A 49,122-nucleotide genomic window follows, 5' to 3' on the forward strand; every position below is an offset into this window, starting at 1 on the left:
TCACGTTCGACGGGCTGCGTGGCGAGGCAGGCTATGCCGCAGACGCGCCGTTGCGCAACGCCGGCATCACCGATCCGGTCGAAAGGCAGAAGCTGATCATCGACGCCGGCCCGCAAGCCGTCGACTGCAGCGCGCGGCGCAAGGCGAGCTTCGGGAGAGACACCAACCCGGCCTATGCCGTCACCTTCCCGCCGACGGGGATGGCGCCGAACGACATCGACACGCTGGGCGACATTATGACCGACGATGACGGGCGGCTGCTCGTGCTCGGCGGGCACGGCAACAGCGGCTCGTTCCTCTCAGGTTTCGGCCATCCGCGCATCGAGACCTACGCCAACAGCGACGGCTGGTTCGATGACATCTCGGACGGGCCGGTGATGGCGCGGCTGGTGATGATGGAGGAGCGCGTCCAGAAGCTGCGCTACATCGATGTCGAATACCCCGCCTGGGTGCTGGTCGGCTATCCCCGCTACGCGCCGGAAGTCCTCGACATGATCACGCTGGAAGACGTGGTCGAAGACATGTCGATCCGCGAATTCGCCTATCGCACCGACATGTATGGCACGGCAGGAACATTCAACGCGCCGCAGAAGATCGACCCGACCGATACGGCGGCCCTGCTGCACTGGAAGGCCGGACCGGTGGAGTGGAACCCGGCCTATCGGCCGTGGTTCTGGCGCGATATCTGGCCGATCATTTTCCGTGCCGACGAATTCTCCTATTTCGCCAACATCCTCCAGCAATCGAACTTTCCGCACAACCAGTCGAGCCGGGGCACGTTCGATCCCTATCGCCTGTGCATCCCGCCGCGGATCGCGCCCCGTGCGCTGGCGCAAAAGGAAGGCCGCGCGAAGGACGATCATGTCGGCGGGGGGCTGCTCGAGGCAGCGGTGGAACCGAGCCTGATGCTGCTCGATGCAACGCAGGCGCCGGGCGCGGCTGACGATGCCGTGGTTGGCGATGCCGCCGCCACGCTCAAGGCGGCAGCGGCGGCTTTCACCGCTGCGGTCTGCCCGCCTGGCGACGGCGAGGCGCCGCGCAGCTATGCCGCGCGCTGGCAAAAGCTGTTCGCCGACAATGACACGGCGGCCGAGCCCGCCTATGCCGAGGCGCGCAGCGCTTTCGACGCGGTGGTCGCGAGCGTGATCGAGCGCATCGCCGCGGCCGCCGCGCCACCGCGCAAGCGGATGCTGACGCTTGCCCGGTCCTCGTCGCGGCAGGAGCCGGGTGAACCGGATCGCACCGCCGATCCGGACGAGCCGATTGAAGCTGCGTTGCGCCGGCTGGCGTTCGAATATCGCTCCGGCCAGTTGCTTGACCGTGCGCTCACCGCGGCCGCGAAGGACGCAACGACCGATCCCGGCCGTACCGCGCGGCAGTATCTGTTCGATCTGCTGCGCAAGCCGGGCGAGGAGAACCTGTTCCGGCTCGATGCCAATCCGGCGACCCGAACCTATCACCTGCCGCTGATGCCGTTGCTTGCGGGCGACAATCCGATCACCAACAAGACGGTGAGCAAGTTCCTTCGGCTGACCGACACGCAACTGTTCCTGCTGCGGCAATGGGCGGCGGGCATCTTCATTGACGAGGTGGATGCAGGCTTCGCCCCAGCGATCGATCCGTGGCAGCCCTATAAGGACTGGAACGTGCCGGGCGGACGCGGTCTCGATCAGGGTGTGCTGTCGAACGGGCTCGGCGGCGCCTTCTGCCCGGGCGGTGAAGTGACGTGGATCATCCGCAACCCGGCGATCTGGCGCGAGCCCTATCGGATCAAGGCCGACCCGGAATGGTACGGCTTTGCGCTGACCGCGGCGCAGGAGAACGCCAATCGATGGGGAGCGGGCGTCAGCGAGGAAGGCTATATCGCCTATGCCTCCGACCCGCTGTCGCAAGGCAGCGACCTCAATGTCGGATTGCAGCCCGGCGACCTGACCAAGCTCAGCGGGCTGCCATGGCAGGCCGATTTCAATGAATGCTCCACCCAGACGATCGACGTCACCTACGAAGAATGGAACGTCCTTTATCCCGACAGTGTCGGCAACACGCTGATGGAGCGCGAGCGGCGCGTGTGGGAGACCTTGTGGTGGCCGGCGCATCGGCCGATGCAGGCCTACTATCCCGTCGGCACGGACTTCCAGTTCCGCAACTGGGCGCGCGGCATTCCGCAGACGCTTGCCGGCGACCTCAAGATGGTGACCGAATGGTCGAAGCTCGGCTTCATCGTCCGTAATCCGGCAGGCGGGCTCGATCAGCCCTCGCCCGGGGTCAAGTACATCTGCGTCGAAGATTCGGGAGAATGAGCGTGACCAATCCGTTTGTCGGCAACTGGACCTATCGCAGCTTCAACAACGACCCTGACCTCGGCAAGGCGGCCAACGACCTCTTGTTCGGCAAAGGCACGCTGGCCATTGCGGAGCAGTCCGAGACCGAGCTTTCGGGAACGATCGGCGGGCGGGGATGGTCGCTCGATCTGCGCGGCAGCTTCGGCTACGGCTCGCCGATGCAGGTCCGCTTCCAGGGCAAGGGCGTGGTCGGCGGCGAGCCGTGGATCATCTACGACTATATCGGCTGGCTAGTACCCGTTTGTCCTGATAGCACCGACCCGCTGGAAGTACCCGCGATCGTCGGCTCTGTGGTGCGCACCATCCCACATTCGGGTGACGGCGGCAGCACCAATCCGGCAGGGGTGATGGCGTCCTTCTATGCCGTCCGAGCAGGCTGATTTCGTCGTCATTGGCGGCGGCCCGGCGGGTGCCGCGGCAGCGCTGATGTTACGCCACCACGCTCCGGGACGGCGCGTGGTGTTGTTCGAGGCGGGGCGGCACGATCGGCCGAAACCGGGCGAGATGTTGGCGGCGGTGGCGCAGGGGCTGCTGCGCCAGCTCGGCGTCTGGACACCGTTCGTTGCCGCGGCTTTCGTGGACAACCGGGCAGTCGTTTCGGCCTGGGCTGGCGAGGCGTTCGACGAGCGGCACAGCATATTCTCCGCCCAGGGCGGGGGCTGGCAACTGGACCGGGCACGGTTCGATCAGCTCTTGATACAGGCTGCAGCGGCAGCAGGCGCGCAGGTGCGGCTTGGCAGCGAGGTGCGTTCGGCGGTGCGTGAAGGCCAGGGCTGGCGGCTCAACCTGGCCGATGGGGATATCGTCGCCAGCGCCGTGATCTGGGCGACCGGCCGGAGCTGGAGGCTGGCCCGATCCTTCGGCGCGAAACTCCGGGCGCACGGTCACCTCGCGGCGTATACCCGCTTCTTCGACCGCGCGCCGGGCAATTGTCGAGTGGTCATCGAGGCGCGCCCCGAGGGCTGGTGGTACAGCGCCGACTTGCCTGACAGACGCCGGGTGGTGGCGTGCCTGACCGATCCTGACCTCGGCAGCGAACTGCGGGACCCGAAATCCTGGTACCGCGCACTGGCGGCAACACAGCTAATCGCACCGCTCCTGCCTCCTGGCGCGCGTGAAACTGCAACGCTGGTGAAATCGGCGGGAACGGCCACAGTCGATCCAGCCGCGGGTGAGCGCTGGGTGGCAGCGGGCGATAGCCTGTTCGCCGCCGATCCGCTCTCGTCGCGCGGGATCGTGCATGCGCTGCGCTCAGGTATCCTCGCCGCCTATGCGGCCTCGGACATGGTCGACGGACGTGACGAACTCGCGCGCACGCGCTACGCGATGATCGCCTCGCAGGGCTTTGCCGACTACGCCTCCGCGCTCGCTAATCACTATGCCGCCGCCGCACGGTGGGACACAGCTTTCTGGCAGCGGCGTCGGCATCAACCCGAAGAGCGCGCGGCGTATCAAGAGCGCGGCGCATGAATTCACCACGCCCGTCGAAGGCCCTGGCTTTCTTGGGTACACGACGGGCATAATGGAAATGCTCGCCGCGCAATCAGGCCTCGGTCACTGCGCTGTCCTTTGCAACAGCCACGCTCTGCCCTCATGAGCGCGCTTTTCAATGTACGTCATAACCGCCCAGGTCGACACGATCACCGGTGGTGCCGGTAACGACCAGTCGCCGCAAACCGCTACATCAACATGGACGACCTGCGCGAGCACAAGAAGCTCGCTCTACGCAAGCCGCATGACCAGCACTATGGCCGCCCCCTTTTGCAGAACTTGACGCACACAACCTCTGATTTCTCCCAAAAGGAATCCCCAAACCTTAAATCGTCACTACGCCCTAAAATTCCGACGAGACAAAACTGTCGGTTATCGGACAAATCTTCCTTGACCGAACGCTCCGACTAGATCCGATCATGTGCACTTTGCACCAAGCTGACTCCGACCTCGAAAAACACCAGCAAAAATAGGCATGTATCGATTCGCCGGATCCACCAGTTGAGATCGGCGGCTACGTCCTCATGGCACGCCAGTTGCAGGTCATCTCACGCAAGCCCTTGGGAAGGTTTGCGATCAACCAAAGGAGATTGACCTATGTCGTACGAACAAAAATCAGGATATCTGCATCAACCAGACGTCCTAGTGAGTTTGGCTGCGCAGCTTCGTGCCGAGGCTTCGCGAGCCGAGGCTCGGGCGCTGCGGTTGAGAGACGGGCTTGAAGTACCCACCTGTGCTCCCGGCTGCTGGAACGCTCTGTCTACCTGCATTCAGGTCCAGCCTCTTTAAGCGGTGCAACTGGCCGGCGTTGTTGTCGGCCAGCTACCTTTCTTGCTTGCCTACAAGCGCAGCTGTGCTCCGAAATCCGAGTGACCAGGGATCATATCGAATTGCTACCCCAGCTCAAAAAAGCGGTACGACTTAAGCCAATGCATGGCTATGCCTTGGTTCATGCTCGCCATCCATCACAGATTCGTATGGTCGATCCCTCTCACGCGTTCTTTCTGTCGCTGTGCGACAGAACACTCCTCACCTCCGAAATCGCCTATATCTATGGGCAGACATTTGGGCTTACGGATGTTGAAGCAAAGTCACAAGTAGATCAGCTGCTTAGGCTTTATCGGCAGTTTCTCACGTTCGAGGCTAAACCAAATCCAACCGAGCGATTTAGTCCGCAGAAATTCCTCTACCCGGCCGATACACCCGCCATAGAACGCGCCACCTTTGGAAAGTGGCCCGTTCCTGCGGGAATCAGTTTCACTCTCACTTTCAACTGCAATTTCAGCTGTTCGTATTGCTACCAGGATCGCCACCAGAGGAGCGACAGACGCTGGAACCTGAACAAGTGCCTTGAACTGCTGGGCGAGGCGGCGGATTGGGGAGTCGTATTTGTCGGCTTAACAGGTGGTGAGCCAACGCTTTTCGACGGCTGGCTTCAGGTAGTGGAGCGCACCCTCACGCTGGGTATGATTCCGGCCATGACCAGCAACGGCACGGTGATAGGGACTTGTCCGGACATTGCCCTTCGGTTAGCAGCTGCGGGCATGGAAGAGATGACGATCAGCCTCGACGTGCCTTCACCCCAGTTACACGACCAAGTTACGCGGTCACGCGGGCACTTCCCAAAGGTGATCGACGCGATCCGGTTTTTGCGGGCGGCGGGGATTCGGGTGGTGGTCAAGAGTGTGCTGACACCGACGACCCAACACGCAGTGGAAGAGACTATAGATCTGCTAGTGGATTTGGGTGTCGCGGAAGTCGGCATCTCCTACATGGAGAGTGGAGCCATTAAGTCCCCTGCCAATCGCGCTCGCAAGATCTCCTCCAAGGAACTGGCCCGCGTAAGAAATCGGATTGAGCGAAAGCGAGAGCAGTATGCACAAATCTGTGCTGTGCATTCGCCAAAGGATTCCATCGGAAAGTGGAACGACAGCGAGTGGTATCCCTGCGGCGGCATCAATATGGGGATGTCAATATTTCCGAGCGGTGACGTCGCAGTTTGTGACAAGATGCATGGGGTGAGGGCCTTTACCTACGGCAACGTGTTCAGCGCGGGACTCAAAGCAATCTGGGACAGTGAAGCGTTTGCTGTCCTTCGTGCGCGCACCGCGAACCCGAAGGTCGTTGATCCGGACTGCGCCCGCTGCAGCAAGTTGCACCTCTGTCGGACATCCTGCTTTGTTGATTCATTCAACGTCACGGGAAGCTACTTCTGCAAGGCCCCGTCTTGCGGTGGTCCCTTCTTCAACTAGCTAGTTTTCGTCCACAAACGCTTCTTTTTGCGAGCATTTGCAATGGTTTGTTGGCCGTTGGTGTGCGTTGAGCGGTATGGACAGGATCGAGGGCTGGCGATCGAGCAGAAAGGCGTTGTGGGCGGGCGTTGGTGCGCGGATATGAAATCGAACGCATTTCGATCTTTAATGTAGTTGGTTATGCCTGCGTGACTTGACGCCGGATAGACTCCGGGCGTGCCCATGCCAGCATGCGGTTGAGAACGATGTGCGACGCGGCAATCAACATGAGAGCGCAGCGTCAATCAGGGGGTCTTCCGCATATTTGGTGCAGGTGCCGGGATTCACGGGCGGTGCGAATGAGTCCATAGAGTCGGAATCGCAGTCGTCGCCGGTGATTCGCCCGTGCTCCATGCCTTCCGCTCGCTGGTCTCGCCCGAGCTTTCGATTGTCCAAATTCTCCCAGAGGCCGACAAGGTGGTGCTTGTGGCCCGGCCGAAGGCGACAGAATCGTGCTGTCCCTCCTGCGGCTGCCGAACCGGCCGCGTCCACAGCCACTACATGCGCCGGGTGGCTGATCTGCCGTGGCAGGGACGGGTTGTCGAAATCCGGCTTCACGCCAGGCGGTTCCGTTGCGCCGATCCGCAATGCCGTCAGCGGATCTTTACGGAACGATTGCCGGAAACGGTGCAGCCAAGAGCGAGACGCACCGCCCGCCTCGGCGAGAGCCATCTGGCGATCGGCTTCGCGGTCGGCGGCGAATCCGGCTCCCGCCTGTCGCGCAAACTCGCCATGCCGGTAAGCGGCGACACGCTGTTGCGGAGTAAGCGATGCGCCAAGGCACCTTGCAAGAGGCCGATGAACATGGAGTTTTCGAGCCATGACATTGGAACATGCAAGGGGCGATATGGTCGCCGAGTTAAGCGGCGCCGCGGCGACCGAAGAGCTTACAACGGTGCGCGGGCGCGTGCGGCAACGAAGGCTGTGGAGTTGCACTGAGAAGCGCGCGTTGGTCGATCTGGCGAGCGCGGCGGGGTCGTCGGTGACCGAGGTCGCGGAGGCGTTCGGCGTAGCTCCGTCACAGCTCTATGCCTGGCGCAAGCAGATGGCCGGCGGCGAGCTCGAGGCCGATCAGGCGATGGCAACTTTCGCGCGGATCGAAGTGAACGATCTGCCCGAGGTCGAGCGTCCCGTCGCCGATTGCCCGGACCCGGCCGGCAGGATCGTCGTGGCCTTTCCGAACGGCGCGCGATTGCGGATCGAGGGGACCGTCGATCCGACGGCGCTACGTATCGTCCTGGCGGAGTTGACCAGTTGATCACAGTGGTGCCGACCGACCGGATTTACTTGTGCTGCGGTGAGACCGATATGCGCCGCGGGATCAACAGCCTGGCGCGGATGGTGCAGCAGGTGCTCGCGCTCGACCCGCATACCGGCGCGATCTTCTGCTTCCGTGGACGCAAGGGTCATATCATCAAGGTTTTGGCGCATGACGACCAGGGGTTCTGCCTTTTTACAAAACGGCTTTCCGATGGTTGTTTCGCCTGGCCGACCACCAAGGATCAGGTGACCGTGTCGCTCACTAAGGCACAGCTTTCGCTACTTTTGGACGGGATCGATTGGCGCCGGCCGAACAAGATTTATCGACCACGTCTGGCCGGCTAAATTCGGCCGTTCTCATTGATTTTGTGTCGATTTTGCTTCCGTAGACGAGGTCTTTCGGGTATGTAATTTGGGTGTCGGAACAAGCTCCCTCCATCGCTGATTTCCTCGCCCGGATCGCCACTCTGGAGGCGGCGGTTTGTGCCCGTGACATCGCCATTGCCGAACGGGATGAGCAGCTGCGAAGAGAGCGCGCCGAGGCCGCGCTTCGCATCCAGCGCCTGCAGCTGCGGATCGATCGCTTCAACCGCAAGGCCTTCGGCCGCTCCTCCGAGAAGCTCGGCCAGATGCAGCTCGAACTCGAAGATCTCGAGACCGATTTCGCCGCCAGCGTGCCCGATCTCGAACTGCCTATCGTCGCGGACAGCGACAAGGTGCGGGTGTTGCCGGTGCGTAAGCTCAACCCGAACCTGCCGCGCAAGCGGGTCGTTCGCGAGCCCTCTTGCGCATGTTGCCCGGGCTGCGGCGGCGATCTTCGCGCCATGGGCGAAGATGGCGACGAGATGCTCGATCTGGTGGCTCAGGCCTGGCAGGTGATCGAGACCATTAGACCCAAGTACAGCTGCCGGACCTGCGATAAAATCATCCAGGCGCCCGCACCAGCCAAGGCCATTGCACGCGGTAAGCTCAGCTATGCTGCGCTCGCCCATATCATGATGGCCAAGTGGGGTTATCATCTGCCCTTCTACCGTCAGGTACAGATGATGGCCGCCAAGGGCGTCGATATCGAGCGTTCCACGCTTGCGCGCAGCGCCGGCTACGCCGCCGCTTTGCTCGATCCCATCTACAACCGCATCCGTGAGATCGGCCGTACCCGCAGCAAGATTCACACCGACGACACGCGGCTTCCGATCCTGGCGCCCGGCACCGGCAAGACACACAAGGGCGCGCTCTGGGTTTATGTCGCCGACGACCGCAACTCGGGTTCGAAGGAGCCGCCGATCGCCTGGTATCGCGCCACCATGGGCCGCGCCGGCGAGAGCGTGATGAGCGAACTCGCCGGATTTGCCGGCACGCTCCAAGCCGACGGATTCAGCGGCTATAACCAGCTCTACAAGGGCGGCGCCATTCGAGAAGCAGCCTGCCTGGCCCATCTGCGTCGCAAGATATTCGACGTTCACGACAGCCAGCCGACCGAGCTCAGCACGACGGCGATGGCCGGTATCCAGGCGGTCTACCGGATCGAGGAAGAGATACGGGGACTCCCGCCCGCCGAGAGATTGGCCGCACGACGAAGTCGGACCCGACCACTGGTCCGGGCGCTGCGACGACAGCTCACGCGCCAGGGCAACGGTTTGTCGCGCCATGCGGATATTGCGAAGGCCTTCGCCTATGGCACCAGACGATGGCGCGCGTTCAATCGCTTCCTCTACGATGGCCAGCTCGAGCCCGACAACCTGATCGCGGAGCGGGCCATTCGTGGATTTACAGTCGGCCGACGCAACTGGCTTTTCTCGGGCAACTTCGCCGCGGCGGAGCGGTCAGCGGTCATGCTCAGCATCATCGAGACCTGCAAGCTCTGCGGCGTCGATGCCGAAGCCTACATGGCCGATGTCACCGAGCGCATCCAGAACGACTGGCCAGCCTCGCGATGGGATGAGCTGATGCCGTGTTGGGGTGGACGGCTCCCAACGGCATCGCGATGTGCCAGAATGAGTTCGTTGAAAGCTCAATCGAGGGAGACCGTCCGTGGAAGAGATTATCCGAATTGGTGTCGATACGTCAAAGAGCGTTTTCCAATTGCATGGCGTGAACGCAGCCGAGCAACCAATCCTGCGCAAGAAGCTTTCGCGTAGGGAGATGGTGAAATTCTTCGAGAAAGCACCACCGACCACCGTCGCACTCGAAGCTTGCGGTGGCTCTCATCATTGGGCGAGGTTGTTAGGTTCCTTTGGCCACGACGTAAAATTGATCGCGCCGCAATTGGCCAAGCCTTATGTCAAGCGCGGCAAGAACGACGCGGCGGATGCGGAAGCCTTGTGTGAGGCGATGAGCCGACCCACCATGCGCTTCGTGCCGGTAAAGAGCGCGGAACAGCAGGCTTCGTTAATGCTGGTCGGTGTGCGAGAGAGACTCATCCGCAATCGGACACAGCTTGCCAACGCTATTCGCGGTTTTGCCATGGAGTTCGGCATCGTCGCGGCCACCGGCATGTGCCGGATCGAACCGCTATTGGAGCGCATTGCGGCCGATCAAGCCCTGCCTGAATTGGCCCGCGAGCTCTTTGCCATGCATGGCGTTGAGTATCGAGACTTGCTTGCCGAAACGAAAGTCGTCGAGGAGAAATTAACCGCGTTGCATCGCTCCGATGAATGCAGCAGGCGCCTGGCCGAAATTCCGGGTGTCGGACCGGTCGGCGCGTCGCTTTTGATGATGAAGACCCCAGATCCCCGAACGTTCAAGTCAGGTCGCGATTTTGCCGCTTGGATAGGACTCACGCCCAAAGACCATTCCACCGCAGGCAAGATCAGGCTCGGGGTGATCACCCGAGCTGGCGACGAAATGCTGAGGAGCATATTGGTGGTTGGCGCAACTGCCCTTCTTCAGCATGTCAGAACAGGTCGAAGCAGACATGCTTCCCGATGGCTGATCGAACTCCTGCAACGGAAGAAACCGAAGCTTGTGGCGGTGGCGCTCGCGAATAAGATCGCCCGAATTGCCTGGAAGCTTATGGTGAGCGGCGAAACGTACCGGCGACCGGAAGAACAAACACAGGCAATTTAGGAAATTGGCCACCACGGCGAGCACGATAAAAATGCTACCGTGTTGAGCTGATGCTGTGAACTTGCAAGAGAAAAGCAGATGGTGCGATCGATCGATCCAAGACGCGTGACACTCCGCCAATTCCAGTGGCCTTTCGAGGTCGTTGCCGTGTTAGGAACACGCGTTGCGGAAACCATCTTGGCCAGTGGTCATGTGCGACCACACACAAAGGCCGCACATATGGATGCAAGCGATCCGATCAAAAATATCCGCAAAAAACACTTGCAAGTGGGAGCCGTCCACATATGGAATTGGGTGCGCCGCCAAGCGATGCCGCTCTCCTTGGCGGCATGAGCGCAATCGATGACATGGCGCTGTCGGACGAGGCGCTCGAGGCCTGGATGGCCATCAAACCCGCCCCCGCCCGCTGGTGCGGACGATGTCGGCGCTGGATGGCTTCGTAACGGCGGCGGTCACCGGGCCGCGGTTCCCGGACCCGCAATACTGGATGTGCCCGCTCATGGGGTTGCCGCGCGACGTCTTGGCCAAAGGATCTGCAACCGATCACGCCGTGTTTGCCAGCGTCGCCAGGATCCACAACCGGATCAACGAGACGCTCTTCGACAGACCGCAGGATTATGCGCCCCGTTTCGCCACCAAGCCCAGCGGCGGCATCGACCCGCGGCCGTGGTGCCAGGGGTTCTACGCGGCCATCAATCTCAACATCAAAAAATGGAAACGGCTACTCGACCTCGACAACCCCAACCACGGCCTGCTGCTGCCGATCCTGATCTACTGCGTCGACAAAAAGGGGCGGCCCGTCCTCGGCAAGCCCAGGCCAGGGCCAGAGACCGCGCGCTTCATCGAGCATGAGGCCTACAAAGACATCGCCCTCGTCATCCCCGCCCTGCGCGAACTCCACTACGTCACCCGTTATGACGATCCGCAGTGATCGGCGGCGACGCGGACCAACGGCTTCCTACTATCTACTATAGAGCACTATTTCGGGAAAGGTGCCTTGGCGCATCGCTTACGATTGCGGCGATATGCTGGTCCCTTTGGCCGGCAGGTCTATCGTCGAATGGTTCGACCGCGTTGACGCGAGGCGGAATGACGATTGCGGCGGCAGCGCTGTGATCGATGACTGCGTCGTAAGTCGGTTTTCCGTCATAGGCGCCGTCAGCAGTAAACTGTCCGATCGGACCGCCAATCTGGTCGAGTAGTGGCTCACTTGAGAGACATCGCCAGTGTCCTGATCAGTCAGGGTATGGGCAATGATCTCGCCGCTGTCGGCATCCAGTGCCAGATGCAGCTTGCGCCAACTGCGACGGGATCTGGCGCCGTGCTTCTCCTCCAGCCACTGACCCGCGCCGTAGACCTGCAGGCCGGTGCTGTCGACAAGAACATGCACTGGTCCCTCCGGCGCAACCTGGCGATCATGCCGTTTGTTGGGCGATTGCCATTTCCGCGCCCGACGGCTCAGGGTGGTATGATCGGGGACAGCGAGCGCCAGCCCCATCAGTTGCAGCACCGATTCCAGCAAGCCTTCTGCCTGGCGCAGCCGCAGGCCAAACACAAGGCCCAGCGTCAAGGTGGTCTCGATCGCCAGATCAGAATAGCGGTGCTGGCCGCCACGGGTCTTGCGTCTTGGCGCTTGCCACCTGGACAGGGCTTCCGGCGTCACCCACAGGGTCAAACTGCCGCGATGACGAAGTCCTGCCTCATATTCTGGCCAGTTCGTCACCCTGAACTTCATCTTCTCAATATGATGGCGGCGGCTGGTATTGTGTTTGAAAGGCATGGCTACGCTACAAAGGCTATTGCGGTTACCGCTTGCCTAAACCCACACCAATAAAAGATCCGTGCACCATGTGTAGACGCCCGTTTGGCAAGAGGAATCTTTAGTTGGCATTGCGCGTTGTCGGGTGCTGACATGTGTCCGGCCTGTGTTGCGGCTTTCACACATGCCGCGGGCCCTTATGGTGTTCGCAGGTCAGGTCCAAATCAACGCCGCGTGCTCTTGAGACACTTTGGTGCACACTGGTTTTCCTGATCCCGTCTCACGACCGTTGCGCCATACTTCCGATGACCTCTCTCGCTGCGACGTCCCCTCGGTTACGTTGGCTTTAGACCGCAGCAACCGGAGCTCTGTATATTCCTCCCTTGGCCATGATAGCCCAGATCATTCGCGCCATCTTGTTGGCAAGCGCCACCCTCACCAGCATCGGTGGTTTATGCGCCAGCATCTTGGCCAGCCACGTGCCTGGTGTTGCACCCTTGCGGGCGGGCGCGCCACACAAGCTCGCTATTGGCCCCTATGATCAGGAGCCGCCGCAGAGATCGATCCCCCATCTTCGTCGTGGAGCCGAGACGCTGTTTGCCGCCTGTCGAATGTTGTCGCGGCACAAGCCCAAGCCATGCGGCGAAGTCCCGCCCACGTTTGAAGGTTTCAGGCGATGGCGCCAGAGCCACCAGTGCGGTGGCAATCAATGGGCCAATTCCGGGAACTGTCATCAACCGGCGTGCGGTCTCATCTTCACGAGCCCGGCGCACAATCTGTGCATCCAGCACGCGAATCTGATCATTCAGTTGGGACAAGCTTGCTGTCAGAAACCGCAGAGCAGTCCGCGCAGTTTCTGGAAGAGCCGTTTGCGGATCCTCAATCATCGCAATCAGTTTCGAAGCGAAGCTTAAACCCTGCGGCACGACTTCACCAAATTCCGCAAGGTGGCCGCGCAGCGCATTGATGGTCTGCGTGCGCTGCCGGATCAGCAGATCGCGGGTGCGCAACACCACTGCTGCGGCTTGTCTTTCTTCGCTCTTCACGGCAACAAAGCGCATCGTTGGTCGTTGCGCCGCCTCGCAGATCGCCTCAGCATCAGCCATGTCGTTCTTCTGCCGCTTCAAAAAGGGCTTCACGTAGGCCGGTGGGATCATACGGACTTCGTGTCCCAAATGCCCTATCTCACGCGCCCAGAAATGCGAGCTTCCGCAGGCTTCCATCGCAACCAGGCACCGTGGCAGGCCACCAAAGAATTTCAAAACCCGCCCGCGCCGCAATTGCTTGCGAAACACAACAGCACCTGTTTCGTCAGCCCCGTGGACCTGAAACACGTTCTTGGCTAAATCCAAACCGATCGTACGAACTTCGCTCATGATGCCCATCTCCAATGGTGGTTTAAACAACTCCACTTTGCCACACACTGCGGTCGTCGCGGGCGTCTACACCATCAACGCCTGACAGCACCTCAAGGGGAACCTGTAGTAGAGCCAGACTGCATGGGCGATGATCTGCGGCGCGAAACGATGGCGCTTGTAGCTGACGGTTGCGGCGTTCATGCCGTCGCGTTATGCCGCAAATCCCTGACCGCGAGTTAAGTTGATAACGCCGACAGAACAGTTGCGTCAAGGCGAATCGTGCGGCGCGCGGCCATGCGGTGGACATGGTTTTCTCTTCAAGCAATGCCCGCAAAAAACGTCTTCGTTGGCTCGTTCAGCATCGCCGAAATCTGCGAGCGCGATGGCGCACCCCACCAGTCGCACAAATTGAGATAGCCGAGATCGCTTGCACTGTCACCGAATCCGATCGCTGGCCTATCTTCAGACTCCGACCGGAGTTTCTTCAAGAGGAACTCTACTGCCCGGCGCTTTGAAACCGGCGGGGGAATGAGCGCGAAGTTGTTTCCGTTGTGATGCCGTATCCAACCCGCATCGTCGAACTCAAATTTCAGTTCCGCCAGCCTCTTGCCATCACCATTATTTTCTTTGAAAACGGCGTATGTGGCCATCTCGCTTTCTTCAACGATCCACGAACGAACAGACATTTTGCCAGCTGCGGCTCCTTGCCGACCTATTTCAAGTACCTTGTTCAGTGCCCCCCTGTGAGGAATCAGTTCCTTAGAAATGACATCGTGCCATTCCTTCAGATGCGCACCGTCCGGCTTAAGGATGACAGCGCCGTTGGCAACAATTGCATAGCTGTTGAACGCGATCTTGACGTTCCCGTAGGCCGTCGTGCCACGTGCCGTGACGGGAATGACTTGTGACGTACCCAGCAGCCAATCGATCATCGCAACCTGGCGCGGCGTCATCATGGAATGATGTCCGTTCGAGGAGATCGCAGCTAGCGCCAGTTTATGCTGGCTGCCTTTCGGGCACTTTGCACGCGTTTGGAACAATGTGTCATCCAGATCGGCAAAGACGATTGGCTGCATGGCGTGATCTGCGGATTTGATGGGTTGATCAGGCAATGCACTCGATCCGTCATCCATGTTTGGAATCCGTTTTCGTCGACTCGGAAAGATCCCGGGCAGATCACTTTGGTTTTGCGTTCACATTTATGCCAACCGCCCCCCGTCGAAACGACGGCCAGCCCAGTTATAATCGCAAAAATGACATTCTGTCCGCTAATCAAGAGTTGCACTCACGACCGCCTATCAGCAAGCCGGATGAATCGAAACGCTTGGCCCACGCTCGATCCTGGTTGAGCGGTTTGGAAGTTTGACCAAAATGCGATAGAATCAAAGTTCTAAACCTTTTTTATCAAAGTAATGGCGCGATATGGCTGGATATTTTTCGGGACGACTTGGAAGGGGACTTTCCTCTCCCGGATCAAATGCCGTAGCGCTGCCAAGTCAGCGTCCTCAACGGAAGACAGGAGTACAACTTGAGGCTTGCGGCGCAGAATTGCTCGCGTGGCTTCCGCAATTCCTGGCTTGATCCGATTAATATTCTCGACGGCGAACTGTGCAGCAACTCGATTGATTGCCTCCCGCGATCGTCTCTGATGGCTTGAGCGGTCGTTGTCCATCCGCTGCGCGAGATCATTAGTTTGGTCTAACGCGGTGACGGCATGTGCCCATACATTATCCACGAAAGCAGCTGAGATATCATGAGACACCAAGTGATCCCATAGGACTGTACCGTGAAAATCTTCCGGACCTATGACGTCCTCGTTCAGTATCGAACGGCTGATCAGCCCGGACACGGTGCTCCCGAGTATTCCCGATGGAATGAGCCAGTCCTCGGCCGACGCCGCAAGCCATGCCCGGCCACAGGGGTCAGACAGAACCACCAGCTTGGGCGGCTGTGCAGAAAACGAATGGAAGCTCCGTTCCAGCTCGGTGGAGATGGCGCCTTTGCCGGTCCAGCCATCAACAAACAGTAGACCTTCAATGGGGCGCCGCTCGATGATGTGGCGCATTGCATTACTGTCAATTCCGCGGTCCCGTATGACCGAAATGCCAAAGTGTTGCACGTCCTTTCCCATGCGCGACAACGCACGCTTGAGGAGAACACCCAAAGGCACCCCGGCCCGAACGAGGCTCGCCAACGTGATCGGGCCTTTAATTTGATTTGAGATAGACCGCGCGAGAGCTGCTACCTCGCGTCCCATTCTCGCAGCGCCAACTGACATCGCTTCGTAGAATATCGCCATGTAGCCGGCTTCGGGCGCGCTTTCGGAAGAAATCATTTCCGAATAATGGCGTAGGCCGGACTGTATCGCCGTTTCCTTCGACGCGTCGTCGATTGGCTCCAAAGTTACGAGCTTCAAAAGAAAAGTGACGTCCGTACTACGATACGTACCAGAAAGTATTTTACTCGTCATCGTCAACAATGTAATTCCTTCTGCAGCCACTTGCCGTAACTTCAAGCTATGGTGTGCGGCTGGAAAGATGTGAATGTTGGTATGATGATAATGATTAATGAGGAGGTACTCTCTTAGGCCGTACTAATGATACCCTTTCCAAGAAGTGCATGAGTTTAGAACTTATATTCGCTTCACTCGTCTCGGAGCACAGGAGGATTTTGACGTATTCTGACGGGACGACATTGTACAGATAATTAAACACATGCCCGCCGTAATTGTCTTCAAATGCGATTTTCGTTACAATCGCGTGACCCACTGAAATCGGTGATCGGGTAACCGATGAGTAGTGGACGTTAGCTCCTTCCAGCTCCAATTTTTCCGCAAGCAGGAACGGCTGCCAAATGTTTTCTCCTGTACCAAGGACCAGCGTAGCGCCCGACGATGCCGCCTCACCATCCAGTTGAAGATGGTGCCGGGAGACACCCAACCGAGCCAAGTTGATATCCCTGTCAGGCGAAATGACTTTACCCCTGTTTTTCTCAACAGATGGCACTTCCGGCGCGTCGATGTTCAAACCGTTTGCATCCCAGCGATACCTCCCGGAAAGGATTGACGCGCGCTTCACGTTGGCTGCGATTATCTGTTCGACAGCACCATCTGACCAATCCGTAAGGGTAACGAGAACCGTATTTCGAAGGTTCGACCTGATGCTGGCAGGCAGAGCTGCGAACAGATTACCGAATGTTTTTCCGGTCGACGCTTCATCGTCAATTAACACAAGCGTCCGGGCGTTCTTGACCATCGAGACCAGGACTGGCACGAGCGGCCAGTGTACGAGATGTTCTGGGGCGTGACTGTGCTCCTCCTGGAATTCACAGATTAGGGGCAAACCTAGTGCGTGTCTGGTGGTGCAAATGTAAACGGTGTCGTGCCGGTCATATTGTTCTGAATATTGCTGGTGCACGCCCGCTCCCAGCCCGACAGCAGTTTCGGCCATGCCTATGAACAGGATTGGCCCTTCGAGATCGGGTGAAATTTGGTCGGCCAGAAGTTTGTACGTCTTTCGCATCAGCGAAGGCCGAACGGGACTGTGACGGCCAAGCAGCTTGGAAGCGAACAGGAAAGACCGTTTGGGATTGATGCGCTCCGCGAACCCGAACGTTGCATCGGGGGGCATTAGGCTGCGATCGATTTCAACCGATATGGTTCCGCGGGCGAGTTCGGCAGAAAGATATTTTTTAAGTGCGTTGTCCAAAATGTCCCACCCGGGTCTTTGATTTGGGGCGTTGTCACGGGTAACTTCTCGTGAGGAGGTGAGTAGACGCTGGTTCATGCACACCAGCTACAAACGCCAGCGCTCTACCGCCGAGATTGTCCCCATGCGGTAGGGCTTTATACTGTTGATCAGGATAGACACGTTCTCGGCGTATCTTCCAGAGCCGCCGCGAAATGCCGACAGGCGCCTGCTAACCATGTGCAAGAGGGCCTGACACCAAAGCATCATCACCGACAAGCAGCGTTTTCCGTGGAGCGGCTACGGCAGGTCATGCCGAATGTCGAGCACCCCGCGCGCACGGCATCAACAACAGAGCCGAGAATTCTTACGAGTCGCTGCGAAAGGCAATTCCGTACTACTGGGCCAATTGCCATGTCATCTCCGTTGGTTGGGGGCAAAACTGTTACAGCGGCTTCCCAAGGTTGATGTGCAAGAGAGGTGCCATCCTGAGGACGTAGCTGCGCGCTGATACTAAAGTTGGGCCGGCGCACCTTCACGTCGCGCTCTTCCTTCTTTCCTTCTTTTCGCGTTGAGGGCTGCGCACGAAATGCAACACGTTTCGCTATGGTGCGCCCTGTTCGATAGTCGACAGTTTGGGTCAATAGCGACAGTGTTGTTTGCATAGGATCGAAACGGCGCCGTAAAGTGAGAGCGGCGGTGCAAAAATAGTCCACGGTAGCGGCGGGATCGTCCCGCTTCGGGCGGCGTAAAAGCCGGCCACCTATTTCCCTTCTGCGACGAATGCAGGAGGGCCTGGGGATCTACACCGTGGAATTATATCTGAAGGTTCGACTGGCTTGCTCGGAAGGGATGAGCCGGCGTCATGCTGCAAAGCATTTCAACATATCGCGCGACAGCGTGGCCAAGATGCTGTCCTACTCGACGCCGCCTGGCTATCAGCGCCGGTCGCCGATCCGGCGTCCGAAGCTGGATGTGTTTGTTTCGACGATCGATCATTGGCTTGATGAGGACGTGAATGTGCCGCGCAAGCAGCGCCATACGGCCAAGCGGGTGTTCGACCGGCTTCGTGACGAGTGCGGTTTCACTGGTTTTGTTGCAACGGCTGAATAGGGGCGCAGAGAGGCCTGATGCGAGGTCCATCAGCCGGCGAGGATTTCGAACTGCTTGGCCAAGGACGGATTCGGATTGAAGGCGTACCTCGCCTGTCGCTTGCGCATCATGTGGATCATTTCGATGCCGGTCAGGATGGTGGCTGCGGTGGCCGTCGATTTGAAGCCGAGCATCGGCCGGACCCGGCGCTTGATGCGCCGATGGTCCTGCTCGATCCGATTGTTATCAGGCATGAATAGGCGCGACGCGCCAATCCGTATTTTCTTGCACGGATGGATCGACTACCGTCCACCTACCGGGATTGGGGTGTCGGGAGCACGCATGGCGGGCAGGCCGAAGTACCTGATGAACTGAGAGTTCGAGTTGTTATCTGGCCGCCCCCTTCGACTTGCCCGGTTGCGCTGCGAGCGCGGATCCGTAGTTGTCGTGTAGCCCGCCGGCTCCCATGGTTGCTGACCCTGGAAAGGAGCCGGGAATGAGAATCATTGCCCTTGATGTTCACCGATCATTCGCCCAAATGGCGATCTTGGAGAAAGGCAAAATCCGGGATGCGGGGAGGATCGATCTTGAACGCAGCCGCCTGTTGCAGTTCGCCATGAAGCTCAAGCCGGATGACGAGATCGTCATCGAGGCAACAGGCAATACAAGTGCGATCGTGCGACTATTGTCGCCTTTTGTGGGCCGCGTGGTTATAGCCAATCCGATCCTGGTCCGGGCCATCGCCTGGGCCAAGGTCAAGACCGACAAGATCGACGCGGCAGTGCTGGCGAAGCTTCATGCGAGTGGCTTTCTGCCTGAAGTCTGGATGCCGGACGAGGAAACCGAGACGCGTCGTCGCGTGGTGGCCGAACGAACGCAGCTCGTCTCCCAGATGACCCGTCTCAAAAACCGAATCCATTCCGTTCTGCACGCCAACCTGATCCCGCCCTACAAGGGCACCCTGTTCTCAAAGCGGGGCAGGGCTTGGCTGGAGGCTCAGCCGCTCGCCGAGGATCAGCGCCGTGTCGTCCTTCGCCATGCCGGTGAACTCGATCGCCTTGGTGGTGAGCTTGCACAAGTAGACAAGAGTCTCGCGCAGACGGCCCTCCAGGAGCCTCGGGTCAAGCGACTGATGACGATCACCGGCGTGAACGTCACGGTCGCGCTGAGTATCGTGGCGGCCATTGGCGATGTCGAACGGTTCTCATCACCGGAAAAGCTTGTCAGCTATTTTGGGCTCAACCCGCGGGTCCGGCAGTCCGGCGACAAGCCGGCCTATCACGGCCGCATCACCAAACAAGGCCGAGCCCACGCGCGGTCGATGCTGGTCGAGGCGGCGTGGGTCATTTCCGGCGTGCCTGGCCCGCTGCGGGCCTTCTTCATGCGCATCCGCGACAAGCGAGGTAAGCACGTTGCCGCGGTCGCGACTGCGCGCAAGCTGGCGGTCATCGTCTGGCACATGCTGACCAAGGACGAAAACTACATCTGGAGCCGCTCGGCGCTCCTGGATTGGAAGCTCCGAAAGCTGGAATTGACCGCCGGCTATCCGTCTCTTCGCGGCGGCAAGACAAAGGGATCTGCTGCCGACTACAGCAACAAGTCGGTACGCGAGAGCGAGCGCGAGACGATCGGCAACGCCGAGGAAGTCTACCGTCGCTTCGTCGCTACATGGAAACAGCAATCGCCGAAGGGGCGCTCGGGCGCCGCACATGAGGTGCGACGATCATAGGCTGCGCGACAGGGTTGCAACCTCGACCCTGTTCTTCGCCACGCGGTCACCCGAGCCGCGACAGAATAACAAAAACAGCTTCGCCGATCCATCCCGCAGCCGGCGAACGATAGCGACGTGCTCGCTCCGTCAAGGCCAAGTCGTGCATACTGCTCGCTGGCCTGCCGGCCAGCCCTGACTTTGCTGCGCGCGCCGCGGTCTCGACCGTCTGCCGGGACAGAACGCCCTGAGAGCACACTTCCAGGACATCAGAGCAGAACGGCCCTTGTCAAATACATCCGTGAGGTATTGGCTCTTGCGGATATGGATCGGTGGTTTGTGTGATCGCTCCCGCAGACGGCTTTCAGTATCGCAGGAAATGATTGCCTCACGATTGGTCTGACTGCCGTCGACGACGATGCGGTTCGGGCGTCCATGGTGTGCAAGCGCCTTGCGCAGGAAGCGTTTGGCCGCCGGAAGATCACGGTGTTCGCTGAAGAAGAATTCGACCGTGTCGCCGACGCTGTCGATGGCGCGGTAAAGGTACATCCAACGGCCGCGAACCTTGACCCGACTTGAACAGTTGGAGGTGAACGGATGGCGAACGCTGTCCGTTAAGCTATTGAATTCACTCGCCTCGAGTTTTCGGCGCGAAAATGTGTGGTAACAACATTTGATCTGCTAGCCGCATGTTGTATGGATTTTATGGCATTTATTCGCTAACAACGCTGGCATGTTTGTCGTTGAGAGAGTCGCGCGCGGCCACCGCTATCTTTACCTCGTGGAAAGTGTCCGCGACGGCAAAACCGTTCGCCAGCGCACGATAAAGGCGCTGGGCCGCAAGGATGCGCTGGTTGCCAGCGGCGAACTTGACAGATTGGCGGCCTCGATTGCGCGCCATGGCGAACGCAGCCTCATCCTGTCCGACATTGACGCGGGGCGAATTGCCTCTCGCCGCATCGGCGGTCCGCTGTTGTTCGGGCGGCTGTGGGAGCGGCTCGGGATCGGCGAGGTGCTGGAAGAGGTGCTGGAAGGGCGCCAGTTCGGCTTTGCGGTGGAACGGGCGGTGTTCGTTGGCACGCTGCATCGGCTGTTCGTCTCGGGCTCGGACCGCGACTGCGCGAACTGGATGGCCGATTATGGTATCGAGGGCGCCGAGGGTCTGGCGCTCCATCACTTTTACCGGGCCATGGCGTGGCTGGGCGAGGAACTCGGCGAAAAGGCGCAAGGCGCGCTGGTGGCGCGCTGCGTGAAAGACGCGATCGAGGAAAAGCTCTTCGCGCGCCGGCAGGACCTGTTCACCGACCTCAGCCTTGTGTTCATGGACACCACCTCGTTATCCTTCTACGGCGCGGGCGGCGAGACGCTGGGCAAGCGCGGGCATTCCAAGGACTTCCGCCCCGATCTGGCGCAAATGATCCTGGCGCGGCGTTGGTGCGCGGATATGAAATCGAACGCATTTCGATCTTTAATGTAGTTGGTTATGCCTGCGTGACTTGACGCCGGATAGACTCCGGGCGTGCCCATGCCAGCATGCGGTTGAGAACGATGCAACCGATGGCAACCTCGGTCTGTTGAGCCGGAAGAGAGCGTGCTCGCAGGCGCCGTCCGATCAGCCCCTTGTATCGTCCGATGGCTGTTTCGCTCAGCGCCCGCTTGCCGTAGCCGGTGGCTGCCTGCCATTTCAGCCGACCGTCGCTTGCGATTGCGGCAATGTGCTTGTCCCTTTGACCAGGCGGTCCGGCATCACCGCTTTCCACCGCCGTGGAACGCGGTGGAATGACGATGTTCGCGGTTGCGCTGTGCTGCAGGATAGACCGATAGGTTGGCTTGCCGTCATAGGCTCCGTCGGCTGTGAACTGGTCGATCTCGCCGTCGATCTGATCGAGAAGCGGTGCCACCTGGGAAGGATCATCCGTGTCCTGATCTGTCAGCCTTTGGGCAATGATCGCGCCACTTTTGGCATCCACTGCCAGATGCAGCTTGCGCCAGTTGCGACGTGATCTGGCGCCATGTTTCTGCTCCAGCCATTGCCCGGCGCCGTAGACTTTCAATCCCGTGCTATCGACAAGCACATGCAGCGGGCCGTCCGGCAGCGGCGGGTTTCGTCGGGCTGATGGCTCCCACTTCTGTGCCCGACGGCTCAGCGTCGTATGATCTGGAACTGGGACTTTCAGCCCCATGAGATCCAGCAGCGAGTGGAGCAATCCCTCGGTCTGGCGCAGCCGCATTGCGAAGACGCAACCCAGCGTCAGCGCTGTCTCAATGGCGAGATCGGAATACCGGGCTTGGCCGCCGCGGGTCTTGCGTCGCGGAGCGCGCCATCCCGCCAGTGCCTCCGGCGTTACCCATAAGGTCAGGCTACCACGCCGGCGCAGACCTGCTTCGTAGTCACGCCAATTCGTCACCCTGAATGTCATCTTTCCGACGTGATGACGACGATCTGCGTTGTGTTTGTACGGCATGGCACTCGCATCAAGCTGATTTCGATCCTGCCTGCCTATCGCCAAACCGTTGACAAAAGATCCATGCACCAACGCTCATCGCTTACCTATGATCGATGACTGCGTCGTAAGTCGGGTTTCCGTCATAGGCGCCGTCAGCAGTAAACTGTCCGATCGGACCGCCAATCTGGTCGAGTAGTGGCTCAACTTGAGAGACATCGCCAGTGTCCTGATCAGTCAGGGTATGGGCAATGATCTCGCCGCTGTCGGCATCCAGTGCCAGATGCAGCTTGCGCCAACTGCGACGGGATCTGGCGCCGTGCTTCTCCTCCAGCCACTGACCCGCGCCGTAGACCTGCAGGCCGGTGCTGTCGACAAGAACATGCACTGGTCCCTCCGGCGGAACCTGGCGATCATGCCGTTTGTTGGGCGATTGCCATGTCCGCGCCCGACGGCTCAGGGTGGTATGATCGGGGACAGCGAGCGCCAGCCCCATCAGTTGCAGCACCGATTCCAGCAAGCCTTCTGCCTGGCGCAGCCGCAGGCCAAACACAAGGCCCAGCGTCAAGGTGGTCTCGATCGCCAGATCAGAATAGCGGTGCTGGCCGCCACGTGTCTTGCGTCTTGGCGCTGCCACCTGGACAGGGCTTCCGGCGTCACCCACAGGGTCAAACTGCCGCGATGACGAAGTCCGGCCTCATATTCTGGCCAGTTCGTCACCCTGAACTTCATCTTCTCAATATGATGGCGGCGGCTGGTATTGTGTTTGAAAGGCATGGCTACGCTACAAAGGCTATTGCGGTGACCGCTTGCCTAAACCCACACCAATAAACGATCCGTGCACCATGTGTAGACGCCCGTTTGGCAAGAGGAATCTTTAGTTGGCATTGCGCGTTGTCGGGTGCTGACATGTGTCCGGCCTGTGATGCGGCTTTCACACATGCCGCGGGCCCTTATGGTGTTCGCAGGTCAGGTCCAAATCAACGCCGCGTGCTCTTGAGACACTTTGGTGCACACTGGTTTTCCTGATCCCGTCTCACGACCGTTGCGCCATACTTCCGATGACCTCTCTCGCTGCGACGTCCCCTCGGTTACGTTGGCTTTAGACCGCAGCAACCGGAGCTCTGTATATTCCTCCCTTGGCCATGATAGCCCAGATCATTCGCGCCATCTTGTTGGCAAGCGCCACCCTCACCAGCATCGGTGGTTTATGCGCCAGCATCTTGGCCAGCCACGTGCCTGGTGTTGCACCCTTGCGGGCGGGCGCGCCACACAAGCTCGCTATTGGCCCCTATGATCAGGAGCCGCCGCAGAGATCGATCCCCCATCTTCGTCGTGGAGCCGAGACGCTGTTTGCCGCCTGTCGAATGTTGTCGCGGCACAAGCCCAAGCCATGCGGCGAAGTCCCGCCCACGTTTGAAGGTTTCAGGCGATGGCGCCAGAGCCACCAGTGCGGTGGCAATCAATGGGCCAATTCCGGGAACTGTCATCAACCGGCGTGCGGTCTCATCTTCACGAGCCCGGCGCACAATCTGTGCATCCAGCACGCGAATCTGATCATTCAGTTGGGACAAGCTTGCTGTCAGAAACCGCAGAGCAGTCCGCGCAGTTTCTGGAAGAGCCGTTTGCGGATCCTCAATCATCGCAATCAGTTTCGAAGCGAAGCTTAAACCCTGCGGCACGACTTCACCAAATTCCGCAAGGTGGCCGCGCAGCGCATTGATCTGCGTGCGCTGCCGGATCAGCAGATCGCGGGTGCGCAACACCACTGCTGCGGCTTGTCTTTCTTCGCTCTTCACGGCAACAAAGCGCATCGTTGGTCGTTGCGCCGCCTCGCAGATCGCCTCAGCATCAGCCATGTCGTTCTTCTGCCGCTTCAAAAAGGGCTTCACGTAGGCCGGTGGGATCATACGGACTTCGTGTCCCAAATGCCCTATCTCACGCGCCCAGAAATGCGAGCTTCCGCAGGCTTCCATCGCAACCAGGCACCGTGGCAGGCCACCAAAGAATTTCAAAACCTGCCCGCGCCGCAATTGCTTGCGAAACACAACAGCACCTGTTTCGTCAGCCCCGTGGACCTGAAACACGTTCTTGGCTAAATCCAAACCGATCGTACGAACTTCGCTCATGATGCCCATCTCCAATGGTGGTTTAAACAACTCCACTTTGCCACACACTGCGGTCGTCGCGGGCGTCTACACCATCAACGCCCGTGAACAGCGATGGGCGTCCGAACTCCGGCTGCGCGCCATCGTCAAACGTCACACAGTCGAATTTTCTTACGGAAGGCCCTGCTGCGCAATGGTCGGACCCTCTTTGAGAAGGGCCACTGCCCGCGTCCATCCGGCAGAGGCGCCTTTGATCTTTACCGGAAAGCAGGTAACCGTAAAGCCCTTGGCCGGAAGCTGGTCGAGGTTGGTCAGTTTTTCGAGGTGGCAATAGCCGATCTCGGCTCCCGCCTTGTGTCCTTCCCAGATGATGCTGGCGTCGCCAGTTTCAGCGTAACGTTTGGCGGTGAAGGGGAAGGGGGCATCCCAGCTCCATGCGTCCGTGCCGGTCACCCGCACGCCGCGTGAGGTCAGGAAAAGCGTGGCCTCACGGCCCATGCCGCACCCCTTGCCCAGATAGGCCGGGCTGCCATAAGCGGCGGCGGCCGAAGTGTTGACCAGTACAATTTCCAGCGGGCTCAACGTGTGGTCTATGCGGGCAAGCTCGGCCTCAACGTCGGCGGCAGTCACCACATAACCGTCTGGCAGATGACGGAAGTCCAGCTTCACACCCGGCTGCATACACCAGTCCAGCGGTACTTCGTCGATGGTCATTGCCCGTTCTCCACCGTTCATGGTGGGGTGATAGTGCCATGGCGCATCAAGGTGGGTGCCGTTGTGCGTGTTGACCTTGCACTCTTCCACTGCCCAGCCATAGCCACCGGGCAGCTGATCCACGCCGAGTCCGGGAAAGAACGTCACCATGCCTTCGGCGCTTTCGCGATGCCCGACATAGGTGATTGCGGGGCGGATCGGCGGCGGGTCCGCTGGCGTTTCATTGTCGAGGGCGATGGAGAGATCGATGATGCGGCGGGCCATGGAGTTCCTCCTCAATAATCATTCGAAGACACAGCCGACGACGTCAGCGCTGGTATCTTTGCACCCTTTACCCGGAAGCGGAAAAGATCAAACAAAATCAATGCAAAATGCTTCCCGCGCACAGGTCTCCTAGTGTACCGTCGCAGTGATTATGACGGGTTAGTCTACGCCGAGAATGGGCAGGTCCTGTGGCGGGACGAGCAACTGGATGCTGCGAGCGACACCGGGCTGCTTGTCGATCAAGCCGAGTTGGTTGAGGGTCTTGAGCATCTGATGGACTGACGGTGCGGTGACCCTGAAGTAGCGCTGGAAGTCCGCCTGCGGCGCGGCAATCAACGTGAGAGCGCAGCGTCAATCAGGATGAGAATGCCGGCGGATTGGAACGCAGGGAGGGCGTAGCCCGACGGGAGTTGCAATCCGCCGGCGGCGCGTTCCTTTTCGGGGGCGTTCGTCTGGTGATCACGGTCGACCGGGTATGCCGGTGGTTTTTCCTGTTGGGGAGGAATCACTTTGTGCCCGGCCGCCACGTAACCGATCACCATATGAGGCTTTTCATGAAGTTCCGGCAGACCAATACGACGGCCGTCGCGGCGGCGAAGGCGTCGATCAGTATCGCCACGGCCTATCGCATCGAGAAGGATTCGAGACTGCCGTCACAAAAGAAGGCGCCGCGGCAACGGCGCCGTGCCGACCCTCTCGCCGATATTTTCGAAGCCGAGGTCGTGCCCATGCTGAGGGCAGCTCCGGGTATTCGGGCGATCGCCATCTTCGACGAGATGATCCGGCGTCATCCCGAGCTTGGAGCCGGCATTCGCCGCACGATCGAGCGCCGGGTCCGAGCCTGGCGCGCCGTCCATGGCGAGGAACAGGAGGTCATCTTCCGGCAGGTTCACGTACCTGGGCGCATGGGATTGTCGGATTTCACCGACATGGCCGCCGCCGGCGTCACGATCGTGGGCCAGCCTCCGCCGGAGCGCGGCGATTGATCTGCGAATAGGCCCAGATGAAGGCGAGGTACTGGCCCTGTTTGGCGGTGAACCGTGCTGTCGGCGCCGGCGTCTTTTGGTCAAGCAATTGATTCATTGTAGATTCACCTACGGCTCTTCCACCAAGAAGGGCTTTGGGAATGAACATACGATATCGGGTCGAACTCAGCCAATCCGAACGAGACGAGCTGCGTGCTTTGGTGAGCGGGGGTAAACTGCCGGTGCGGCGGCTCAAGCGGATGCAGATCCTGCTGGCCGCCGACGCCGGGGTCGCCGACGAGGCCATCGCCATCTCGGTGCAGACCAGCGACTCGACCATCTACCGCACCAAGAAGCGCTTTGTGGAGATCAGCCTGGAGGCCGCCCTCAGTGAAGGGCCGCGTCCGGGGGCGGCTCGCAAACTGAGCGGCAAGCAGGAGGTGCAACTGGTGGCGCTGGCCTGTTCTGATCCGCCGCAGGGATGCGCCCGGTGGACTTTGAAGCTTCTGGCCAACGCCCTGGTCGAAGTGATCGAACACCCGAGCGTCTCACGCGACACCGTCCGCCGGCGGTTGAACGACAACGATCTGAAGCCCTGGCAACAGAAGATGTGGTGCATCGCCAATATCGATGGGGAATACATCGCCCGCATGGAGGATCTCCTCGATCTCTATGCCGAGCCGCATGATCCCAAGCGACCGGTGGTCTGCTTCGATGAAAGTCCGATCCAGCTCATCGGCGAGGTGCGTCGTGCCCATCGTGCCGAAACCCGGAAAGCGATACCGCTACGACTCCGAGTACAAGCGTAACGGCACGGCCAACCTCTTTGTCATGGTCGACGCCAACCGGTCGTGGCGCAAGGTCAAGGTCACCGACCGGCGCGCCAACGAGGACTTCGCCGTCTGCATGCGCGACCTGGTCGACGTGGACTATCCCGGCGCCGACAAGGTCCGCGTCGTGATGGATAACCTATCAACCCACACCGCCTCCGCTGTCTATCAGACCTTTCCAGCAGTCGAGGCGCATCGGATCTTGCGACGCCTGGAGTTCCACTACACACCCAGGCACGCCAGTTGGCTTATATGAGGAGGGTCAAGCGGGAACTTCTATCTAGGGCGGCATTTTCTACCTACGGTGACTGCGGCATCCACGGTCTGAGCCTGATTGCATGACGGGCTCGTTGCCGAGCCAGATCCAACTTATATACGGTCGCTGTTCGAGACAGCGGCACCAACATCCCGCTTGCGGCGGACAACGGCTCAGGCGGACGAGACCATTCTCAAACAGCGGCATTCGAAGCCATCCAACTGGTCGGTTCGTCCCACCTGGATCCGCCAGGACTGATCGGGTCCTGGAAGATTGCGGAATTCAGTTTGATGAGTAACGCATCAGGCGGTCTTCACGATCGCCCCCTCGATGACGACGCCCGCATTGACGTATTTCCACAGCGCGACGAGCAGCTTGCGGGCGAGCGCGACGATCGTCGTCTTCTTGAGACGGCCGCCGTTCTGCTTGACCCGGTCCTCGAACCACAAGGTGAGTGCCGATCGCGGTTGATGGCGCAGCCACAGCCAGGCGAGTTGGATCAGCGTCGTCCGCAGCCTTGGATTGCCGGCTTTCGAAACCCCCTGCTCGTGATCGACCGAGCCGCTTTGCCAGGGTGTCGGCGCAAGACCAGCATAGGCGGCAACTTGTCGTCGGTTGTCAAAGTGACGCGACAGTCCTTCCGACCACAAGACGGCGGCAAACTCCGGACCGATCCCTTTCAGGTTGAGCAGCATCGCCGGTGCCGGCGAGACGGCCTCAGCGGCAGCGAGCATGGCATCGCGTTCGGCCTCGACCACCTTGATCTGCTCCAGCAGCAGTTCGAGCCGATCAAGTTCCCGGCTGATCTGCGCCTTCAGATGTGCCGGTAGCGGTCGGCCGTCGCCGGTCTTCATCTCCTCCAGTTGCTTGCGCCGGGCGCGGCGCAGCGGTTCGTAGCCGGACACGCCCTGGCTGAACAAAAGGCCCTTGATGCGGTTGACGTGGCGTACGCGCTCGTTGGTCAACGCCTTACGCTCGCGCGCAATGCGGCGACGGTCCTCCTCCGCTGGCGTCGGTACCCGCAGCATCGCACAGACCCGCGGCTCGCCCCTTTTATAGGCGAGCAGCGCGCGCACCAGCGCCTCGCCATCGATCTTGTCGGTCTTTGCCCGGCGCCGCCGGCGTGAGGTCGCAATCGAGGCCGGATCGACGACGTGGCTTTCGATGCCTTCGGTCTGCAGAACGCGATGGATCCAAAAACCGTCGAGCCCGGCCTCCTGGATGACGATGATCGGAAAGCATCGTCCGGTTCGTGCCTCTGCCTTCCTTTTGAGTTCAGCAAATCGATCCAGCAGTCCGGCGACATCGCCGGCGGCCGCCGCATGTTTCGACATCTTCTCGCCGCCGCCCGGCGACAGCGAGGTGATCAACCATTTCGAGCGGCTGAGTTCGAATGAGACGAAAATTGCGCCAAGATCAGTGCGGATAGCGGTCGGCGCTTCGGATCGGTTAGCTGCTGCAACGGGCATGCTTATCTCCAGAGTAAGGTATTAAGTACGCGACCTCACTTTGCCAGAGCGCAGATCGCTATCCACCCTCCTCATGGGATCTCAACATCGTCGAGATCGAAATCGGCGTCATGCGCCGCCAATGTCTTGATCGCCGCATCGCTAGCCGCGACCTCCTTGAAACAGAGATCCGGACCTGGGAACGCCGCCGCACCGAAAGTGGCGCCCGCATCCGCTGGATGTTCTCCACACAGCAGGCCCGAGCGAAGATGGCAAAATCCTATCCCACGCCGTCTCTCAAAGAGTCATAATCACCGCGACGCGACACTAGACGCGGCGCTGCAGATCAGCCGAATTCGAGCCGCGCTCTTCCGCAGCGAGCTGTTCGGTGCCGTAGGCTTTCAGAAACATTTCGACACCCGACCTGACAACATTCTCGATCTCAGCGGGGCTTGGCGCCTTGGTGCGATACGCAAATATGCACTGGCGAAACAGGCCGGCCAGACACAGTTCGGTGGGCACCGTAACGTTAACCGGGCATCGATCAAAATGTGGGATCTGGCGGCATGACCAGATTTTCCCGTGATCCTCTTTATCGTCGCCACCGATTTCCGGCGCAGGTGATTGCCCATGCCGTTTGGCTCTATTTCCGGTTTCCGCTCAGCCTGCGGATGGTCGAGGCTATCTCCCTGCGAATAAGCAAATCGCAGTTGTCCTTGTTCACGTGGCGGCACTCACGGGCCTGACACGTCGGTCGAAATAACCTCCCGGAAACGCGGTCGGCGCGGGCATTGGCGTATATGGATTCCAGAGCGGGAGCCCAATCAGCCGCGCATCCAGCCGCACGACCAGCTTGCGAGCGATCATGTCGGCTATCGCTCCGTCAATTTCGGTCTGCATCACATTCGCCGTTCTCAGCCGTTCGCGCAGGCGGGCATCTGGCATGCTTTCGTCCGCAGCCAGAAGAATTTCGCGCTCGAGGCCTTTGATCCGGTGTTCACGGTCCACTGCTATGGCGCGCGTGTCCTCGACCGTGATCTCGTCGCCGCTGTCGCGCATCGACAGCATGGGTTGCTTCGGCTCGTGCCAGGCTTTCAGCCAGGCATCGATACCCCGGACAACGGCATGCAGCCCCGGGCGACGGCTCGCGTCGCGCGCAGCGAAATGGCCGCCGACATCGTTGTCTTCACTGTCTTCGAAGTAGTAGACCTGATCCGCGAGATCGGGTTCCGAGAGCGGATAGACGGAGCGATAGGAGGCGGCTGGGCGCAGCTTCAGCCCATGTTTGTCGGCTGCACGATGATAGGGGCTGTAGCGCTGGTACCGCAACCGCACCGCACGTCCTGGCTGGAGATGATGCAGCAGCGGCAGCCAGGAGGCCATTTCGGCATACCAGGCGTCGCTCTCGCCGGGAAAGCCCCACAGTATGCTCCAACTGACCCGCACGCCATACTGGCGGCACCATTTCAAGAGCTGAACATTGTGCGCTGCCGTCGTTCCCTTGCCCATCAGCTTCAAAGCACGGGTATCCAGGCTCTCGATACCTGGCTGGATCCAGCGGACGCCGGCGGCGGCCAACTTCTCGACTTCATGGCGCTTCAGATTGGCCTTGACTTCGAAGAAGATCGCAAGCTTGTCGGGTAGGGCGGTGAGGCGAGGCAGGGTCTTTTCGACGTAGTCAATGGCCAGAATGTTGTCCACCGCTTCGATGCGCGACGAGCCGTAGCGCGCCGACATCTCTATCATCTCCTCTGCGGCCTGCCTGGCCGGTTTCTGGCGATAGGTCATCGATCCGCCGTTCAGCCCGCAGAACGTGCAGGGGCTGCGCGCGCCCCACCAGCAGCCGCGAGAGAACTCCATCGGCAGCCCGGGATAGACGCGGTCGGCGTAGAGCGATCGCCCGAGTTCGGCAAAATAGTCCGAGAAATCGGGCAGCGGCAGGTCATCCATGTTCTCGACCACTGCGCGGGGCACCAAGTCGCCCATCGACGTGGCGGGATAGCCGGCCTCGCGATGCCCTGGACCGAAAACGCCGAATGGCAGGTCGGCCGGTGGAATGTCTCTACCGTGATCGAGGATGTCGCAACACAGCGCGCCGATCAGTGCGTCAGCCTCGCCCGACACGACATAGTCAACCCACGGGAAACGCGCGTGAGTGGTACGCCCCATCACCGATTCGCAGTTTGCGCCACCCATGAGTGTGACTAGGCCCGGTGATCGCCCGCTCAGTCGGCGCAGCAACGCGAGCGAGGGAACATGCTGGGTGAAAGTCGAGGTGCACCCGACCATGGCCGGCCGTTGCTCCAGTATTTTGTCGGCGGTCCAGTCGATGAAGCCGCCGATAAGCGAGCGCAGCTCGCGGAAATGGGCACGACGCTCGGCCAGACCTTTATCTGGGTGTATCGGATTGCGCCTGAAATACTGGTCGAGGAAGACGTCGTGGTCTGCTTCGAAGTCAGGAAAAGCGATGCCGGCGAACAGCCAGTCAACAAGCGCTTCCTCAGGAGGGGAACTTTCAAGCAGATTATAGTCGGCGAGGCCCGCGTATTCCAGGAACCAGATGTTGGCATACGCTATCCTGGATCGCAGTCCGGCCCGGGTCAGCGCCGACTTCAGCAGACCAAGCGCCAGTGATGGCCGTTCAATTGCCGACATCGGCATGTTGACCAGGACGATTGGCACATCGGCGCTCATGTCATGCCACTCTTTTCATGGTGATGCAGGCATAGGCGAGTTCGCTCAGCCACGGTCTCATGCGCCGGAGTGCAAAGCGAGCCATGCGCGGCTCCGTGACCGGAACCGTGAACATGAGGTTGACCAGTTCGGGAAAAGCGCGCTGGCGGCGCGCTACTTCGAGCCACAGCGGCCGCATCAAGGCCGTTGCCTGGAGACTGGGATGGATGAACGAGCAGGTCCAGCGCAGCGTGCTGGAGTCGAGCCGGTGGGTGATCGCCCAGCCACGCACCGTTCCGCCCTCGGCATCAACCAGCGCCAAGCTGGTGTGCGGGTCACTATCCTCCTCGTAGATGAACGGATTGACGTCGTCATTCACGCCGGGTTCGTCGAAATCCCGGATCGTCGCTCGCTGGTCGGCGCCGAGCGACCGCCAGCCAACGATGCGGTAGCGGACCGGCAGGCGCGCCTCGACAAGCCACGGCGTCTCGAACGCCAGCGGCACGGTCGTGTGGCAGACCAGTTTGTTGACCGCGGGTCGGGTCCAGCCGTTTTTCACGAAAAAGCGTGCGGCGTCCTGGTTGTGCTCGCCGACGCGCAGGAAATGAACGCCTCGCCTGAAGCCGAGACCGCGGAACTCCTCTTCGATCGTGCCCAGCATGGAACTGCCAAAGCCCATTCGGCGGAGCATAGGCAGGACGTAGACCGAAAGGAGTTCGAACTGCCCGGAAGGGCCTGGCACGGCCAGGGCAAGTCCTGCGGTCACGTCGGTTGTGCGCGCCGCGACGCCGCGGACCGTGGATGCGAAACGGCTTGTCACCGCGGTCCACACTGCCGGATAGGTAAGATGCCGTAGTTCCTTTAGGCTGACGTAGTCCAGTATCTCAAGGCGAATCGGCATGGTCGACGCCCGTGCGGGAGGTCGCGTGTTTGGCCGCTTCGATGCGGCTCGTTATCCCCTCGCTGGTCTGCCAGGCAAAGCGGTCGTCGAGGTCCTCTTCGATCACCCCCGCCGCGTACAACTGGTCTAGCAGATCGGCGACTGCAAGGGCGCTCGCTCCGTCAGCTATGACGCGCACAACTAACTCCGACGCTGTGCAGTCGCCGCACGCGATTAGATCGCCAACGGAGATCGGAGCGACGTCGTCGAGTATCCGGTGTTCAATGTTGCGTGAGCGGAGGTGGAAGTGCAGGTTCCCGGCCTCGTATTGCAGGTCTCCGCGGAAGCGGATCGGCAGGTTGGGAGGTGGGCTCTCGAGCATATGCTCGTCGATGATGCTCTGGAGCCCCTCCCGGAACTCGTCGGGCGTCCTGAAGAAACGCTCATCCAGGATGCGGTAGCCGAGAGGCCAGCGTTTGCTCCCCGGTACCGGCGTCACCAGTTGTACTCGTCCCCGCGGCATGTTTACGAGGAAGCCGGAAACGCAGGCGATCGTCGTGTGATCGCGCTCCAGCAACGCGATTGCATCGTCGTTGTTTGCTGCGCTGAGTTTCTCCTTTCGCGCGCGCGCGCCCGGCGAAAGCTTTTGCGGTCAGCGCCTCCTTGCCCTGCAGGACGAGTTCGACCCCCATCAGGTCCTCGGGCGAAAACGCCTCGTGAATCTGATTGAGGTGGTTCGTGCTTAGCACGGAGAAACGATTCGTCACGCCACGGTAGCGTTTGAACAGTTCGAGCACGCGCCTTGTGAGGGCCTGATCCTTGAGCGGGGCGGCCGTCGTCGTTTGTGGTAATGCGCCCGTGATTTGATAGTAGTCGAACAGAAAGCGGTCGTAGTCCGGGTTATCGATCGGATCCGTGGCCCAGTAGCAGAAGCCAGTGCGGGCTGCCGAACCAAACATCTCGCTCGCGACACCGACCACGCCGCGCCAAAGCTCGGCATGCTCCTCGCTATATTCATAATAACCCTCGAAGCGGTCGGCCGACAGGCCGCAGAACCAGCAACCGACGGTGCAGCCTTCGCTCAGCTCGAAAGCGATGACGGGATGCGTGACCGACGGCGCCGATCCGCCCAATTCGCCGTCGCAGCGGCGGATTTGGCGCTCGCGCCACGCATGGAAGCGAGGGTTGACCGTCGACATTTCGCCCTCGTCGCGCAGGATGTCGCGATGGCGCAACATCTCGCGCATATACTCGTCCCACATCACAGCCAGCGGCCACGACGCACACTCCGGCTTGAAGCGGTAATTCAGGTAGCTACCGCGCCAGAGCGGCAGCATCTCCATCGGGTCGACTTCGATGCCGTAGCGCTCGGTTACCGTTCGAGGGTTGTCGACGTTCTCCGAAAGCGCGCTGCGGAACGCCATGTCGCCGACCAGGCGCTCCATGAAGCGCTTGATATGGGCCAGCGTGCGAAGCTGTCCGGGGGTGCGTCGGTCAAAGATCTGTCGGTAGTGTTCGGTAGCAGCGTGCGTCATGACGTTACAGGCGGGGCCCCTTGAAGCTGCGTTTCGCAGGCCGGCTGCCAAAGGATCCCATGATCGCTCCTCACGAGTGGCCTGATTTTAAGTTTTCTTCACACGTCTCATCGAGTATGGGTGGATGCGCTCAGACCATAACGTGCGTGGTCAGATCAGGACCGCAGCGACAACTACAACGGCTTCGGCTGCCTCAGCGACAGTCGAAGCTGCTTCCGCTGCCTCCACAGCAGTGGTAACGACAGCAGTGGTCTGCACAACCTTGGTCGAGGTCGCAACGCTCGAATGATGCTTGCCGCCGACAATCGCATCGAGCTGCTTGTCGGTTAACTCGCGTGGGCTTCGCGATTGAATGTAACTCTTGGCCTCATCGAGCGTGAAATTGTAGCCGTGCTTCTTTCCGGTCGCCACAACCGATGCGAGACCCGTAGCATTCGGTTTCACCTTTTCGAGCAGACTATCGTTTTTCGCCAGATCGCCGACGAATCGCTCTACCTCAGCTCGCGACATCGTTAATCCCCCTGCATCGGCACGCTACGCCTACAGCTCTTGAGCCCAAATCGTCAGTTGCCCCCGAGCAATTCAGTACTTCTGGGCCAATTGCCATCGTCATCTCCGTTGGTTGTAGGGAAACCGTCACAACGGCCTCTCAAAATTAACCGCGCAAGTGACGTACCATTCTGAGGACGTAGCTGCGTGTTTATACTCAATTCGGGCCGCCGCAATTCCGTCGCGCTCTTTCTTCTTTTTTGCATTGAGGGTTCGGAGCCGTTTCGCCTATGGTGCGTCTGTTCGATAGGCGACAGTTTGGGTCAATAGCCACAGTATTGTTTGCTCGGTCTCCCAAGGAGCTGGTCGAGCACTTCGGCAGGTGTTTTCCAGCCGAGCGTTTTGCGCGGTCTTGTGTTGATAGCATGGGGGACTGCGTCCAGTTCCCGGGCTGTGTGCCGACTCGTCGAGCACATATCCGTCCTGATCAACCGCTCTCCACAACCAGCATTTCTGACCGTTGATGCGCACCGCGACTTCATCCAGATGCCAGACATCGTCTTTCGTTGGTGCCTTGCGGCGTATGCGGCGCGCATAATCATGCCGTGCTTTCGGCACCATCGGCGGATGGTCTCGTAGGAAACGACGATCCCGCGATCGAGCAGCATTTCCTCGACATCGCGCAGGCTCAGATTGAAGCGGAAGTAGAGCCAGACAGCACGGGCCACGATTTCGATCGATAGCGGTGGTTCTTGTAGGTCGGTGCACTCACGGTCATGGGCGCGCTGCTACCTCAATTTCCTTACCCCTCAATCAATGTGACAGCACCCCATCGGCGCATCAAGCGCCGTATCCGGCCGATGCTCGGCTTCAAATCGACGGCCACCGCTGCCACCATCGAAATGATCCACATGATGCGCAAGCGACAGGCGAGGTACCCCTTCAATCCGAATCCGTCCTTGGCCGAGCAGTTCGAAATCCTCGCCGCCTGATTGACCTCGCATCAGGGCCTCTCTGTGCCCCTATTCAGCCCTTGCAACAAAACCGCTCGACGTCACATCACAATCGATTCATTGTTCGCAGGAACTGCTTTAGAAGCGCGCCGGCAGCCTGGGCGGGGGGCTTGGGGTTAGACTGCCGGCGCACGCCACTCATGAAGAGCGGCCCCTTTTCGCGGTTCCGACACCCATAGTCAACCCGGCAGTGTCTGGGTGCCCGCTGGGCTCTTGTCAGAGCGGCGCGATGTCGACCGTGTCGGCCGATCCTGCCCAACTTGGTGGGCCGCTCTCGTCGGCCAACCTGATGCTCCAGCCAGTATCGCGTTGCCGACCAGCATGAGTTCGCCGCTAGCAATCCTTCGTCGGTAATTACCCACGCCCTTGTCAGGGGCAAGAATCCCTGAATCTATGGGGATATGGATCGCACTGATTTGCAGCGTCTGACGAAGGAAGAGTTGATCGATCTGGTGCTGCGGATGCAGCGGCCAGAGAAGACATCACGCACGTCGTCCAAGCCACCGTCGAGCGATCGCAAGGCGCGTCGGGACAAGGCAAAGCCTGGCGGCGGCAAGGCGCGGGTCATGAAGGTCACAGCCGCGCCATGAGTGAGAATGCCGATCGCATCATCGATCATCACCCCGACCAATGCCTTTGCTGCCGCGCCAGCCTGTCGAGCGACCTTGCTGCCGAAACCGTCAGCGAGCACGATAAGATTGAGCCCCGCGATCAGGCCTTTGATTGAGCGCCATCGGCGTCTGGCAGTCCGTTGCCCGTCCTGCGGCACGCGTCGCGGCTGTGCCGGATGCGGCGAAGGGGACGCCCTTGGGGCCACGCGTGCACGCCGTAGCGACCTATCTCAAGACTTTCCAGGCCCTGTCCTACGAGCAGCTGCAGGGCGCGTTCGCGAACCTTTTCGGTCTCACCATTAGCCAGGGCGGACTGATGAACATGTTGCGCCGTGCGCAGGGCGCGTTCGCGGCCGAGTGGGACAAGGCCGTCGGCGTTGCGCCGGGCCAAGGTCATCGCCTCCGATGAGACCGGCGTGCGGATCGAAGGAAGCAACGCCTACCACTGGGTGTTTCGCTGCGCCGAAGCGGTTGTTCATCAAGCGGCGTTAACGCGCGGCGCCGTCGTGGTCCGGACCCTGATGGACGGCCATCGGCCCGACGTCTGGTGTTCCGATCGCTATGCCGCGCAACAAGGTCACGCAAATGCGCATCAGACCTGCCTGGCGCATCTCGCCCGCGACGTCGCCTATGCGGACGAGGCAAGTGAGGACATGCTGCCCTCACGGCTCAAGCGTTGGCTGCAAAGAGCCTTCGCCCTAGCCGACGGTATCGAAACCTTCGCCGCCTCGACCATCGCCGGCAAGCGTCGCGCCCTGGAGCGAAGTCTGGACGATATCTTCGCCACCACAACGTCGTGCGATCTGGCCCGCGACATCCAAAACAAGTTCAGGCGAGCTCGCGATCAACTTTTGACCTTTGCCCAATGGCCAGGAATGGTCGACGCGACGAACAACGCCTGCGAACGGGCGCTGAGACCCGCCGTCGTTCAACGGAAGATCACCAACGGCTATCGCGCCATGTGGGCCGCAAAGGGCGGAGCCGACATTCGAACGTTGTCGATACGGCTCGTCTCACGCCAGGCACGAACCCCTTCAAAATCATCCTTCAAACGGCACCGTAAACTTAACGCTGTGAAGACAAGATCTGGGAGTGAGGCTTTGGTTCATTCGGCGTGAAGGCGCGCGATTTGGCGCCATGCTTGCATGGCAGTTGCTCGCAGTTCTCGATGGTGGGTGGATGGAATATCGTGGCGGGGAACGTTAAAGAGGTTGGCGATCGGGTCGTGGACGCAAACGAAACGCTGAAGATGTCGCGCTGACTTGAAGCGCTTCATGATCCTCTCCCGCCGTCGGACGGGTTGATGAGAGTTCTCCGCCCGATTGTTCAGGCCCTTGTGCGAGCGATGCTCGGCTCTTGCACTTTTCTAATTCATCCCTATTCTGAGGAAGGATTATAAACAGGAGAGGCTAATGGCTTCCGCACAGACTTTGACGTTGAGTGAGGCCGGTTATGTGCTCAATCGCTCCGCGTCCACTCTCAACAAGGCAGTCGATACCGGCGTTATCCGCGCCGGGCAGCGCAAGATTGGCAACGCGGTCCAGCGCGTGCTGGGCCCTGCCGAGCTGCGGTTTCTGCGACTGGCCGATGAACTTGACCGGGATCTGACCCCGGCCGGCCGACGCCGTCTCTACGAGGCGCTTCGGAAACTGTCGGCCGACACACATATGGTAAAGCTTGGCGAGCTTGATCTCGATCTGGCTCGCATCGATAGTGATCTAAAGGACCGTCTGGCGCGTCTCGACCATATCAGGCTTTGGGTTGATCGCGACAAGGAGCAGTCCGAGGCCTTTATTCGCGAGACGGACGTGCCTGCGCACTTTATTGCCGCTCTTGCGCGCGAGCAGACGGTCGATGAAATCCTGGTGGACTATCCGTCACTGAATAGGACGCAGGTCGAAGCTGCCATCGAATACGCCAAGGCCTATCCGAAGCGAGGACGACCTTACGCGACACGAAGTTTGAAGCGCACTCTTGCCGATATGGCAGACCTCGGGGTGTTCGATGCTGATGGCGGTTCGGAAGAGGCGGCTCCCCGCAAAATTCCGTGACGCTATATCTGCTCGACGAGAATGTGCTGCGCGAGGCGGGGAGCCGAGGTAACGCAAATGTCCGTCGTTGGCTGGCAACGATTGACGATTCAAATCTGCGGTTGAGCGCCGCGACGCTGTTCGAGAAGCGCCGCGGCGCCGAAGCCCTCCAGCGCCGTGATCCAGAAAGGTCAACGGCTCTCCTTGCGGCTATCGATTTGTTGGAGAAGTCGTTTTCGGACCGCGTCCTTCCAATAGATGGACCGATCGTCGCCGAATGGACGAGACTCCTCGGGGAAAAGAACAAAGATCGCTGGGACCTCGCCTTGGCCGCGACCGCTCGTGTTCATGGCCTCGTCCTCGTCACACGCAATGTGAAGGATTTCGCCGGCCGTGGTGTCCGCCTTCTGAATCCATTTAAGGATTCGCCAGAAGAACACTCAGCGTAGTCGAGGTAATGCTCATGGCCGAAAACACCCGCGCGCAATGCGTGTGGATGGCCCAGACCAACGAAATCGGGACCGTCTAGCTGAGTCGGTGCGCGAGGCTGTAACGTCCTTGATCAGGCCGCGTCGGGACCTTCCGATGCGAGGAGCAGTGCGGCTTCGACGCGGTTTCGGCCTTTGTGCTTGGCCTTGTAAAGGGCGGTGTCGGCTGCGAGAAGCAGGCCTTCCGGCATCCTGATCGTCCCGCCCGATCGTGACAGCGCGGTCGCTGAACCAATGCTGACGGTGACGCGTCCGCCGCCTTCCGGATTGTCGCCATGAGGCAGGCCGAGGTTTTCGATTGCGAGCCTCAGCCGTTCCGCTATCTCAAGCGCTCCCTCGCCATCAGTATCAGGCAAGATGACGGCGAGTTCTTCCCCTCCGTATCGCGACGCCAGATCCCCAGGACGATGAAGCACGTCTCTGATGGCGGCAGCGACGGCACGAAGACAATCATCGCCTACCTGATGACCGTATTTGTCGTTAAAGCCTTTGAATCGATCGATATCGAGCAACAGCAAGGACATCTGTCCAGCGCTGCCAACGGTGCGCCGCCATTCCCTGTCCAAGGTTTCGTCGAAGGCTCGACGGTTGGCCAGGCCGGTCAGCCCGTCCGTCATCGCAAGCGAGCGGAGTTGTTCTTCGGAAAGCGCGAATTTCTCTGCACCTTTTTCCATTGAGCGTGTTTTGGCATGAAGTGTCCACTTTGGAGGTGGACACCACGTGATTGAGGACGATGAACAGAAACTGCTGGTGAGGCGAATTTTGCGTAACGGCCGCCGGCGGTACGACGCGGCGTCAAAAGAGCGGCTCGTTGCAGCGTTGGTGCATGGATCTTTTGTCAACGGTTTGGCGATAGGCAGGCAGGATCGAAATCAGCTTGATGCGAGTGCCATGCCGTACAAACACAACGCAGATCGTCGTCATCACGTCGGAAAGATGACATTCAGGGTGACGAATTGGCGTGACTACGAAGCAGGTCTGCGCCGGCGTGGTAGCCTGACCTTATGGGTAACGCCGGAGGCACTGGCGGGATGGCGCGCTCCGCGACGCAAGACCCGCGGCGGCCAAGCCCGGTATTCCGATCTCGCCATTGAGACAGCGCTGACGCTGGGTTGCGTCTTCGCAATGCGGCTGCGCCAGACCGAGGGATTGCTCCACTCGCTGCTGGATCTCATGGGGCTGAAAGTCCCAGTTCCAGATCATACGACGCTGAGCCGTCGGGCACAGAAGTGGGAGCCATCAGCCCGACGAAACCCGCCGCTGCCGGACGGCCCGCTGCATGTGCTTGTCGATAGCACGGGATTGAAAGTCTACGGCGCCGGGCAATGGCTGGAGCAGAAACATGGCGCCAGATCACGTCGCAACTGGCGCAAGCTGCATCTGGCAGTGGATGCCAAAAGTGGCGCGATCATTGCCCAAAGGCTGACAGATCAGGACACGGATGATCCTTCCCAGGTGGCACCGCTTCTCGATCAGATCGACGGCGAGATCGACCAGTTCACAGCCGACGGAGCCTATGACGGCAAGCCAACCTATCGGTCTATCCTGCAGCACAGCGCAACCGCGAACATCGTCATTCCACCGCGTTCCACGGCGGTGGAAAGCGGTGATGCCGGACCGCCTGGTCAAAGGGACAAGCACATTGCCGCAATCGCAAGCGACGGTCGGCTGAAATGGCAGGCAGCCACCGGCTACGGCAAGCGGGCGCTGAGCGAAACAGCCATCGGACGATACAAGGGGCTGATCGGACGGCGCCTGCGAGCACGCTCTCTTCCGGCTCAACAGACCGAGGTTGCCATCGGTTGCATCGTTCTCAACCGCATGCTGGCATGGGCACGCCCGGAGTCTATCCGGCGTCAAGTCACGCAGGCATAACCAACTACATTAAAGATCGAAATGCGTTCGATTTCATATCCGCGCACCAACGCCGTCATTCACACCCAAGCCGCAGCGGGTGTCCGCCTGCCACTGAATCACTTTTTCTGACATAACGTTACCCCTTCTGGAGTTGAAAGCCCTAGACCTTTAGCATGGAGGAGTCCTATCGTGGATTACGTTTCCGTTAAGGGTTTTGAAGGCTATTTTACCATTGTGTAATAAGCGTAATATTTGACGGGTATTCTATTCTGGAACACTGAACCATGATCAGAGTGGAATTACCCACCCCTCGCCCCCTCGATGCGGCACGGTGCGTCGTCACTCGTCGTCGATGTCCGGGTACTGCGGGGGAGCCTTGCCGATCTTGCTGACGATCCTCGGGTAGTTGGCATGGGGCTGCGCCTGCCCGGTTCCAATAACTTCAGCGCGGAAGCGCCACTCGTCACCGTAGTCGTACAAGAAGGTCATTGCCGAGCCCACCTTCTGGAAGGCTGTGGTGACGCGCGTGCCCTTCACGCTGCGAGAGCTGCTCCCCTCTATGTCGGCGAAGAGTTCGAACCGCAGGGGCGAGTCGAACAGCTTTCCCGTCAGCTTTGAATAGAATCCGTAGGCGTGGTCCATGTCGAAGCCGAATGCCCTACGATGGCTTCGGCCAGATCCGCTAGCGTGCTCGAACTCGACACCTCGATGTCCCGATAAAGCCGCGCCCGAAGAGAGGCTCGGAAGATCAAGGTCGCGGGCTCAGTCATAGCGGATTTCAGGCGCTGACGGTTTGAAGGATGATTTTGAAGGGGTTCGTGCCTGGCGTGAGACGAGCCGTGTCGACAACGGTTCGAATGTCGGCTTCGCCCTTTGCGCCCCACATGGCGCGATAGCCGTTGGTGATCTTCCGTTGAACGGCCATCGCAGGGTCATTCTGCCCATGTCGGGCAGATGGTAGAGTTTCATTATCGCTGGCATCCATATTACGGCGGTCGTTTTCGGCATGAAGGTCGTGAGGACCGGGCCAATGGCGCGATCATCCGGGTAGAGATCAGGCCGGGTGAGATCATCCAGGTGGCGGAGTGGATGCTGGATCGGGCGTTTAGCGCCGCTGCTACCTCAATTTCCTTACCCCTCAATCAATGTGACAGCACCCTTGCGACAGCTTCACACGTTGCAAAAGCGAGTAAGAGAGTGGCGCCGACAAGCCGTGCAGCGGCTTATCGGCGAGGTCAGCGGCCTTGCACCATACGTCGCGCCAAATCCCGCACGTCTTGCTGCGGGTAACATTCCTGATGAGGCACTCGGTAACAAAATTAGGTGAGGCAACACGACACCCGTGACATGTCGCCTGGCATTGTCCGATGTACGACGATGTTGGAGATGCGACATAGCCGGTTCGATCGATTGCCTTATAATTCAACGAGTTTTTCCTTTGGCACGCATATTGCTCCCGGTCATCAGTAACGCGTCACGGACCGATGATATCGAAAATGTTAGCACAATGATTTCTGCCGGGGCGACATCCGGCCTTACTACAGCAGGACCATCCAGATGCAGAAAAGGAAGAGGCCGTACTCGCCGAGGAATAGTCGAGTCAGGGCTGCATAGGCAGTTGTTATCGGCGCGGATGCCAACTCTTCAATCTGGTCCACCCGACCAGTTCCTGGATGTCCTCAAAGAGCGCCCTGTCATGGTGACTGCGGCCCCGGCTGCACCCGCGTGCAGGCTCCTCCGAAGACGCTCGGCGCTCGCTGCTGCAGACCGGCGATGAGAAGCCAAATCCAAACATGCGTCTTCCGAAAACCCAAAGAGGTGAACAGATATGTACAAAACCGGCGCTTTGACGCTCGCGCTATTAATTCAAGGGGCATCGGGATCGGTAACCGCTCGGGCGCTGGACAATGGTCCGAATGGTGCACCTCCGCCGCTGGCGCTGAGCGATTTTGAGCGGGCACTGACGATAAACGATCGCTATGGCGGGCTCACCGTGAATGTCCCCGAGGGGCCGTTCTGGCTGACTCCCGACGCGTTCATATACCGCGCCGGACTAGCCACGGCGAGCAGCAGTTCATGCGGGTCGATGCTGCCACGGGTGTGAAGCAGCCCGCCTTCGATCAGGCCCGTCTGGCGCCACTCAGCTTCCACGCCAAGGGGCGAGACGGCAAGACTGATATCTGGGGCGTGATCCACCTGCCAGCCAATTTCGATCCGACGAAGAAATACCCGGTGATGGAGGATATCTACGCCGGGCCGCATGGCTCTTTCGTGCCAAAATCCTTCTCAAGGCGGACAGAGCCGCTCACGCAGTTGGGCTTCGTCGTTGTGCAGATCGATGGCATGGGTACCAACACCGCTCGCGCGCCTTTCATGATGTTGCCTGGAAAAACTGATGGACGCAGGGCCAGTCGGCATTGAATATTCGCAATCCTCCTCCATCGACAATGCTCACAGGCTGCAGGGCAAGCCGATGATCGTCGTCGGCGAAATGGACCACAATGTCGACCCGACCTCCGCTTTCCAGCTTGCCGACCGGCTCATCAAGGCGGGAAAAGATTGCGACATGGTCTACGTGCCTGGCGCCGATCACGGTGCGCCAGGCACCCATCGCCAGTACAAACTCCTGCAGTTCTTCGTTCACAACATCCTCGGGCAGACCCCACCCAACTGGAACGCCACATGAATCGAGTTGCAGAAGTGGTGGTGTCACATTGATTGAGGGGTAAGGAAATTGAGGTAGCCGCGCGCCCATGACCGTGAGTGCACCGACCTACAAGAACCACCGCTATCCGATCGAAATCGTGGCGCGTGCTGTCTGGCTCTACTTCGACTTCAATCTGAGCCTGCGCGATGTCGAGGAAATGCTGCTCGAACGCGGGATCGTCGTTTCCTACGAGACCATCCGCCGATGGTGCCGAAAGCACGGCCCTGATTATGCGCGCCGCATACGCCGCAAGTCGCCGACGAAAGACGATGTCTGGCATCTGAATGAAGTCGTGGTTCGCATCAACGGTCAGACCCTGATTGAGGCTGTAAGGCGTACGTTCGAACGGCGGGGGACGGCACTGCCCGCAGATATTCCGATTGGGCTGAGTGATGAATTCACGGCGGCCTGGAGCGTTCAATGGCAAACCTTTCTCGGCCGCGAGCGCATGGCTGCCGCGCCGGAGACGTTCGCTGCCGTTATCGTCGATCTCCGTCTGTTTCTGCTTCCGCTTGTTGATGCTGGAAATGACGAACAGAGCTGGTTGCCGGCGGACACCGGTCTAAAGAAAAAGAGAATGCTCTGTCAATCCAGGCATTCTATTTTGGGAAGGCAGTAAGTTTGTGGACGTCTTTTCGCTAAATAATAGTCTATTGGCTCAATATACCGGATTTGCCAGATCCTTTACACGGATACGTTCGTCAGAAATTCTGGAGAAGGTAACCGATCTCTACGCCGGGCGTCGTTTCTGGCCTGAACCCATAATTCAGCTTAATCCGCACTATGAAGGTGGCGGCTCGGTCCAAAGCCTTGTTGGCCCAAAAGGGCTGATCGATGATTGCGCTCAGATATTCCGGGACTCACGCGCCGCTGCCGGCGCCTCCGACAAGACTCTGAAGTTACGTCGCCATCAGGAGCAGGCAATTGGCCTTGCACTGGACGGAAAGAGCTTCGTCGTAACGACCGGCACCGGGTCGGGTAAGTCCCTTTGTTTCTTTATTCCGATTGTTGATGCCGTTGTTAAGGCGAAGCGGGCTGGCGAGGATGCGCGGACCCGAGCGGTAATCATCTATCCGATGAATGCCTTGGCTAATAGCCAGCTTGAGGAATTGAAGAAATTTCTCGCAGATCAAAACCATGCAGTGCCCGTGACCTTCGCTCGATACACCGGTCAGCAGAATTCGGAGGAACGGGAGCAGATAAAGAACAATCCCCCGGACATTTTGCTCACCAATTTTATGATGCTCGAGCTTCTGATGACGCGGCAGTCAGATCTTGACCGACGTGTCGTGGAAAATTGTAGCGGCCTTCGATTTATTGTTCTTGATGAACTACATACGTATCGAGGGCGCCATGGGGCAGATGTTGCGATGCTGATGCGCCGTCTGCGGGCGCGTGCTGGCGATCCCCGGCATCCGCCGATTTGCATTGGCACCTCGGCAACAATGGCCAGCGAAGGCGGCGAAGAAGATCGCAATCAGGTTGTTGCTGATGTCGCGTCCCGCTTATTTGGGACGAACATCGGCCGAGACGCGATCGTTACAGAAACCTTGCGCCGCGCGACGGATCCAGATCAATCCGCTGACAGAGGGCTATCTCGACTGAGTGACGCTGTGGTCAGCGCGGCTTCAGGTACGCCCTATTACGGGAAATCAAATGGTGAGATCGCTCGTGATGATCTTGCCATCTGGGTAGAGACTAGGCTCGGCCCTCGAGAGGTAGACCAGAAGCCGCAGCGGGCGCGCTCCCTATCGCTGAAGACGGCGGCGGTCCTACTATCTAGTGAATCCGGCGAAGCCGTCGAGACATGCGAGCTGGCATTAAAAAACGCGCTACTGGCGTTTAGCTTGCCGGAGAAACTCCGAGGCCATAGCGGCGGCAGTGACGAGCCTCTTTTCGCGTTTAAGCTACATCAATTTATTTCAGGCGCAGGTCGTCTGTACACGACCCTCGATCCCTCGGGTTCGCGCTCGGTCACATTTGATGGACAAATCTTCGATCCGGAAAATCCGACAAAAAGACTATATAGCGCTTATTTCTGCCGGCGGTGTGGGCAGGAAAACCATCCCGTCACGCTGGTCGACGACAATGGCGCAAAATCATTTGAGAAGCGTGAGATCGATGATGTCCCCCTCAATGATGACGAAGAGGCTGAGGGCATCGTTGAACGCTGGGGCTTCCTTATGCCCGAGCCCGTGGATGGCGAGTTCACGTTCCATGGTCGGGATGAGGACTATCCCGAGGCTTGGCTTGAAGAAACAAAATCGGGCGAATTGCGGTTAAAAGCGACGTACCGCAAGACGAGGGCTGAGCTTGTATCGGTGCTTCCGGACGGCACCTGCGGCAATGACGGCCAACGAGCCTGGTTCATGCCGGGTAAGTTCAAATTCTGCCCGGCATGCGGGGAGCACCACAGCGATTCAACTCGTGACATTAACCGGCTCGCCGCCTTGGGCGCCGAGGGGCGCAGTTCGGCGACGACGATTATTATTGCGGCCATCCTGCGTTGGATGAACGATACGGAAAACTCCATCCCGGCGACGAGACGCAAGCTCTTGGCCTTCACTGACAACCGACAGGATGCCGCCCTGCAGGCCGGGCATTTCAACGACTTTCTATTCGTCACGCTGCTACGCGGCGCGATTCTGGCAGCCGTTTCCCAGGCCGGTGATGAAGGGTTGCAAGAGGATGAGGTCGGCAAGGCGATCCAGCGAATGCTGGGCTTTGTGGTATCCAATGTATCTCGGCGAACCGAATGGTTGGTAGAGCCGGATCTTAGGGGGGCCAAGCTGCTGGCCGTTGAAAAGGTGATCCGCGAATCGCTGACGCATCGATTCTGGATCGAGCAACGGCGGGGGTGGCGTTACACGAATCCCAATCTCGAGCAGCTTGGGTTGATCGAGGCGCGCTACATTTCCCTCGATGACCTCGCACACGACGACAAGGAATTTGAAACCTACCCTTTGTTGCGAGCGGCTTCAGCTCTCGAACGTCAGGCGGCGCTTCGGGTGTTGTTGGACGTGATGCGCAAGGGCTTAGCAGTCGAATGTGATGCCCTGGATCGACTGAAGATCGAAAGCCTCGCCAGTCGAATGCGGAGCGCAATCAAGGCCCCATGGATACTGGATGAGGAGCGCTTCTTGGCAGCCCCGGTATTCATGCCGAAGCCGCCAACCCGCCGTGAGATGTCGCCGAAAGACGAAGAGTTGATTCTTCGGGGCAGTCCGACCAGCACGATCGGCCGGCAATTTCGGTCGATGACCTTCGGTGGCAGACGGGCAACCGGTAAGCAGATCACGGAAATTGTCGAAGGCTTGTTGAAAGCAGCAGGTCGTTACGGGCTGGCGACACAGGTCGTCTCCCCTGTTGGCGGAGATGGTTGGCGTCTGGTGCCGTCATCGATCACTTTTGCGCTTTCAGCAAATCAAGCTCCGGATCGGGACAATCCTTTTTTCCGTGGTCTGTATGCACATATCGCGACGCTTCTGGCCGACGGCGGCGAGGCAATCTTCGGCTTCGAAGGCCGAGAGCATACGGCGCAGGTTGAGGGTGATCTACGAGAGATCCGCGAGGCTCGCTTTCGTTATGGCATAGACGACCGGCAACTTCTGATCGACCAGGCCGAACGATTGAAGGAGCTTCGAGAAGATAGCCGTTTCCTACCAACCTTGTTTTGCTCGCCAACCATGGAACTCGGCGTCGATATCTCCGCGATGAACGTCGTCTACATGCGAAATGTGCCCCCAACGCCAGCGAACTACGCTCAGCGCGGTGGGCGTGCGGGCCGCAGCGGTCAGGCAGCCTTAATTGTCACCTATTGCGCGGCACAAAGCCCGCATGACCAATACTTCTTCGAGCGTCCAAGCGCGATGGTCGATGGCGTGGTGCTCCCGCCATCTATTGATCTGAAAAATCACGAACTTGTCGAAAGCCATCTTCACGCAGAGTGGCTGGCTGCCAGTGGAGCGGCATTGTCGGCGTCGATCGCCGATAACCTCGACATGACAGTTTCCGGCAAGCCTCTCTTGCCGCATCACTGGAACCGGGTGTCTGCTGACGAGGCAAAGAGTGCCGGTGCAAAGCGCGTTGCGGCCGTTCTGTCAGCTGTCGCTGATGACTTTGGCGCCACGCCACCGGAGTGGTTTGTTGGTGTTGATGCCAATACAAACCGGGTCGTTGCTGCCGCGCCTCAACGCCTTGCCGATACCTTTGACCGGTGGAGGGATTTGTGGGCTGCGGCCGAACGGCAGGTAGAAGACGCGGCACATACTCTAAAAGATTATTCGATCTCACCGCAGGAACGCCTTGCCGCAGAAACACGGCAAGCGGCTGGAAACACCCAGATAAAGCTTTTGCTACGGGGGGCCGAGGGCCAAGGCTCCGATTTCTACGTGTACCGGTATCTGGCAACGGAAGGGTTCCTGCCTGGCTATAACTTCCCACGTCTCCCTATTATGGCGTTCGTGCCAGGTGATCAGGGCGGAAAAGGACAGCGGTATATTCAGCGTGCACGCTTTCTGGCGATCGCCGAGTTCGGGCCAGGCAGCCTTGTCTATCACGAGGGGCGTGCCTATCGGGTCGATCGCGCCCTGTTAAAGGAGGTTGGTGGCGAGCAAGATGGATTGCTCCCGACATTCAGCACGGCAATTTGCCCAGCCTGCGGTGCCGCCCATGACGGAGAGCCGCCAGAACGCTGCCACGTATGTAACAGCGCTCTGAACAAATCGAACATAACGAAGCAGCTTCATCGGATCGAGAATGTTGGTACGCGCCAAGTGGAGCGGATAACCGCCAACGACGAAGAGCGTCGTCGCCAAGGCTATGAACTCCAGACGACCTTCTCGTTTCGAGACCCGAGCGACGTCAGATCCCGAGTGTTTGAAGATTCAGAGGGGCAAATATTCTCCGCGGAATTTACGCCTGCCGCACAGGCGCGTCGTATCAACCGGGGACTCCGCCGCCGCAAGGACATCAGTAAGATCGGGTTTTTGATCGATCCGAAAAGCGGCTATTGGGCAAGTGACAACCGAGCGCAGGACGCGGAAGAAGGATCACCGATCAATAGTCGGCAACCCATCACCCCGGTTGTAGAGGACCGGAAAAACGCGCTGCTCATCCGGTTTCCTGCTGCTTGGTTGGCTGCTGCTGGAGACGAGGCGGAGGCAATAGTTGCTACGATCCAGCATGCTTTTGCGCGTGGCATCGAGGCCATTTACCAAGTGGAAGAAGGCGAAATCCAGGGACAGCCGACGCCCTCAAGAAAGGATCGCCGAGCACTGTTGTTTTACGAGGCCGCGGAGGGTGGCGCCGGGGTCTTGTCCAGGTTGGTCGAGGATGGCAGTGCCTTTCGCGCCGTTGCGAAGAAGGCGCTGGAGATAATGCACTATGCTCCGGGAAGCCTCTCAGCGGCTGCGGTTAGTGGACCGAAGGCACTGGAAAATGTTGAGGACTCTCACTGCGTAGCGGGCTGCTATCGCTGCCTGTTGTCCTATTTCAATCAGCCCGATCACGAATTGATCGATCGTCGGCGTGAACCTGTGCTGCAGATGCTCATCCGACTTTCTTTCGCAGAAATGCGCCATTCCGCCCCCACATCACAGTTTCAAACGTAAGCGTCATCAACTGCCCACCTCGTATGATCGGGGAGTGACGGATACTCTTGTCGATGCTTCACTCTCCGCTGTCCAGTTGGTCATGGCGCGCTTCCCTGACCACGAAACAGCACGCTAACAAATCCGCGACCAGCGCGAATCCCCC

Annotated in this window: 26 protein-coding genes and 24 pseudogenes (1 of these 50 cut by a window edge); 27 read left to right on the forward strand and 23 right to left on the reverse strand. The window is 59.6% G+C overall.

Features of this window, described 5'->3' with window-relative positions; genetic code table 11:
- The 10 genes and pseudogenes from HB777_36760 to HB777_36805 form a co-directional block, all read left to right on the forward strand.
- Window positions 1–2,300, forward strand: the 3' portion of a protein-coding gene (locus HB777_36760; GenBank protein ID QND69280.1) for a hypothetical protein. It extends 346 nt beyond the left edge of the window; the window shows 2,300 of its 2,646 coding nt (coding positions 347–2,646); its start codon lies beyond the left edge, outside the window; the stop codon is at window positions 2,298–2,300.
- The gene (locus HB777_36765; GenBank protein ID QND69281.1) at window positions 2,297–2,722 is read left to right on the forward strand and encodes a hypothetical protein; all 426 of its coding nucleotides are present in this window, start codon (window positions 2,297–2,299) and stop codon (window positions 2,720–2,722) included. The genes HB777_36760 and HB777_36765 overlap by 4 nt, the downstream gene beginning before the upstream one ends.
- Window positions 2,703–3,812 carry an NAD(P)-binding protein gene (locus HB777_36770; GenBank protein ID QND69282.1) on the forward strand — a complete coding sequence of 370 codons (1,110 nt, stop codon included), beginning with the start codon at window positions 2,703–2,705 and terminating at the stop codon, window positions 3,810–3,812. The genes HB777_36765 and HB777_36770 overlap by 20 nt, the downstream gene beginning before the upstream one ends.
- 890 nt (window positions 3,813–4,702) lie before the next feature.
- Window positions 4,703–6,085 carry a radical SAM protein gene (locus tag HB777_36775; protein ID QND69283.1) on the forward strand — a complete coding sequence of 461 codons (1,383 nt, stop codon included), beginning with the start codon at window positions 4,703–4,705 and terminating at the stop codon, window positions 6,083–6,085.
- Between the two features lie 384 nt (window positions 6,086–6,469).
- Window positions 6,470–6,886: pseudogene (locus HB777_36780) on the forward strand (transposase family protein).
- A gap of 58 nt (window positions 6,887–6,944) precedes the next feature.
- Window positions 6,945–7,382, forward strand: coding sequence for a transposase (locus HB777_36785; protein QND69284.1), 438 nt, complete (start codon window positions 6,945–6,947; stop codon window positions 7,380–7,382).
- Window positions 7,379–7,729, forward strand: coding sequence for an IS66 family insertion sequence element accessory protein TnpB (gene tnpB / locus HB777_36790; protein QND69285.1), 351 nt, complete (start codon window positions 7,379–7,381; stop codon window positions 7,727–7,729). The genes HB777_36785 and tnpB overlap by 4 nt, the downstream gene beginning before the upstream one ends.
- A gap of 71 nt (window positions 7,730–7,800) precedes the next feature.
- A pseudogene (locus tag HB777_36795) lies at window positions 7,801–9,336 on the forward strand (IS66 family transposase).
- A gap of 79 nt (window positions 9,337–9,415) precedes the next feature.
- Window positions 9,416–10,450, forward strand: a complete 1,035-nt coding sequence (locus HB777_36800) for an IS110 family transposase (GenBank protein QND69286.1) — start codon at window positions 9,416–9,418, stop codon at window positions 10,448–10,450.
- 329 nt (window positions 10,451–10,779) lie between these two features.
- Window positions 10,780–11,381 (forward strand): annotated as a pseudogene (locus HB777_36805) (UPF0149 family protein).
- Between the two features lie 82 nt (window positions 11,382–11,463).
- Here HB777_36805 and HB777_36810 read toward each other — a convergent pair.
- The 5 genes and pseudogenes from HB777_36810 to HB777_36830 form a co-directional block, all read right to left on the reverse strand.
- Window positions 11,464–12,230 (reverse strand): annotated as a pseudogene (locus HB777_36810) (IS5 family transposase).
- A 325-nt stretch (window positions 12,231–12,555) separates the two neighbouring features.
- A pseudogene (locus HB777_36815) lies at window positions 12,556–13,585 on the reverse strand (IS110 family transposase).
- 299 nt (window positions 13,586–13,884) lie between these two features.
- Complete coding sequence (locus HB777_36820; protein QND69322.1) at window positions 13,885–14,643, reverse strand: hypothetical protein; 759 nt, start codon at window positions 14,641–14,643, stop codon at window positions 13,885–13,887.
- A 314-nt stretch (window positions 14,644–14,957) separates the two neighbouring features.
- On the reverse strand, window positions 14,958–16,037 hold the full coding sequence (locus HB777_36825) for a cysteine protease StiP family protein (GenBank protein QND69323.1): 1,080 nt from the start codon (window positions 16,035–16,037) through the stop codon (window positions 14,958–14,960).
- A 94-nt stretch (window positions 16,038–16,131) separates the two neighbouring features.
- Window positions 16,132–17,196, reverse strand: a complete 1,065-nt coding sequence (locus HB777_36830) for a hypothetical protein (protein ID QND69324.1) — start codon at window positions 17,194–17,196, stop codon at window positions 16,132–16,134.
- Between the two features lie 867 nt (window positions 17,197–18,063).
- Between HB777_36830 and HB777_36835 the strand changes: the two are divergent.
- Window positions 18,064–18,345 (forward strand): annotated as a pseudogene (locus HB777_36835) (transposase).
- A 50-nt stretch (window positions 18,346–18,395) separates the two neighbouring features.
- On the opposite strand, the pseudogene HB777_36840 reads toward HB777_36835, so the two are convergent.
- A pseudogene (locus HB777_36840) lies at window positions 18,396–18,590 on the reverse strand (IS6 family transposase).
- A gap of 251 nt (window positions 18,591–18,841) precedes the next feature.
- On the opposite strand from HB777_36840, the gene HB777_36845 reads away from it, so the two are divergent.
- Complete coding sequence (locus HB777_36845) at window positions 18,842–20,074, forward strand: IS110 family transposase (GenBank protein QND69287.1); 1,233 nt, start codon at window positions 18,842–18,844, stop codon at window positions 20,072–20,074.
- Window positions 20,075–20,338: 264 nt separating this feature from the next.
- On the opposite strand, the pseudogene HB777_36850 reads toward HB777_36845, so the two are convergent.
- Window positions 20,339–20,623 (reverse strand): annotated as a pseudogene (locus tag HB777_36850) (DDE-type integrase/transposase/recombinase).
- Window positions 20,624–20,786: 163 nt separating this feature from the next.
- Between HB777_36850 and HB777_36855 the strand changes: the two are divergent.
- Window positions 20,787–21,479 (forward strand): annotated as a pseudogene (locus HB777_36855) (transposase).
- Window positions 21,480–21,534: 55 nt separating this feature from the next.
- Here the strand turns inward: HB777_36855 and HB777_36860 are convergent.
- From HB777_36860 to HB777_36880, 5 genes and pseudogenes are all read right to left on the reverse strand, one after another.
- Entirely contained in the window at window positions 21,535–22,518 is a 984-nt protein-coding gene (locus tag HB777_36860; protein ID QND69288.1) for an IS5 family transposase, read from the reverse strand.
- Between the two features lie 88 nt (window positions 22,519–22,606).
- Window positions 22,607–23,274 (reverse strand): annotated as a pseudogene (locus HB777_36865) (IS5 family transposase).
- 325 nt (window positions 23,275–23,599) lie between these two features.
- Window positions 23,600–24,626: pseudogene (locus HB777_36870) on the reverse strand (IS110 family transposase).
- Between the two features lie 150 nt (window positions 24,627–24,776).
- Window positions 24,777–25,583, reverse strand: a complete 807-nt coding sequence (locus tag HB777_36875; protein ID QND69289.1) for a cyclase family protein — start codon at window positions 25,581–25,583, stop codon at window positions 24,777–24,779.
- A gap of 332 nt (window positions 25,584–25,915) precedes the next feature.
- Window positions 25,916–26,125 carry a hypothetical protein gene (locus HB777_36880; protein ID QND69016.1) on the reverse strand — a complete coding sequence of 70 codons (210 nt, stop codon included), beginning with the start codon at window positions 26,123–26,125 and terminating at the stop codon, window positions 25,916–25,918.
- Between HB777_36880 and HB777_36885 the strand changes: the two are divergent.
- The 3 genes and pseudogenes from HB777_36885 to HB777_36895 all read left to right on the forward strand — a co-directional run bounded on the left by HB777_36885 (window position 26,126) and on the right by HB777_36895 (window position 27,634).
- Window positions 26,126–26,548: pseudogene (locus HB777_36885) on the forward strand (IS21 family transposase). It begins immediately after the preceding gene.
- Window positions 26,549–26,709: 161 nt separating this feature from the next.
- Window positions 26,710–27,357 (forward strand): IS630 family transposase, encoded by a 648-nt coding sequence (locus tag HB777_36890; GenBank protein ID QND69290.1) that lies wholly within the window; start codon window positions 26,710–26,712, stop codon window positions 27,355–27,357.
- The gene (locus tag HB777_36895) at window positions 27,299–27,634 is read left to right on the forward strand and encodes a hypothetical protein (protein ID QND69291.1); all 336 of its coding nucleotides are present in this window, start codon (window positions 27,299–27,301) and stop codon (window positions 27,632–27,634) included. Before HB777_36890 ends, HB777_36895 begins: the two co-directional genes overlap by 59 nt.
- Before the next feature lie 302 nt (window positions 27,635–27,936).
- On the opposite strand, the gene HB777_36900 is transcribed toward HB777_36895, so the two are convergent.
- Entirely contained in the window at window positions 27,937–29,103 is a 1,167-nt protein-coding gene (locus HB777_36900) for an IS110 family transposase (protein ID QND69292.1), read from the reverse strand.
- Between the two features lie 306 nt (window positions 29,104–29,409).
- Window positions 29,410–29,598 (reverse strand): annotated as a pseudogene (locus HB777_36905) (hypothetical protein).
- 50 nt (window positions 29,599–29,648) lie between these two features.
- Between HB777_36905 and HB777_36910 the strand changes: the two are divergent.
- Window positions 29,649–29,768, forward strand: a pseudogene (locus tag HB777_36910) (IS6 family transposase).
- Window positions 29,769–29,802: 34 nt separating this feature from the next.
- Here the strand turns inward: HB777_36910 and HB777_36915 are convergent.
- From HB777_36915 to HB777_36935, 5 genes and pseudogenes are all read right to left on the reverse strand, one after another.
- The gene (locus tag HB777_36915) at window positions 29,803–31,776 is read right to left on the reverse strand and encodes a RiPP maturation radical SAM protein 1 (GenBank protein QND69293.1); all 1,974 of its coding nucleotides are present in this window, start codon (window positions 31,774–31,776) and stop codon (window positions 29,803–29,805) included.
- A gap of 1 nt (window position 31,777) precedes the next feature.
- Entirely contained in the window at window positions 31,778–32,656 is an 879-nt protein-coding gene (locus HB777_36920) for a GNAT family N-acetyltransferase (protein QND69294.1), read from the reverse strand.
- Window positions 32,640–34,170 (reverse strand): annotated as a pseudogene (locus HB777_36925) (radical SAM family RiPP maturation amino acid epimerase). Before HB777_36925 ends, HB777_36920 begins: the two are co-directional and overlap by 17 nt.
- Before the next feature lie 150 nt (window positions 34,171–34,320).
- Window positions 34,321–34,680, reverse strand: a complete 360-nt coding sequence (locus tag HB777_36930) for a Nif11 family protein (protein QND69295.1) — start codon at window positions 34,678–34,680, stop codon at window positions 34,321–34,323.
- A gap of 441 nt (window positions 34,681–35,121) precedes the next feature.
- Window positions 35,122–35,437: pseudogene (locus tag HB777_36935) on the reverse strand (IS6 family transposase).
- A 52-nt stretch (window positions 35,438–35,489) separates the two neighbouring features.
- On the opposite strand from HB777_36935, the pseudogene HB777_36940 reads away from it, so the two are divergent.
- Both HB777_36940 and HB777_36945 read left to right on the forward strand, forming a co-directional pair.
- Window positions 35,490–35,651: pseudogene (locus tag HB777_36940) on the forward strand (IS6 family transposase).
- Between the two features lie 422 nt (window positions 35,652–36,073).
- A pseudogene (locus HB777_36945) lies at window positions 36,074–37,346 on the forward strand (IS66 family transposase).
- Window positions 37,347–37,388: 42 nt separating this feature from the next.
- Here HB777_36945 and HB777_36950 read toward each other — a convergent pair.
- Window positions 37,389–37,634 (reverse strand): annotated as a pseudogene (locus HB777_36950) (IS6 family transposase).
- A gap of 61 nt (window positions 37,635–37,695) precedes the next feature.
- On the opposite strand from HB777_36950, the gene HB777_36955 reads away from it, so the two are divergent.
- Window positions 37,696–38,334, forward strand: coding sequence for a DUF433 domain-containing protein (locus tag HB777_36955; protein QND69296.1), 639 nt, complete (start codon window positions 37,696–37,698; stop codon window positions 38,332–38,334).
- Entirely contained in the window at window positions 38,331–38,762 is a 432-nt protein-coding gene (locus tag HB777_36960; protein ID QND69297.1) for a type II toxin-antitoxin system VapC family toxin, read from the forward strand. Before HB777_36955 ends, HB777_36960 begins: the two co-directional genes overlap by 4 nt.
- A 113-nt stretch (window positions 38,763–38,875) precedes the next feature.
- Here the strand turns inward: HB777_36960 and HB777_36965 are convergent, their stop codons facing one another.
- Window positions 38,876–39,475: a GGDEF domain-containing protein gene (locus tag HB777_36965; GenBank protein QND69325.1), complete on the reverse strand. Its 600-nt coding sequence runs from the start codon at window positions 39,473–39,475 to the stop codon at window positions 38,876–38,878.
- A 217-nt stretch (window positions 39,476–39,692) separates the two neighbouring features.
- Here HB777_36965 and HB777_36970 point away from each other — a divergent pair, with 217 nt between their 5' ends.
- Window positions 39,693–40,676, forward strand: coding sequence for an IS5 family transposase (locus tag HB777_36970; GenBank protein QND69298.1), 984 nt, complete (start codon window positions 39,693–39,695; stop codon window positions 40,674–40,676).
- A gap of 321 nt (window positions 40,677–40,997) precedes the next feature.
- On the opposite strand, the pseudogene HB777_36975 reads toward HB777_36970, so the two are convergent.
- Both HB777_36975 and HB777_36980 read right to left on the reverse strand, forming a co-directional pair.
- Window positions 40,998–41,428: pseudogene (locus HB777_36975) on the reverse strand (plasmid pRiA4b ORF-3 family protein).
- Between the two features lie 8 nt (window positions 41,429–41,436).
- Window positions 41,437–41,589 (reverse strand): annotated as a pseudogene (locus HB777_36980) (IS66 family transposase).
- 897 nt (window positions 41,590–42,486) lie between these two features.
- On the opposite strand from HB777_36980, the gene HB777_36985 reads away from it, so the two are divergent.
- The 5 genes and pseudogenes from HB777_36985 to HB777_37005 all read left to right on the forward strand — a co-directional run bounded on the left by HB777_36985 (window position 42,487) and on the right by HB777_37005 (window position 48,977).
- A complete protein-coding gene (locus HB777_36985; GenBank protein QND69299.1) occupies window positions 42,487–42,762 on the forward strand; it encodes a hypothetical protein in 276 nt (91 codons plus the stop codon).
- Window positions 42,763–42,794: 32 nt separating this feature from the next.
- Window positions 42,795–43,344 (forward strand): annotated as a pseudogene (locus HB777_36990) (prolyl oligopeptidase family serine peptidase).
- Between the two features lie 67 nt (window positions 43,345–43,411).
- Window positions 43,412–43,678: pseudogene (locus tag HB777_36995) on the forward strand (IS6 family transposase).
- A 9-nt stretch (window positions 43,679–43,687) separates the two neighbouring features.
- Window positions 43,688–43,882: pseudogene (locus HB777_37000) on the forward strand (nucleotidyl transferase AbiEii/AbiGii toxin family protein).
- Window positions 43,883–43,988: 106 nt separating this feature from the next.
- Window positions 43,989–48,977, forward strand: a complete 4,989-nt coding sequence (locus tag HB777_37005; protein QND69300.1) for a DEAD/DEAH box helicase — start codon at window positions 43,989–43,991, stop codon at window positions 48,975–48,977.
- Window positions 48,978–49,122: the final 145 nt, after the last annotated feature.

Source organism: Mesorhizobium loti, assembly GCA_014189435.1.
Classification (GTDB): Bacteria; Pseudomonadota; Alphaproteobacteria; order Rhizobiales; family Rhizobiaceae; genus Mesorhizobium; species Mesorhizobium loti_G.

What these genes read in the sequence shown, in the direction of transcription:
- HB777_36765 (QND69281.1), top strand. Translation starts at nt 2,297, where the DNA reads ATGAGCGTGACCAATCCGTTTGTCGGCAACTGGACCTATCGCAGCTTC.
- HB777_36770 (QND69282.1), top strand. Translation starts at nt 2,703, where the DNA reads ATGCCGTCCGAGCAGGCTGATTTCGTCGTCATTGGCGGCGGCCCGGCG.
- HB777_36785 (QND69284.1), top strand. Translation starts at nt 6,945, where the DNA reads ATGACATTGGAACATGCAAGGGGCGATATGGTCGCCGAGTTAAGCGGC.
- HB777_36820 (QND69322.1), bottom strand. Translation starts at nt 14,643, where the DNA reads ATGCAGCCAATCGTCTTTGCCGATCTGGATGACACATTGTTCCAAACG.
- HB777_36825 (QND69323.1), bottom strand. Translation starts at nt 16,037, where the DNA reads ATGACGAGTAAAATACTTTCTGGTACGTATCGTAGTACGGACGTCACT.
- HB777_36830 (QND69324.1), bottom strand. Translation starts at nt 17,196, where the DNA reads ATGCCCCCCGATGCAACGTTCGGGTTCGCGGAGCGCATCAATCCCAAA.
- HB777_36845 (QND69287.1), top strand. Translation starts at nt 18,842, where the DNA reads ATGAGAATCATTGCCCTTGATGTTCACCGATCATTCGCCCAAATGGCG.
- HB777_36860 (QND69288.1), bottom strand. Translation starts at nt 22,518, where the DNA reads ATGCCGTACAAACACAACGCAGATCGTCGTCATCACGTCGGAAAGATG.
- HB777_36875 (QND69289.1), bottom strand. Translation starts at nt 25,583, where the DNA reads ATGGCCCGCCGCATCATCGATCTCTCCATCGCCCTCGACAATGAAACG.
- HB777_36880 (QND69016.1), bottom strand. Translation starts at nt 26,125, where the DNA reads ATGGTGATCGGTTACGTGGCGGCCGGGCACAAAGTGATTCCTCCCCAA.
- HB777_36890 (QND69290.1), top strand. Translation starts at nt 26,710, where the DNA reads ATGAACATACGATATCGGGTCGAACTCAGCCAATCCGAACGAGACGAG.
- HB777_36900 (QND69292.1), bottom strand. Translation starts at nt 29,103, where the DNA reads ATGCCCGTTGCAGCAGCTAACCGATCCGAAGCGCCGACCGCTATCCGC.
- HB777_36915 (QND69293.1), bottom strand. Translation starts at nt 31,776, where the DNA reads ATGAGCGCCGATGTGCCAATCGTCCTGGTCAACATGCCGATGTCGGCA.
- HB777_36920 (QND69294.1), bottom strand. Translation starts at nt 32,656, where the DNA reads ATGCCGATTCGCCTTGAGATACTGGACTACGTCAGCCTAAAGGAACTA.
- HB777_36930 (QND69295.1), bottom strand. Translation starts at nt 34,680, where the DNA reads ATGTCGCGAGCTGAGGTAGAGCGATTCGTCGGCGATCTGGCGAAAAAC.
- HB777_36955 (QND69296.1), top strand. Translation starts at nt 37,696, where the DNA reads ATGGCTTCCGCACAGACTTTGACGTTGAGTGAGGCCGGTTATGTGCTC.
- HB777_36965 (QND69325.1), bottom strand. Translation starts at nt 39,475, where the DNA reads ATGGAAAAAGGTGCAGAGAAATTCGCGCTTTCCGAAGAACAACTCCGC.
- HB777_36970 (QND69298.1), top strand. Translation starts at nt 39,693, where the DNA reads ATGCCGTACAAACACAACGCAGATCGTCGTCATCACGTCGGAAAGATG.
- HB777_36985 (QND69299.1), top strand. Translation starts at nt 42,487, where the DNA reads ATGTACAAAACCGGCGCTTTGACGCTCGCGCTATTAATTCAAGGGGCA.